The sequence below is a fragment of the Varibaculum cambriense genome (genome assembly GCF_022133705.1).
GTDB lineage: Bacteria > Actinomycetota > Actinomycetes > Actinomycetales > Actinomycetaceae > Varibaculum > Varibaculum cambriense_A.
Window position 1 is genome coordinate 173015 of sequence record NZ_JAKNHJ010000001.1, and the last position, 57671, is coordinate 230685.

General features: G+C 51.3%; 30 protein-coding genes (2 of these 30 running past the window's edge). 25 read left to right on the forward strand and 5 right to left on the reverse strand.

Annotation, left to right across the window (positions count from 1 at the left end; translation table 11 throughout):
• Positions 1-2181, reverse strand: the 5' portion of a protein-coding gene (locus L0M99_RS00760; protein WP_238127439.1) for a HelD family protein. 102 nt of this gene lie to the left of the window's left edge; the window shows 2181 of its 2283 coding nt (coding positions 1-2181); its start codon is at positions 2179-2181; its stop codon lies off the left edge, out of view.
• Between the two features lie 131 nt (positions 2182-2312).
• Between L0M99_RS00760 and L0M99_RS00765 the strand changes: the two genes are divergently transcribed.
• The 21 genes from L0M99_RS00765 (at position 2313) to L0M99_RS00865 (ending at position 48598) form a co-directional block, all read left to right on the forward strand.
• Positions 2313-3650, forward strand: coding sequence for a PAC2 family protein (locus L0M99_RS00765; RefSeq protein WP_024058615.1), 1338 nt, complete (start codon positions 2313-2315; stop codon positions 3648-3650).
• Between the two features lie 3 nt (positions 3651-3653).
• Positions 3654-4907: a DNA polymerase IV gene (gene dinB / locus L0M99_RS00770; protein ID WP_024058616.1), complete on the forward strand. Its 1254-nt coding sequence runs from the start codon at positions 3654-3656 to the stop codon at positions 4905-4907.
• 56 nt (positions 4908-4963) lie between these two features.
• On the forward strand, positions 4964-5386 hold the full coding sequence (locus L0M99_RS00775) for a DUF3040 domain-containing protein (RefSeq protein WP_024058617.1): 423 nt from the start codon (positions 4964-4966) through the stop codon (positions 5384-5386).
• A 339-nt stretch (positions 5387-5725) separates the two neighbouring features.
• The gene (mraZ, locus tag L0M99_RS00780; RefSeq protein ID WP_024058618.1) at positions 5726-6157 is read left to right on the forward strand and encodes a division/cell wall cluster transcriptional repressor MraZ; all 432 of its coding nucleotides are present in this window, start codon (positions 5726-5728) and stop codon (positions 6155-6157) included.
• Positions 6158-6278: 121 nt separating this feature from the next.
• Positions 6279-7274, forward strand: a complete 996-nt coding sequence (gene rsmH / locus L0M99_RS00785) for a 16S rRNA (cytosine(1402)-N(4))-methyltransferase RsmH (RefSeq protein WP_238127440.1) — start codon at positions 6279-6281, stop codon at positions 7272-7274.
• Positions 7267-7689 carry a hypothetical protein gene (locus L0M99_RS00790; RefSeq protein WP_024058620.1) on the forward strand — a complete coding sequence of 141 codons (423 nt, stop codon included), beginning with the start codon at positions 7267-7269 and terminating at the stop codon, positions 7687-7689. Before rsmH ends, L0M99_RS00790 begins: the two co-directional genes overlap by 8 nt.
• A gap of 9 nt (positions 7690-7698) precedes the next feature.
• A complete protein-coding gene (locus tag L0M99_RS00795; RefSeq protein ID WP_238127441.1) occupies positions 7699-9645 on the forward strand; it encodes a peptidoglycan D,D-transpeptidase FtsI family protein in 1947 nt (648 codons plus the stop codon).
• 39 nt (positions 9646-9684) lie between these two features.
• Positions 9685-11214 (forward strand): UDP-N-acetylmuramoyl-tripeptide--D-alanyl-D-alanine ligase, encoded by a 1530-nt coding sequence (locus L0M99_RS00800; protein ID WP_238127442.1) that lies wholly within the window; start codon positions 9685-9687, stop codon positions 11212-11214.
• Positions 11214-12326 (forward strand): phospho-N-acetylmuramoyl-pentapeptide-transferase, encoded by a 1113-nt coding sequence (gene mraY / locus L0M99_RS00805; RefSeq protein ID WP_024058623.1) that lies wholly within the window; start codon positions 11214-11216, stop codon positions 12324-12326. The genes L0M99_RS00800 and mraY overlap by 1 nt, the downstream gene beginning before the upstream one ends.
• The gene (gene murD / locus L0M99_RS00810; RefSeq protein WP_238127443.1) at positions 12323-13762 is read left to right on the forward strand and encodes a UDP-N-acetylmuramoyl-L-alanine--D-glutamate ligase; all 1440 of its coding nucleotides are present in this window, start codon (positions 12323-12325) and stop codon (positions 13760-13762) included. Before mraY ends, murD begins: the two co-directional genes overlap by 4 nt.
• Positions 13763-13764: 2 nt before the next feature.
• On the forward strand, positions 13765-15114 hold the full coding sequence (locus L0M99_RS00815; RefSeq protein ID WP_238127444.1) for an FtsW/RodA/SpoVE family cell cycle protein: 1350 nt from the start codon (positions 13765-13767) through the stop codon (positions 15112-15114).
• Complete coding sequence (gene murG, locus L0M99_RS00820) at positions 15101-16222, forward strand: undecaprenyldiphospho-muramoylpentapeptide beta-N-acetylglucosaminyltransferase (RefSeq protein WP_238127445.1); 1122 nt, start codon at positions 15101-15103, stop codon at positions 16220-16222. The genes L0M99_RS00815 and murG overlap by 14 nt, the downstream gene beginning before the upstream one ends.
• Positions 16219-17625 carry a UDP-N-acetylmuramate--L-alanine ligase gene (gene murC / locus L0M99_RS00825; protein WP_238127446.1) on the forward strand — a complete coding sequence of 469 codons (1407 nt, stop codon included), beginning with the start codon at positions 16219-16221 and terminating at the stop codon, positions 17623-17625. Before murG ends, murC begins: the two co-directional genes overlap by 4 nt.
• Entirely contained in the window at positions 17622-18509 is an 888-nt protein-coding gene (locus L0M99_RS00830) for a cell division protein FtsQ/DivIB (RefSeq protein ID WP_024058629.1), read from the forward strand. Before murC ends, L0M99_RS00830 begins: the two co-directional genes overlap by 4 nt.
• A 142-nt stretch (positions 18510-18651) precedes the next feature.
• A complete protein-coding gene (locus tag L0M99_RS00835) occupies positions 18652-21549 on the forward strand; it encodes a leucine--tRNA ligase (protein WP_238127447.1) in 2898 nt (965 codons plus the stop codon).
• Positions 21550-21642: 93 nt separating this feature from the next.
• The gene (locus L0M99_RS00840; protein WP_238127448.1) at positions 21643-22650 is read left to right on the forward strand and encodes an aldose 1-epimerase; all 1008 of its coding nucleotides are present in this window, start codon (positions 21643-21645) and stop codon (positions 22648-22650) included.
• Between the two features lie 244 nt (positions 22651-22894).
• Positions 22895-26110: an alpha-L-fucosidase gene (locus tag L0M99_RS00845; protein WP_238127449.1), complete on the forward strand. Its 3216-nt coding sequence runs from the start codon at positions 22895-22897 to the stop codon at positions 26108-26110.
• A 125-nt stretch (positions 26111-26235) separates the two neighbouring features.
• Entirely contained in the window at positions 26236-30414 is a 4179-nt protein-coding gene (locus tag L0M99_RS00850; RefSeq protein ID WP_238127450.1) for a family 20 glycosylhydrolase, read from the forward strand.
• A 75-nt stretch (positions 30415-30489) separates the two neighbouring features.
• Positions 30490-37350, forward strand: coding sequence for a beta-galactosidase (locus L0M99_RS00855; RefSeq protein ID WP_278612841.1), 6861 nt, complete (start codon positions 30490-30492; stop codon positions 37348-37350).
• A gap of 181 nt (positions 37351-37531) precedes the next feature.
• On the forward strand, positions 37532-43054 hold the full coding sequence (locus L0M99_RS00860) for an NPCBM/NEW2 domain-containing protein (RefSeq protein ID WP_238127451.1): 5523 nt from the start codon (positions 37532-37534) through the stop codon (positions 43052-43054).
• 36 nt (positions 43055-43090) lie between these two features.
• The gene (locus L0M99_RS00865; RefSeq protein WP_238127452.1) at positions 43091-48598 is read left to right on the forward strand and encodes an endo-alpha-N-acetylgalactosaminidase family protein; all 5508 of its coding nucleotides are present in this window, start codon (positions 43091-43093) and stop codon (positions 48596-48598) included.
• Positions 48599-48811: 213 nt separating this feature from the next.
• On the opposite strand, the gene L0M99_RS00870 is transcribed toward L0M99_RS00865, so the two are convergent.
• The 3 genes from L0M99_RS00870 to L0M99_RS00880 are packed head-to-tail and all read right to left on the reverse strand — an operon-like array spanning position 48812 to position 51341.
• A complete protein-coding gene (locus L0M99_RS00870) occupies positions 48812-49486 on the reverse strand; it encodes an N-acetylmannosamine-6-phosphate 2-epimerase (protein WP_238127453.1) in 675 nt (224 codons plus the stop codon).
• A gap of 2 nt (positions 49487-49488) precedes the next feature.
• A complete protein-coding gene (locus L0M99_RS00875; RefSeq protein ID WP_238127454.1) occupies positions 49489-50427 on the reverse strand; it encodes an ROK family protein in 939 nt (312 codons plus the stop codon).
• Positions 50424-51341, reverse strand: coding sequence for a dihydrodipicolinate synthase family protein (locus L0M99_RS00880; protein WP_238127455.1), 918 nt, complete (start codon positions 51339-51341; stop codon positions 50424-50426). Before L0M99_RS00880 ends, L0M99_RS00875 begins: the two co-directional genes overlap by 4 nt.
• A gap of 470 nt (positions 51342-51811) precedes the next feature.
• Here L0M99_RS00880 and L0M99_RS00885 point away from each other — a divergent pair, with 470 nt between their 5' ends.
• Complete coding sequence (locus L0M99_RS00885) at positions 51812-52618, forward strand: alpha/beta fold hydrolase (protein WP_238127456.1); 807 nt, start codon at positions 51812-51814, stop codon at positions 52616-52618.
• Between the two features lie 53 nt (positions 52619-52671).
• Here L0M99_RS00885 and L0M99_RS00890 read toward each other — a convergent pair whose 3' ends face one another.
• The gene (locus tag L0M99_RS00890; RefSeq protein WP_238127457.1) at positions 52672-53442 is read right to left on the reverse strand and encodes a FadR/GntR family transcriptional regulator; all 771 of its coding nucleotides are present in this window, start codon (positions 53440-53442) and stop codon (positions 52672-52674) included.
• Positions 53443-53732: 290 nt separating this feature from the next.
• On the opposite strand from L0M99_RS00890, the gene L0M99_RS00895 reads away from it, so the two are divergent.
• The 3 genes from L0M99_RS00895 to L0M99_RS00905 all read left to right on the forward strand — a co-directional run.
• Positions 53733-55328 carry an ABC transporter substrate-binding protein gene (locus L0M99_RS00895; RefSeq protein ID WP_238127458.1) on the forward strand — a complete coding sequence of 532 codons (1596 nt, stop codon included), beginning with the start codon at positions 53733-53735 and terminating at the stop codon, positions 55326-55328.
• 120 nt (positions 55329-55448) lie between these two features.
• Positions 55449-56441: an ABC transporter permease gene (locus tag L0M99_RS00900; RefSeq protein WP_238127459.1), complete on the forward strand. Its 993-nt coding sequence runs from the start codon at positions 55449-55451 to the stop codon at positions 56439-56441.
• An 8-nt stretch (positions 56442-56449) separates the two neighbouring features.
• Positions 56450-57671, forward strand: partial view of a dipeptide/oligopeptide/nickel ABC transporter permease/ATP-binding protein gene (locus L0M99_RS00905; RefSeq protein ID WP_238127471.1) — the 5' portion only. 842 nt of this gene lie beyond the right edge of the window; the window shows 1222 of its 2064 coding nt (coding positions 1-1222); the start codon lies at positions 56450-56452; the stop codon falls past the right edge of the window.

The window sequence follows — 57671 nt, forward strand, 5'->3', positions numbered from 1 at the left end:
ATTAACCGGTTCTAGCAAAATTACGCTATCGAACTCTAAGCCCTTCGAAGTGACCGCATCTATTACACACACCCGATCACTAATCGGATCGCTCCCCACCGGGACGGGGAGCTTGCTGGCAAGCTGCAAAACCGTAGAATAATCACGCTGCGCGCAAATCAGGGCAATGCGTCCTCGTCCCGCTCCTAAAACACTTTCTAAATAGCTGATCTCGTTGGAAACTGTTTCCTGCAAAGCAGAGATGTCAAGGACGGCTACCTGGCGGGTTATCAGCGAGTTCGGATCTTGTCTAACCGCTTGAACCGGATAAGGGGAGGGGCGCCCAGCGGCAGTGGTAACCGCCTCCGCTAAATCCATGATTTCTTTCGGGGTGCGATAACAAACCGTTAAATAGGCTTCTTCCTCCAGAGCATCTCCGGCAGGCCCTAGCAGCTGGCGCCAAGAAGATCCCCCAGCGGAAATCCGCTGGGCTAAGTCACCCACTACGGTAAAAGAACGCGAAGGGCAGCGCCGCAACAGGCAGCGCCAATCCATCGGGGACAGTTCCTGAGCTTCATCCACCACTACGTGTCCATAGGTCCAGGTGCGATCCTTATAGGCTTTCTCTGCTAGGGAGGACTGTTCAATGTTTCCAGCGGCGCTTGTGGCCAGCATGTTAGCGGAGACAATTCCGTCTCCCAGTCCTTGTCCCTCGATCGCGGCTTGAGCCCGTGATAGCTCTCGCTCGCGGGCAGCAGATCGGGAGCGACGAGAAGTAGGAGAGGTAGTATTTGGTGCCTCTCCCAGCAGTTCCGCGAGCTCATCGAGTAACGGCACGTCAGCAGGGGTAAATGACTCCTGCTTGGGGCGATAAAGTATCTCTTGCTCTTCGGAGCTGAATTCACTGGCAAAACGGGCAAGAAATGCTGGGTAAGCGTAAAGACGCCGTAATAGATCCTGCGCCGAATAAGGCATCCAGCAAAGGTTGATTGCGCGACGCACATTAAGGTTGGAACGCAGATCTTCGCGCACTAGGGCGCGTTCAGAAATTGCGTCGCGACTAGTTTCTATTTCCCCTAAGCCGGCCTGCCGAGCGGCGGCAGTTAATTCTGCTTGTTCTCGGCGGGTTTCGCTATCCAAATATTGGTCAGTTAAAGAATCTAAAACGTGGGCAACGAAGAGTTCCCGTGCCTGGTTATGCGGCTTGCCACTAAGACGGGCGCTGCGAATCGCCTCTTTTACTATTCGCGGTCGCAGGAGCAGTTTAGTAGCGCCTACCGTTAGCGGCTGATCAGAATCGGGAACCCGTTGCAGCGATCGTACTGCCTGCTTAATTAGGTTTGCCCAACGTAAATCTCCCTTTAAAGCCGAGACTTTCGGATGTTCTTTACCCGGGGCTCTAGTTCCGGGCAATAGATTACCCATGGTGGTGGAAACCACCCCGGTTTCTCCTAGCGCAGGTAGTACTTGCTCAATGTAGCGTAAGAAAGCGGGGGAGGGACCTACTATTAGCACCCCGGATTTTTCTAAGCGTTCGGCCTGTTCATATAGTAAATAGGCCGCGCGGTGCAGTGCCACAGCGGTTTTACCAGTGCCCGGTCCGCCCTGGATTACCAGGATTTGAGAAGTGTTCGCACGGATTATTCGATCCTGCTCACCTTGGATGGTGGCCACAATATCGCCCATATGGCCAGAGCGTTCTGCTCGGAGCGCTGCCAATAGTGCGCCCTCCCCCTGGAGCTGGATCCCTTCTTCACTGCTGTGAGATAAATCGAAGGCTTCGTCCTCTAGCGAAATTACCTCCCGGCGATGCAGACCTATATGGCGCCGCCTAGCCATTCCCAGAGGGTGGCGGGCAGTGGCTTGGTAAAAGGCAGTAGCGGCGTTAGCCCTCCAATCCATTAACACCTGAGCGTGATCGCTATCTTGCAGTCCTACTCGCCCGATATAGAAATCTTTCCCAGTCAGGGGAGTCAGTTTTCCAAATACTAAGCGTTCTTCTACCCGTTCCAAGCGGGCGGCTTGGTCTCCCAAATGAGCTGCCATTACGTCGCGTTCCGAGCGGTTTTGGGGAGAACCGGTGGCGCCAAGGGCTTGAACCTGGCGCTGGCGCTGGCGGTAACGAGTGCGGGCATCATCTAAAACCTGGTAAATGTGGTCTACGGCCTGCTGCTCCGCCTCTAGCTGCTCGGGATCATTCAAGAAGAGCCCCTTCCTTTAAGAAAAAGTAGGCATCTATTCTACCCGCTATCGCTGAAAAGCGCATAGCTCGGGCGAGGGGCGATGCATGCGTGGCATTTGCCGGGTAGGCTGGACTAAAGAATGGAGGGTAGATGACAGATAGCAGCCGTTTTATAATCCCCGGTCCTGCCTACGAGGATACCCAGGCAGAGGTGCTGCTCTACGCCTTTTCGGGGGCAATCGATTCCGGTGATATTGGCGGAATGATTATTGAGCAGCTATTGCATGCCCTTCCGCATGAAGAAGTTGCGCGTTTTTCCCTAGAGACGGTACTGGATTACCGGGCGCGGCGTCCTCGAATAACCATTGAAAACTGGATGATGACCGATATGCGTTACCCCAGTTGCACCCTGGAGCGGATTACTGATTATTCCGGACGTCAGATTTTGTTACTGCGCGGACTAGAACCTGACATTAACTGGGAAGATTTTTCCCTGGCTATTTTCGAGGTTTGTCAAAAGATGGGGGTAAAACAGGCAGTTGATCTGATGGGGATAGCTGCCAATATTCCCCACACCCGGATCCCCTTCATTAACCAGACTTCTCCCAATCCGGATATTTTGCCTCCGCAAACTGAGATGCCAGGTACTTTCATTATCACTGCCTCTTTTGGGCAGTACCTGCAGATGCTATTCCAGATGATTTCCGTGCAAGCACGAGGAATCGTAGTGGGGGTTCCTTATTACTTGGCAGACGGGCAATATCCGCCGGGGGCAGTTAGCGCGATCCAATATCTTTCTGAGACTCTCAATCTGGATTTACCGATGGGAGATTTGGAAGCAGCCAGTACCCAAATGATCAAAGAGATCAGTGCGCAGCTCGAAGAAAACCCCGAAGCTAAAGAACTGATTGAAAAAATGGAGCAGCACTACGACGAGGCGCTAACCCAACCCTGGGGAGAGCTGCATCCGAAGTCTTTAGCCGAATCAGTGGATTCCCGGTCGGGAGAGGCGATTGCAGAGCGCATTGAAAAGTTCTTGGCGCAAGTAAATCCTCAGGACGCCCCCGAAGAAGCCGCGGAGGGACTCTTGGCGGGAAGGGATGATTTGCTGGCGCACCTGGCACGAAAAGTTGCCTCCCGCCAGCTGGGAAATACTAATATGCAGCCCCCGGAACAGGTATTTAAGGCCGTTGGAGGCCGATCCGGACAGTCCTTTTCGCCCACGAAGGAATCTCAGCCTGGGAATGCAGGAGAAGTTAAATCCCCCACGGCGGGCGTTAAAGGCAAGACGGTTGCACCAGGTAGTGCCCCGCAGGGTAGGCATTTTCCGCCGCGCCGCTCCCATTTGCAGCGTAAACAAGCTGAAAACAAGTCCGGTGGCTCCGGTCCAGCTACCCCAGCTCCGCCACCTCCTCCCCGTAGTCAGGAAGAATCTCTAACAGACCAGCATCGCAGCTTAGAAGATAACGGGGATAGCGGGAAGAACTGACCGGTGAGTAAAGCTCCACAGTCTGCCGCCGCCAAAAAAGATTGGGGCAGCGATGATAGCGGAACCAATATTCTGCATGTCGACATGGATGCTTTTTTCGTGGAAGCCGAGATTCTGCGCGACCCTACCTTACGGGGCAAACCGGTAATCGTAGGAGGCAAAAGCAATCGCGGAGTGGTTTCTTCGGCTTCCTATGAAGCCAGGGCACACGGTGTACACGCGGCGATGCCAGTTTCTCAGGCCAAGCGAATGTGTCCCCAAGCGATAGTGGTCGCCTCCGGGCATGGCTACTACTCGCAGCTGTCTAAGAAAGTCATGAGAATTCTAGGGGAAATCACCCCGGTGATGGAACAAATATCGATTGACGAGGCTTTCTTAGAGGTCTCCGGAGCGCGCCGGAGACTGGGAACCCCTTTAGAGATAGCTCACCTGCTACGTAAACGGATCCGAGAAGAACTTTCTTTACCGGCCTCGATAGGAATCGGGGCCAATAAATTAGTCGCTAAAATCGCCTCTGCCCATGCCAAACCAGACGGGGTGCTACTGATACCCGCGGACAAAACCAGGGATTTTTTGCAGATTTTGCCAGTGGGTGCCATCCCGGGGATCGGAGCCGCAGCAGGCGCCAAACTTGAGCGCAAGGGAATTGAAACCGTCGGGCAAATGACCACTTTAAGCATTTCCCAATTGAATTCCCTATTTGGGAAAGCCTTGGGAGTGCGCCTTTATCAATTATGTCGGGGGCAAGATTCGCGCCGAGTAGGCGCCGGGAGCAAAGAAAAATCCATCGGAACCGAGATTACTTTCACGCTCGATGTCCATTCGCGAGAAACTATTGCGGCAACTTTACTGGATCAAGCGCACCAATGCGCGGCACGGCTACGCGCCAATGATCTTTTAGCTGGCAATGTCACTATTAAAATACGAGCCGCCGATTTTCGTACCTGGACTCGTTCCCACACTCTGAGCCAGCCCACCGACGTTGCGCGCGAGATTGCGCGTCAAGCTTTGGAGTTGTTTGCGAAAGAGCATATGCCAAAGGGAGGAATTCGTCTGGTAGGAGTCACTACCAAAGAATTAATCTCTGCCACTTCGGGGGTGCAGCTAGCGTGGGGGAGTGATAGTCGCGGACGCGCCACGGAAATAGCGATGGATAGGATTCACCAGAAATTTGGTACTACTTCCCTGCGTCCGGCTACGCTAGTTACGCCCGGGAAGAACTCTGGGGCGCCAAGTTATGAAACTGAATCTGACTGAACTAGGTTTTTGTTTTATGCTGGAAGAAGCATTTACGCGGAAAGGAGAGAACTACCGTGGGACTATCTGAACAAGAAAAACAGATTCTCGCAGATATGGAACGCCAATTCTCTGATGTCCGCGTGGCTGAAGCTCCGGTTGCTAAAAGCGCTGGGTCAGAAAAGTCGCAAAAATTGAACTTTTCGCCCAAGCTGGTCGCCACGATGACGCTACTAGTCCTGATGGGGATTGCGCTGCTGGTCGTGGGGATTTCAGTATGGACAATCTCTAAGTTTTTAGCGATAGTCGTAGCGGTCGCCGGGTTCATAGTGGTGCTTTTTGCTGTGACCTTACCGATGAATTCGCGGTTTTCAAGCTTCGGAGTAAATCCCAATAAAACTGCAACTAATAACCGGTCTGCGGCAAATATCCCGGGCTCGAAGCGCTCTTTTAAGCAGCGTCAGGAAGAGAAATGGGATCGCCGCAATGGTGAACGTTAGTTAGCTAAGCTTTCACTCTTATTTAAATCTTGCAATTATTTTGTTTAAAAACTTCTGGGACGCTTATTGATATTTCCGCGCCCCTTTGGGCAATGGACGGTTGCCGCCCTTGCTGCGACCGATAGGTTTTCTCTTTTCTGATATTTAAGTATCAGCTCTCGTACTTCCGGTTACAAAAACCAGAATTAGATTTTTTACTCCACTTTGATTTGGCAGTAATCCGCGCAGGTAAAACTGGAAATTGTTGCCATTATGTTTCTAGAAACACCACTATTGCGCGCCAAAGTGGAGAAAAATGGGGTAAAGTGGAGCTATCTGGTTGGAAAGGAGGTAGCGCCCATGTTTTTAGGTTCCTATGAACCCAAAATGGACGATAAAGGACGCTTGATTCTTCCAGCCAAATTCCGGGATCAATTAGCGGGTGGATTAGTAATCACTCGAGGTCAAGATCGTTGTCTCTATGTTTTTCCGGTAGCCGAGTTTGAACGGATGTACCAGGAACTACGCCGGGCTCCACTTTCCTCCCGTCAAGGTCGCGACTACGTTAGGGTCATGCTTTCCGGTGCTTCTGATGAAATCCCGGATAAACAAGGCCGGATCGTGATTCCACCCCAATTGCGCGCCTATGCAGATCTAGGTAAGCAGCTAGCGGTAATCGGCGCCGGATCGCGAGTGGAAATCTGGAACGGCCAAGCTTGGAACCAATATTTAACCGAGCAGGAAGAAGCCTTCGCCCAAACCGGAGAGGAAGTGATTCCTGGAATGTTCTAACTTGGAGAACCCGGCCTCTTCCCGAATGCTCTGATGCCTCTTCCCCGGTAGCAGATCGTCGGGGAGAGCCCTGGTTTTCCAAAATTTTTTTCCCACCTGTCCCAACTTCCAAAAGGAAACCATGTTCCCAAACACTGTTTTTACTCATCAGCCGGTGCTAGCTGCACGCTGCATCGAGCTTTTGGGGCAGGGGATTGAGCGAGCGGGAAAACAAGGACGCGCCCTGGTAATCGATGGCACTTTGGGGCTAGGAGGGCATAGCGAGCTTATTTTGCAGACCTACCCACAGGTGCATTTGATCGGGATTGACCGGGACAAACAGGCGCTCGCGAGAGCCAGTAGGCGGCTGGGTGAATACTCTTGCCGGTTTACAGCGGTACATGCAACCTACGATGCGATTGGGCAAGTGGCGGCGGCATATCATGACGAAGATTATCCCTTAGGTGGCATATTGATGGATCTAGGAGTTTCTTCGCTGCAGCTCGATGACACGGCGCGTGGTTTTAGCTACGCCCGAGATACCGATCTTGATATGCGCATGGATCAAAGCAGCGGTAAAACTGCGGCCGACTTGTTGGCAGAGCTCTCCGACGTGGAGCTTACAAAAATTTTGCGCGAGGCCGGAGAAGAAAAGTTCGCTGCTCGCATTGCCCGGGAAATAGTAAAGACCCGAGAGAAAACTCCCGTTACTTCCTCTGCGCAGTTAGTAGAGATAGTTCGGGACGCTATTCCCGCTCCGGCGCGTCGCACCGGGGGTAACCCTGCCAAGAGAACCTTCCAGGCATTGCGGATAGCAGTAAATCAAGAGTTAAGTATCCTCAAACGAACGATCCCTGCCGCTCTGGAAAGCCTGGCACCCGGTGGGGTGATGGTGGTGGAAGCTTACCAATCCCTAGAAGACCGGATAGTTAAACAGGCATTTTCGCAGGTATCGAAAGCAGCGACCCCAGAGGGGATTCCGGTAGCAGAGCCAATAGCTTTCCAGTTGCTCATTAATGGAGCCGAAAAAGCCGGAGAAACCGAAATATCCAATAATCCTCGTGCCGCATCGGTGCGGTTACGGGCGATTACCAAGTTAAGTGAGCCCGCAGAAAGGACCCGAGAGTACCATGTCTAATTCCGCCGCCCTCAGACAGACATCGCCCACTCGGCGTCGGCCGGTTCGCGCCGGAAATACGACTCGCTTACGAGTCGTCGGCGAGGAGCAGACACTTAAAAAACGCTCCCCCCTGATGGCAAAAATTGTGGCTGCTGCACTAGTTTTAGTCGCCCTAATTGTTTCCCCAATGCTAATCAATACCCAATTGGCGGTTATTTCTTACCAGATTCATGACGACCAGGTGGAACTAGCGCAAATACAAGAAGATAACCAACGGGTTCAGTCCCAGGTCAATTTAAAGTCTAGTCCCGAGAAAGTGCGTAAAGCTGCCCTGGATGCCGGGTATGTCCCGGCAGGAGAGACCGGATACGTTACCCTAAAAACAAGCAAGATCGAAGGAGGAACTCCTCCAGTTCCGGTAGCTAAGGAATAATAGGCATCTATGGTGGGGAAGAAGCGAAGGTATTCGCCGGGAGAAAACGCTTCTTCGCTAAAACAGGAAACTCTTTCTAACCAGAAAGATTCTCGAAAGCGAGCGGGGAGAGACTTCATTTCTAAGGAGAGCGTAAACAGCCGGGGAGCAAATAAGGTAGCCGGCAAGCGCGGGAGGCTGCTACTGGTGGTAGTCGCCTTTCTACTGGTGCTGTGTAGCGCGAGGTTATTCGATCTACAGGTAGTGCAAGCCCCCGCTCTTGCGGACGAGGCCAGGCAGGCACGCACTGTTTCCGCGGAAATCGTTTCCAAGCGAGGAGACATTGTAGATAGGAAAGGGACGGTGCTCGCTACCTCGATAGAGGTTTATAACGTGTCTGTTAACCAGATATTGGTCAAAGATTATGTACATCATGAGATCGTTTCCCCTGACGGCAAGATAGTTACTGATAAGACTAAACTTCGCGACCCTCGTAATCAGAAGAAAGTAATAGGCACCGGCGCTGCTGAAGCCGCTCGGCAATTGGCGCCAATTCTGGAGATGAACCCGGCTGTACTCGGGGGGAAAATGGTGGGAAGCAGAGGCTTCGTCTACCTTGCTAAAAATGTTAGTGCCGAGAAATGGCGGAAGATCCGAAAACTAAAAATCGATGGTATCGATGGAGAACTGCGTTACCAACGGCAATATCCCAATGGCGCCACTGCCTCCTCGATTTTAGGTTTTACCGATTTTGAACAAGTTGGGCAAGCCGGTATTGAGGCCACACAAAATAAACAGCTGGCAGGAGTTCCGGGCAAGCGGGTGGCAGAGATATCTCCTTCCGGGCAAGTAATCCCGGGGGGAGCCGATGTTATAAAGGCAGCTACACCAGGCAAAACTGTCCGCTTAACGATTGATGCGGATCTGCAGAACACTGCGGAAAGTTTGGTAAATAAACAGGTTGCAGATTTTGGGGCAGCTTGGGGAACCGCGATCGTGCAGCGGGTAGGCACCGGTCAGATTTTAGCTTTGGCAGACTCTGGTAACGAACCCCCCGAGCAAGTCCGCAAGCGAACCTCGGGAACCACGGGATCGCGGGCGGTGCAATACACTTACGAACCGGGATCTAGCGGCAAACTGGTAACTTTTGCTACTGCCTTGGAACAAAAGAAAATCACCCCATTAACCCCGGTGAACTCGTCAGATAAGATTACTATCGCCGGTCAGTCGTTTAGAGATTCCCATTCCCACTCCACCAAGAGATTAACTGCCTCCGGGGTATTGGCCGAATCTTCTAACACCGGAACAGTTCAAATTGGACAAATGGTTACTGATCAGCAGCGATATCAAATGATGAAAGCGTTGGGATTGGGGCAAAAAACGGGCATTGAAATGCCGGGTGAGTCAGCAGGAATAATTGGTAGCCCGAAGAGTTGGGATGCCCGTCAGCGGATGACCACTATGTTTGGTCAGGGGATGGCTTGTACGCCGCTACAAATGTCGGCGCTGATTTCTACTATCGCTAACCATGGGGTGTATGTTGCCCCGCGGATGATTTCCGAATATGAAGATTCCCAGGGAATTCCCGAAAAGGCAAAAGTTCCGGCAGCTGCGCAAAAGTTAGATCAGAACGCAGCAGCCACTTTGGTGCGGATGATGGAGTCGGTAACCAGTGATGAAGGAACTGCAAAGAAAGCACAGATTCCTGGTTATCGAAGCGCTGGTAAAACTGGTACCAGTGAAATTATTTCTGGCGGGGGAGGTTCGCGGGGGGTAGTTGCCTCTTTTATTGGTTTAGCACCCGCGGAGAATCCGGAGATCGCAGTGTCAGTAATTATCTACCAGCCAAAATCAGGAATTTATGGCGGGGTAGTAGCCGGACCAGTATTTTCGCAGGTAGCGGCGCAGGCGTTAACCTTGCTGGATGTTCCGCCTTCCAGCACCAAGCCGCAGCTTTATCCGATTGAAGCTCACTAGCTATCCTTAGAAAGAGAACTTTTTAATAGGAGCGGACAAATGTGGACACTAGGTTGGATTGCTGAAGCCCTCAACCGGACGTGCAAAAATTCAGACACTATTATCGCCGGGCGGGTAGTTACTGATTCTCGTGAGGTTACGCCAGGAGATTTATATGTAGCCCGCGTCGGGGAAAACTCTGATGGACATAACTACCTGGAAAACGCCTGGCGGGCAGGGGCAGCTGCTGCCTTAGTAGAACGGCAAGAACCTGCTGAGCAGGTAGGTATTCCCTATGTACAAGTTACGGAAGCCACCCGCGCCCTCGGATGGTTAGCTCACTGCCATTTAGCGGCTTTACGGCGCAAAGGCCACGGAAAAAGACCAGTTTGTATCGGGATCACCGGGTCAGCCGGTAAAACTACCACCAAAGATTTATTAGCCAGCCTGCTGCAGCTACAAGGTCAGGTAATAGCACCTGAGAAGTCCTACAACAATGAGGTCGGGGTGCCCTTAACCATTTTGCGCGCTGATGAAACTACAGATTTTTTGGTTCTGGAAATGGGAGCTTCCGGACCGGGACATCTGGCGCTGCTAACTGAAATTGCCCCTTTGGATATGGCGATTGAGCTGATGGTAGGCCATGCGCATTTGGGCGGATTCGGCAGCATTGAGGGACTTGCGCAAGCCAAAGCAGAACTTCTTTGGGGCTTAAGAAACTATGAAGGCAAGCGCTATTGGCCATTAAGTGCGCCAGCGCAGCAAGCCCGGCAAGTTTTTCAGCAAGATGGTTATCGCGAGGAGGAATCCGCGCAAAAGGCTACTCCCTCACTAGCCATCTTGAACTGCGGGGATGAAAAGGTACGTCAAATGGCTTCCGGAGCGCAGATTCGCTACTTCGGAGAACTTAAACCAGAGGGAACCAGGCAAGAAACTGAGGTCAAGGGAGTTTACGCCTCCCAAGTCACAGTAGGTGGTGATGGCCGACCCACATTCTGGATGACCCGCGGGTCAGAAACTCTCAAAGTGAAGTTAGGACTGGTAGGACGGCATAACGTGGCTAACGCCTTGGCGGCAGTTACCGCTGCCACCGAGTTGGGGGTAAGCCTTGCCCAGGCTGCGCGCGTCCTCGAGAATGCCCGTCCCTTGTCGCAGCACCGCCTAGACGTGCGGGAAATCGAATCTGAGATTACGGTGATCGATGATTCCTATAACGCTAACTTGGATTCGATGCGTTCGGGGATCACCACCTTAAAGACCCTGGCGCAAGCTAAAGGAAGAGGGCGAGCAGTGGCCGTCCTGGGAGAAATGTTGGAGCTGGGAGCAGATTCCGAGACTCACCACCGCCTGGTGGGTAAGGCCTGTATCGAAGCGGGAATAGAGGTAGTTGTTACGGTGGGGCAACAAGCCACCCCGATTTACCAGACTGTTTTAGACCACGCCGAAGCTCAACACTGTGAAAACGCCGAGGAGGCACTTAGAGTGGTTAGGCAGGTTCTAGCTCCCGGCGATACGGTATTAGTTAAGGGCTCAAACGGATCTGGGGTCTGGAGAATTGCAGAAGCCTTAACAGGAGGTAGCGACAGCTAATGGTGCCTTTAGGAATAGCGCTATTAACCTCCCTAGTAATATCACTGGCAGGAACGCCGGTACTGATTCGGGTATTGCGCAAACACCAGTATGGCCAGTTCATTCGCAAAGATGGTCCTACGGCGCATTACACTAAGCGCGGTACTCCCACTATGGGGGGAGTGGTCATCATTTTGGCGACTGTTTGCGGTTGGATAGTAGCGCACATTGCTTCGTGGACATTTCCCTCGCCTTCGGGCTGGCTGTTGATGTTGCTGATAGTGGGACTAGGGCTCATCGGGTTCTTAGATGACTACATTAAAATCTCGCGTCAACGCTCCTTAGGGCTAACTCCCTGGGCAAAGATTGTTGGGCAACTGACAGTGGGAACCACTTTCGGGGTCTTGGCGCTCATGTTTCCCCGCAGAGATGAAACCGGGATTGCTATCACCCCGGCCTCTACCAAGATTTCAGTGGTACGCGACGTTAGTGGATTAGATTTAGCGTTCGCCGGAACTGTAGTGGCGTTTATTCTTTTTGCGCTGTGGTCTAACTTCTTGATTGCGGCCTGGTCAAACGGGGTAAATCTCACCGATGGCTTAGATGGTTTAGCCGCAGGGGCTTGCCTATTTGCTTTCGGAGCCTATACCGGGGTGGCTACTTGGCAGTATTATCAACGCTGCCCGCTGGTGGATGTGGCTCCCAGGGTTGCTTCCGCCTGTTATGAGGTGCGGGATCCGGCAGATTTGGCAATAATCTCGCTGGCGATTGTAGGTGCCTGCTTTGGGTTCCTTTGGTGGAACACTTCCCCCGCTCAAATTTTCATGGGGGATACCGGGTCTCTTGCTTTAGGCGGTGCCTTCGCGGGGCTATCAATTCTGACTCGCACCGAGTTTCTGGCAGTCATCATCGGCGGATTATTTGTTCTAATCGTGATGTCAGATGTGATCCAGGTGGGGGTATTTAAACTTACTCGAAAACGGGTCTTTAAAATGGCGCCCTTGCATCACCACTTCGAGTTAAAAGGGTGGAAAGAAGTAACGATTGTGGTTAGGTTCTGGATTATTGCCGGCCTGTTTGCGATTGTCGGAGTTGCCTTGTTCTACGCAGAATGGGTGGTTGCAATCAAGTGACAAACCAAAACTGGGCAGGCCGTTCTATCTGCATTATCGGTTTGGGCTCATCGGGGAGAGCCTGTTGCGAAGTGCTCTCTACCCTGGGTGCCAAAGTATCCGGGATAGATGGCCACGAGGAAGCAGTTGCCGCCTGCTCTAAGGACTACCCGCATGCGCAGTTCTATCAGGGACAGGGGAACAACTGGGAAGATCTGCTAGATAAGATAGCTCCTGCGTTGCTAGTGGTTAGCCCCGGGGTGCCTCCGCGCCATAGCGCGTTCACTTGGGCTAAAAAACACCAGGTGGAACTGTGGGGAGAGGTCGAACTAGCTTGGCAGATCCAAAAAACCGCTACCGCCTGCCCAGATACCCCCTGGCTCACCATTACCGGTACGAACGGTAAAACCACCACGGTCGGCATGACCCAGTCTATTTTGCAGGCTGCCGGTTATCAGGCACTAGCGGTCGGGAACGTAGGTTCCCCGGTGGTATTAGCCGCTGCCCAGGCTAAGGCGCAAGTGCTAGCGGTAGAGCTTTCCAGCTTCCAGCTTTACACCACTAAAACAGTATCGCCACTGGCTGCAGTCTGTTTAAATATCGATGCCGATCATCTGGATTGGCATGGGAGCGAAGCAGCATATGTTGCGGCGAAAGCGCGGGTTTATGAACGGGCTCAAAAGGCCGTCCTCTACAATCAGCAAGATTCCCGCACCTTAGATTTAGCTTTAGCTGCCGAGGTAACCGAGGGCTGCCGGGCGATCGGTTTTACTACTGGTACCCCCGATATTTACCAACTGGGCATAGTAGAAAATATGCTGATCGATCGCGCCTATAGCGAAAATCCCTATAAAGAAGCAGTAGCACTGGTAGGCATGGGCGATTTTCACTATTACCACGGTGAACCCGGTATTACGGTGCTGCAAGATGCATTAGCCGCAGCTGGCCTCACCAGAGCCTTAGGGGTTGATCCCGAGGCCGTGCGGGACGGGATCCGCAGCTTCGTCCCACAAGCGCATCGACGAGCCATTGTAGGTCAGGCAGCGCAGGTCACTTGGATTGATGATTCCAAAGCCACCAACACTCATGCCGCGGCTGCTTCTTTGTCGGGATTGCCTCCTGCCTCAGTGGTTTGGATAGCTGGCGGGGATGCCAAGGGACAATCTTTTGATCAGTTAGTTACCGACATCGCGGCTACTTTACGTGGGGTAGTGCTGATCGGGGAAGATCGCTCCGCTTTGCGTCAGGCATTGGCACAGCACGCGCCTAATGTTCCAGTAGTCGAAGTTACCGCCCATGACGACATGATGTTCTCGGTGGTAAACGAGGCAGTCGCGCTTTCCCGGCCGGGAGACAAAGTGATTTTGGCGCCTGCCTGTGCCTCCTGGGATCAGTTCGCAAACTATTCTCAGCGTGGGGAGGCTTTCGCCAATGCCGTGTCCCGTTTGGAGGGATAAGCATGGCGACGCGGGCATCGACTGGAAATAAGAATAATTCTTCTGAGCGCACGGCAGCTAAAATCAGGAAAAAAATTCCGCGAATCGAAGTAAAACGCGCAGAGTCTTTCCGTTCGGATAACCCGGAAGGCAAACGTAAACTACTTAACCTGTGGCGTTCTGTCACCCATACCCCGTTATTTAACTACCAAATGCTGTGGTTCTTGATCATCGCCTTAGCGGTGATCGGTTTAATGATGCAGTTTTCTGCCTCAGTAATCCTGGAGCTTTCTGCCGGTACCAATCCCTATTGGGGAGTGGCGCGTCCCCTGCTGATTATGGCGGTGGGTTTTGCAGCCATGGTTTTCATATCGCGGCTCCCTGCAGATATCTTTGAAAAAGTAGCCTTACCGGTAGTATTCCCACTGGCTATCGCCGCTCAGCTAGCGGTTTTTACCCCGCTTGGCCGCGGTCAAGGCGGCAATCGCAACTGGGTTTATATTCCCGGTATCAACCAGGTATTACAGCCATCCGAGTTCCTAAAAGTCGCCTTTATTCTGCTGTTAGTCACGGTATTTAGTACCGGCAAATGCCGCATAGACTCCTTTGGCGACCTGTTCAAATGGGTGGGGCTGCCATTCATAATTATCGTGGCTACGGTGATGGCAGGTCACGATATGGGAACCTTGCTGGTTTTCGTTTCTATTTTGCTGTGTGTATTGCTAATCGCCGGGATTTCTCTACGCTGGTTAGGGATCGGGATAGGTCTGCTTTCCGTAGCCGCAGTCGGGGCGGTACTTAGTTCTGCTTCCCGCAGGAACCGGGTGCTTTCTTTTTTGCATCCCTCCCAGGCGAATCCTACCGGTTCTGGTCTGCAGCCCCTGCGCGCAAAATGGGGATTAGGCACCGGGGGACTTACCGGGGTGGGGCCGGGTGCCTCTCGCCAGAAATGGAACTATTTGCCGGAGGCTCATACTGACTTTATCTATGCAATTTTAGGTGAGGAATTCGGGCTTTTTGGCACCCTTTTAGTGCTGGTGATTTTCGGGCTGCTGGCCTGGGTGCTGTGCCGGTTAATCATTAATGCCACTCATCCGACTACCCGCTTGTGTGCTGCGGGAACTCTAGGGTGGCTAGTGGTACAGGCGCTGATGAACATCATGGTAGTGATTGGATTCCTACCGGTAGTAGGGGTGCCACTCCCGCTGGTTTCTTCGGGAGGTTCCACGGCGCTAGCTACCTTGTTACAAATGGGGGTGCTGCTAAGTTATTTGCGAGCAGAACCGGGAGTGGCTACCGCGGTAGCTCATCGACCAAAGTATTTGCGTACCAGTAGAGCCGTCAGATTGGAAAAACGCGATGGAAAAAAATAGATCGGTACTTTTAGCCGGAGGAGGAACCGCCGGTCATGTCAACCCACTGCTGGCTGCGGCTCGCTGTTTGCGAGATGAAGGCTGGGAGGTCACGATTATTGGTACTAGGGAAGGCAAAGAGAGTGAGCTAGTACCCGCTGCCGGCTTCGACTTGCACTATATTCCCCGGATCCCCTTGCCGCGACGCCCCTCTTTACAGCTGTTCACCATTCCCAGCCGGATGCGGGCGACGGTGCGGAAAATAGAGACCCTGATCCGTCAGAAACAAGTGGGGGTAGTCATCGGGTTCGGGGGATATGTTTCCACTCCCGCCTATTTTGCGGCGCGGCGCGCGCAGATTCCGCTGGTAATCCATGAACAAAATGCGCGGCCTGGTTTGGCCAATCGGCTAGGGGCACGGTGGGCGAAAGCAGTTGCTTTAACTTTTCCCTCCACCAAACTTGCGGCGAAGAAGGGGCGAACCACTTGTATTGGTTTGCCCCTGCGCCCCGAAATAGCGCAGTTAGCGCAAAAACGTCAGCATCCGCAGGATCAAAAACGCCAGCGGGAGGAGGCGCTTAAGTCTTTTGATCTGGATGCACAGCTGCCAACTTTACTGGTTACCGGGGGATCTTTGGGGGCGCTTTCCCTTAACGAAGCCCTGCAGGAGGCAGCGGTAAAGCTACCGGAAAATATGCAGGTAATTCACTTAACCGGTAAAGATAAAGATCAGCCGGTGCTCCGCGCTCTTCCCGAATCTTTAAAATCGCGTTACCGGGTTATTGATTACCTGGTGGACATGGAAAGGGCGCTAGCTGCCGCCGACTTGGTGGTTTGTCGTTCCGGTGCCGGTACCGTGGCAGAGATGACTGCCTTAGCGCTTCCGGCGGTCTATGTGCCCTTGCCGATTGGCAACGGCGAGCAGCGTCTTAACGCCGAAGACGCGGTAAAAAGTGGCGGCGCCCTGATAGTTGATAACGCCCGCTTTAATGCAGAGTTCGTGACCGGTCAGGTAGTGCCTTTGCTCTTGTCGCCCGAACGCTTGCAACAAATGTCGCAGGCACTGCCGGAAGAGGGAGTCGACGCCGCGAAGAAACTGGCGCAAATTGCTGAGGAAGTATGTCGATGAGCGAGGCAAAATATCATTTTATCGGGGTCGGGGGAGCCGGAATGTCAGTGGTGGCGCAGCTTTTTGTGGCGCGTGGCTGGGAACTGACCGGTTCGGATCAAAACGAATCCGATAACTTAGACAAACTTCGGAATCTGGGAGTCAAATGTTGGGTAGGTACCCAGCCGCAGCTGATTACTTCCGATATGACTATTGTTTATTCCAGTGCGATTCGCCCTAGCAATCCCGAATTTGCAGCCAGTAAAGCCGCTGGTTGCAGGTTTATGCATCGATCCCAGGCTCTGGCGCTCGCGGCAGCTGACCGCAAGTTCGTGGCCGTGGCGGGGGCGCATGGTAAAACCACTACTTCTGGCATGTTGGCACAAACTCTGTCCCAACTTGGGGCAGATCCCTCTTTTGCTGTTGGAGGGATAGTCCGTCACTACCAAACCGGAGCCCATCTGGGGAAAGGTGAGTATTTTATAGCCGAAGCCGATGAATCTGATGGTTCTTTCCTGAACTACCGCCCCCAGGTGGCGATTATTACCAATATCGAGCCTGATCATCTTGATAACTATGGATCGCCAGAAAGGTTTGCGGAGGCATTTTTTGATTTCAGCAACTGTATTAAACCAGGTGGAACCCTGATTGTTTGTACCGATGATCCCGGCTGTCGCCAACTGGTTGAGCGGTGGGAATCCTCGCGCAGCGACTGCGCGGCTCCTGGGATCCGAATCCTCGGATACGGGGTGGAAGAACCCGCCCTCAACTTGGATGAGTTTTGCCTGATTAAACCGCTGGCGGAAGATCCTACCTCAGTATCTGCACAGTTCATAGTGGCGGGGAAAGCTACTACCGTGCGCCTGCCGATGCCGGGGCAACATAACTTATTGAATGCGGCAGCAGTATTCCTCGGGGCTCAAATTGCCGGTTTTTCTGCGCCAGAAATCGCGGGGGCTCTAGGGGATTTTGAGGGAACCGCGCGCCGGTTTGAAACCAAAGGTGAGGCCGGGCAGATCCGGGTAATCGATGACTATGCTCATCACCCCACCGAAGTGGAAGCCCTCATGTACCAGGCGCGCGAGGCCGCCGGGGGAGGGCGCGTGTTGGTGCTCTTCCAGCCGCACCTGTATTCGCGTACCCGCAATTTTGCTTCCCGCTTTGCCCAGGCGCTTGATTTGGCTGATCAAGTGGTGGTGTGTGATATTTTCCGGGCACGGGAAGATCCAATCGCGGGGGTGACTTCCCACTTAATCACCGATAAGATGCAGCGGGGCTCCTACCTGGGGGATAGGGATGAGGCGGCGCGCGTCCTCGCTAATACGGCTGAGCCCGGGGATTTGATCTTAACCGTGGGAGCGGGAGACGTGACCGCGGCCGGCGGGTTGATTTTAGAGATTTTAGCCTCGAGGTTCGCGCAGTGACTTCTCGCAAATCTTCTTTTTCGCGCCGCTCTAAAGCCACCGAAGTATCTAAAAATACTCGGGTACGCACTAATCGCTCCTCGGCAGGCGTAGGAGAAAAAGCGGTTTCCCGGTCGCGATCTTCGCAAGTGACTTTAGCTTCCAAAGATCGGGCAGTGGTATCTAGCGGACTGGAGCAGCGACGCGCAGAAATCGCGCAGATCAAGCGGCGTAAGCGACTGCGCCGGGGCGGTGTCGGGGCGCTAATCGTGGTAATCATAGTGGCCTTAGGCTACCTGTTCTGGTTTTCCCCGGTTTTTGCCTATGATCCGGGTAAGACGCGAGTTGTGGGCGCTAGCGAACAAGTTTCCGCGGGACAGGTTAAAGAAGAACTGTTGACCTATGCGGGAAGACCTTTAATGCGGGTACCTACGGGTCAGGTGGCCGCAACGCTTAAAAAAGAAAATCCGTGGATCAAACAAATAGAGGTTAGCCGGGAGTTTCCCCGGGGGATGGTAGTACATTTGACGCTGCGAAAACCGGTGGCTAAAACCACGCAGGGAGCAGTGGTTGATCTAGAGGGGAAAGTATTTCCAGCTAAGGGATTCGCTGTAGCCAATCTGGTGACGGTAGTTAGTTCTTGCCACGCCAGCGATAATCGGGATTGTTTGAAATCGGCAGCCAGCGTGGTGGAATCATTGCCACCGGAAATCAAAAAGAAAACTAGACAGGCGCAAGCGGTACGTCCAGAAAATATAGAGCTGCAATTGGTATCGGGACAAAAGGTTATTTGGGGCGCCAGTAAAGATAATCAAAAAAAAGCGCAGGTGCTGTCGGTGCTTATGCAACGCGGAGGCAGTGTCTATAACGTGACCGATTACGCTCACCCTACGATTATCGGATAAGGATCGCTGCGCAGTAACGGGAAAGCAAGTTCACCAGTGTTAAATAGAGTTCTTCTACAGATTCCATGGTCTTAGCGTCAAAATCGGTCAGCGCCCACTATGGGGTAGGCTTTGAGGGAGAACTGAAGGGAGAAAATAGTCCATGAGCAAGAGCGCTAGCGATATACCGGCATATCGATACACCGCCCAGATGGCAGGTCAAATCGAGGAAAAATGGCAAAAATACTGGTTAGACAAAGGTACTTTCAATGCCGATAACCCAGTGGGTTCCCTAGCCGGTTCCCTGGCAGATAAGGCTCCGTTCTTTGTAATGGATATGTTCCCTTATCCCTCTGGCAAAGGCCTGCATGTGGGACATCCGCTGGGCTATATCTCCACCGATGTCACGGGACGATTCCAGCGGATGCAAGGGAAAAACGTCCTCTACACCATGGGATATGACGCTTTTGGCTTGCCCGCGGAACAGTACGCGGTAACTACCGGGCAGCATCCGCGTAAGACTACCCGCGAAAATATCGCTAATATGCATCGCCAGTTGGCGCGCATTGGCCTCTCCCATGATCAGCGGCGCTCTTTCGCTACTATCGATCAGGACTATTATCGCTGGACACAGTGGATTTTCTTGCAGATTTTCAACTCTTGGTACGACGTGGAGGCTACTCGCCCAGATGGAGGGAGCGGAGCTGCTCGCCCTATTAGCGAACTAATCGAAAAGTTTGCCAGCGGGGAAAAACCGCTGCCTGAGGGGGCTAAGTGGAGTGAACTTAGCGCCAAGCAGCGTGAAGATATTCTCGAGGATTACCGCCTGGCATATCTTTCCTATGCCCCGGTGAACTGGTGTCCAGGTTTGGGAACGGTGTTAGCGGACGAGGAAGTAACCTCCGAGGGCCGCTCTGAACGCGGTAACTTCCCAGTATTCCGCTCGCATCTGCGGCAGTGGATGATGCGGATTACTGCCTACGGTGACCGCCTGATTCAAGATCTGGCCACTTTGGATTGGCCAGAAAAAGTGCGCACGATGCAGGAAAACTGGATTGGTCGCTCCCGGGGCGCGACAGTAACTTTCCAGGTAGACACGGAAAACCTGCAGGTCTATACCACCCGTCCCGATACCTTGTTTGGAGCCACCTTCATGGTGGTAGCACCCGAGCATCCAATTCTTTCCGGTTTGGGACAAAGTGAACTTCCCGCTGGCGCACTGCCAATTCCTGCCCAGTGGCCTGAAGGCACTCGCGATGCCTGGACGGGAGGATATGAGAATCCGCAGCAGGCAGTGCGTGCCTACCAACAACAGGCAGCTGCCCGCAGCGAGCGCGAACGCGGCGAAGATGCCCACGAGAAAACTGGGGTATTTACCGGTTTGTTTGCTACTAACCCGGTCAATAATCGTCCGATTCCGATTTTCACTGCCGATTACGTGATGATGGGCTACGGTACTGGCGCGATTATGGCGGTTCCCGCTCATGATCAACGTGACTGGGACTTTGCGAAGAAGTTTGATCTGGACATTATTTACACGATTACTCCCGCGCCGGATGCCGATAAAGATGCTGCCTGGATCGGGGATGGAGTGATCCAGAATTCGGCTAATGACCAGATTTCTCTTAACGGCTTGGGTAAAGTCGAGGCCATTAAGAAAATAACTTCCTGGCTAGAAACTGCCGGATTGGGGGAAGCTACCACCACTTATCGCCTGCGTGATTGGCTGTTTTCCCGCCAGCGTTACTGGGGAGAGCCTTTCCCCGTGGTCTATGACGAGGACGGCGTAGTGCACGCCCTCCCGGAATCTATGCTGCCTCTGGATTTGCCGGAGGTAGATAATTTCTCTCCGCGCACCTTTGCGGCTGATGATGCAGATTCGCAGCCGGAAGCTCCGCTGGGGCGCGCCACCGAGTGGGTAAAAGTGGAACTAGACCTGGGGCAGGGTAAACAAACCTATTACCGCGACACTAATGTGATGCCTAACTGGGCGGGTTCTTGCTGTTACGAGCTACGCTACCTCGATCCAGGGGAGAAGGATTTCCTGGCTAACCCCGAAAACGAGCGTTACTGGATGGGGCCGCGCGAGGGCGCCTCCTCGGGAGGTACCGATCTATATGTAGGCGGGGTCGAACACGCGGTTCTGCACCTGCTTTATGCGCGTTTTTGGCACAAAGTACTCTATGACCTGGGGCATCTTTCTAGCAGTGAACCTTTCCATAAGCTGTTTAACCAAGGATATATCCAGGCCTATGCCTATACGGACGAGCGGGGAGCCTACGTGCCCGCCGCCGAAGTAGCAGGTGATGAGGCCGGTGGTTTCAGCTACGAGGGACAGCCGGTTAAACGCGAATACGGCAAGATGGGTAAATCCTTGAAGAATATCGTTACTCCCGACGATATTTGCGATGAATACGGGGCGGACACTTTCCGGGTCTATGAAATGTCGATGGGGCCGCTGGATATGTCGCGGCCTTGGGAAACTCGGGCAGTGGTCGGTTCCCAGCGTTTCTTACAGCGCCTATGGCGCAATGTGGTTGATGAGAACACTGGGGAGGTAACCGTTAGCGAGGACGCACCCGATTTGGAAACTCAGCGCGCCTTAGCGAAAGCAATCGCGCAGGTAACCGAAGACTACCGCGAAATGCGTCTTAACCTGGTGGTTTCGGATCTGATCGTGCTCAATAATCACTTGACTGGGCTAAAAGCGGTTCCTCGGGAAGCCGCGGAGGCGCTGGTATTAATGATTTCTCCGCTGGCTCCCCATATTGCCGAGGAGCTTTGGAATAGGCTGGGGCATTCTTCCTCGTTGGCACGCGAGCCTTTCCCGGTAGTAACCGATGAATCTCTACTGGTAGAAGAAGAAATCACGGCGGTGGTACAGATTAACGGCAAGGTTAAGTACCGCTTGCAGGTGCCGCAATCTATTTCAGCCGAGGAGCTAGAAAAACAGGCACTGGAAACTGAAGTAGTGCAGCGCACCCTTGCGGGAAGCGAACCTTTGAAGGTGATAGTGCGAGAACCAAAATTGGTGAACGTAGTAATAAGGAAAAAGAAATAAATAGGAATAAGTGCCCTGAACCATCGGCGTGAGCTATAGACTAATGGATAAGGGCTCTTTGGTATTACCTTGATTTATTGTTAAGGAGCAAACTTGAGTTTCGAAACCTGGACGCTGAAAGCGGGCGAAGACTCGGTATCGATCGCCAAAATCGGGGCAACTGTCCTGGATTGGCAGGTCGAAGACCATTTTCAAGACATTTCCGATTTTCCTTTGCCTCCCGATGGTGCCTACCCTCTAAAGCAGCGTAAGATCCATGTGCTTGACGGGTATCGTGACGCGCAAGAGGCTCGGGAAATGAATGGTTTCCGGAATGCGGTTATGGCGCCTTGGTCGAATCGTTTACGTGATGGCAAATATAGTTTTCAAGGTCGCACGTATGATTTTGCAGGGAAAACCGTGGGCGGCCCGCTGGCGTTACATGGCTTGGTAGCAGACCAACCTTTTGAGCTAGTTGAGGCGGGGGAAGACTTTCTGCGAGCAAAGATTCAGGTGCCAAAGCTCGAAGCCTATCCCTTTGAAGTGGAAGTGGAAGTTACCTATCGGCTGTGCGCTGATCCTCATCGACTATCCCTAGATATAGTGGCCAGAAATAATGGTGAGGCCGACGCGCCGATTACCTTGGGGTGGCATCCCTACCTGGTGTGTCAGGCAGGCAGCGCGGAAACTACTAAAATCACGGTGCCTTCTCAAGTTCGGATCCAAACTGATAAGAATCTGATTCCTAAACCAGGAATAAAAGGTTTTTCCACCCAAGCTTATCCGGTTACTTTGGTGCATCGCCGCGATATTGACTGGGGGATGACTTCGTTAGTTGCTGAAGATGGGGTGGCTACCGCCTTAGTTGACCATGTGGATGGTTCTCAAACTGCCGTAGAGTTGATTGGGGCTCGCCAGGGGCTGGGGTTAGGATCTTTCCAAATCTATACCGGCCAGGATTTGGCCTATCGCCGCGGCATCGCGGTAGCGGTAGAGCCTTTGCTGGCGATGACGGATGCTTTTAATCGTCCAGAATGCGAAGACCTAATTACGGTGGCACCGGGGCAGGTACAAGAGTTTCACGCTGCGCTGGAGCATCGCAGTCCGCTTAACCGGCAGTAGACTCTCGCTTAAGTAGTTTTCTTGGTGGCGAATCCTTAGCCCGGATTTAGCCCTCGGTGTCGCTGACCTCGGTAAGGATTGCGCAAACCTAGCCCCGCTGAAAGCTTAGTCTCATTTTCACAGAAAGATTCGTTCCTGAGTATTTCCTTTTGTTAAACTGACAGCACCCTTGGAACTAAAAGGGTACGTCCCCCGGGCAGTAATGACGCTGTCCTTTGATCAGTACTCAGAAAGACACGAAGAAGTGAAGAAAAGTTTAAAACGTTTGCTGCGTTCTTGTGCCGTTTTCCTATTTTCTGCCTCGTTATCTATAGGGGCGCTAGGGAGTATTTCCCTAGCTCATGCGGCGGACACGGATTTATTAAATGTTGCATTCGGGGGATCTTTAGAGAGCGGAGGGTTGACCACCCAGGCGGATGAAATCCTCAAAGGAGCAGTGACCCGCAAAGATGGGGGAGAAACTCAAGAAACCGGCAAGATTGTTTTAGCTGGAGGTAACCAGGGTCTTTTCTATACCAGTGCTCGCACTTCGGGCACGGGTACGGTGTTTTTTACTCTAGGCGAGGGGGTTGCTACTAACGGCTTTACAGCTGAGGTGAAATATATTCCGCAGGCGAACCAGAATAATCTTGCTACTATTTTTTCTGCCGGCGGCAACCTTTTTGTGCGGTATGTTGATGCCGGACACTTGGAATACGGTCTGTCTTATCAACAAGGAGGACGTTGGGCAGACACCAAACAAACTATTTTGGCTCCACCAGCTGGGAAAGAACATGCGCTATCGGTGACTGTTTGGCCTAAAAACGGGGGCACCGCGGTAAGGGTTGCCGTAGACGGAAACGAGTATCCAGAGATTGTAAGCCCTGCGCCGGCGGCGGTTTCAAACGGTTTAGAGTCAAAGTTCGGGTTCGGGGCGGAAGTGCATACGGCTCCCAATGCCCAAAATAGAGGGCTGAAAGGTAGTTTGCAGGCGTTACGTTTTACCCCAGCAAATAGTTACAATTACCAGGACGGATTTGAATTTCAGCCCGCCGAAAGTCAGGAGGGAAATCCCGATGACGTTCCCTGTGCCGCCTGGGAAGAAATCGAACCAGCAACTCAAATTGCGGTAAGTCCCGCTGACTGTCGCGAACATATTTTGAAAAAAGCATCCTTAGCCAGGCCTACTAGGGAGCAGTTACGCTGGCAAGAACAAGAATTAACGGCGTTTATTCATTACGGGGTTAACACTTTCTACAATCAAGGTTGGGGGCATGGTACGGAAGATCCTCAGCGTTTCGCGCCCACGGATTTAGATGTTGACCAATGGGTAAAGAATCTGGCAGAGGCCGGTTTTGGGACAGTCATTTTAACTGTCAAGCACCATGATGGATTCTTGCTATACGATTCGCGCTACACTGATCACGATATCGGCTCTTCGGCAGTACCAAACGCCGATATTCCCCGAGATGTAGCCAAGGCCGCGAAAAAATATGGGATGCGGGTAGGATTCTATCTGTCACCTGCTGATTCGAGTGCAGAAATTAAGGGGCTCTTTGGAAACGGATCGGCAAAAACCGAGCGTACGATTCCCACCCTAATAGACGGAGATGACCGTTCTGGAAAAATCGATAAGTTCTATAAATATCCGGCAACTGATTATGGGGAGTATTTCCTGAATCAACTCTACGAAGTGTTGACTCAATATGGCGACGTTGACGAAGTTTGGTTTGATGGGGCTGCCGGTAACACCGATAAATATGAGCTTTTTGATTATTCTGCCTACTACGATTTGATTCGCCAATTGCAGCCGAATGCGGTTATCGCAGTGGGCGGCCCCGACGTACGTTGGATCGGTAATGAGGAGGGCCGAGGACGCGCAAATGAGCCCTCAGTTATTCCGGTCAAACAGCTTGAGTCCGGGAAAATTGATATTAGCGGACAAGCGGGGCACTTTAACCAAAACTTGGGCAGCGATGATCAAATAGTTAATGCGGTTCGCAGCGGGGGAGCGCAATATCTACGCTGGTGGCCCGCAGAAGCAGATATGAAGCTTACCAGGGATTGGTTCTGGCAGATTGATGCGGATGAAGATAATTCAACCGTTAAATCAGGCACAGCGTTATGGAACAAATACCTAGAAAATGTGGCTCGTAACTCGGTAATGCTTTTGAATGTACCTCCGAATAAGACTGGGAAATTTTCCGCTAACGAGATAAAAGCTTTACAAGATTTTGCGGTTGAACGGCGAAAGGCTTTCGCACTCGACCATGCTTTAGGGCGACCTGTTAATGTAGGCGGGGAAAACACTAGGGTTTACACCGATAATAATCTGCGCACGGGAGGACAAGCTTTCACTGGGGAAACCAGCTTTGAGGTTGATTTAGGAGCAGAAAAAACTGTTAACTATGTTTCCTTGGCGGAAGATACTTTAAAGAACGGCCAAAACATTCAAAGTTTTGTGATTGAGAAAGAAACTGCAGACGGATGGCAGCCGGTGAAGATCAACCGTAATTCCGCTACCGGGACTGTGGGGGTTCGCCGGATTGTGCAACTGGCTGCGCCAGAGACGGCACAAAAAATCCGGGTTCGGGTAACGGACAATCGCGGACCATTTGCTCTTTCAGATTTGCGGCTTTTTGGAAGTGCAAATCAAGATCCGGAAGTGCAACTGGATTATTATGTTGATTCTGCCGCTAAGGAAGCCGGACTAGGTACTTTAGCTAGTCCCTTTAACTCCTTAGAACAGTTAAGAGGATTGCGTTTACCTAAAGGCGCGAAAATTCATTTGAAGTCAGGTGCCGTCTTCCCTCAATCAGATCTACGCTACTACGGTTTTGGCACTGACGAGCAGCCCATAATAGTGGATGTTTACGGCGGTGATCAGCTTCCTAAAGTAGGTGAAGGCACCGCTTGGGACGAGTTCGCTCCGAAGATGGCAGCTGGCTGGCAGCTTAATCTACCTAAACCACAGAAACCGGATGCAAAAATCGCGGCTAGTGAGTGGCAAGACGTTCCGGGTAGCAGCGATTGTGGGCAAGGAAAAGTCAGTCAGTCCCGCGCCGTCACCACCACTGATTACCGTTGGGATACCACGAGATGGATTCTCGATGACGCAAATGCTGTGGAAAAGACCGAGACCAGATTACGGGAAATGACCGCAGCCGAAAAGAGCGCCTGCCCCGGAAATAAACCGGGAGAAAGCGGCGGGGAATCAGAAAAACCGGGAACGAATGCTCCTGGAGAAAAACCAGGGACAGCTGGCAAACCTGGGACAACCGCCCCATCTGGGGGGATGAATACGTCCAATAGCAAACGAATATCCAATGCTCAGCAAAATGACGCGGATCGGCAGGTACGGAATCCAGATTTGGTAAATACCGGGACTTCCGCGGGCGAATTATTGCTATTAACTCTGCTAGGGATGCCTTTGGGGCTAACTTTGGTTCTGGTGAACAACTATCGCTCTAAGCAGCGTTGATGGTGCCTAGAGCGGCAAAAATAACAGGTACTTTGGGGAGACACTTCCCTTAAAGTACCTCCTTAAATAGGTTTGATTGGGCAGCAACAGCAATCGCGGGATTGTGAAACAGGAAGGTGCAGGAAATGTTCAACCGGTCTAAAAAGGTTTTTAGCCTTTTAGGGGCAGGCGCTCTGGCGCTAGCGGCATTATTGCCAGCTGGCATCGGGACAGCAGAGGCTGCAGAGCCGACTAATCACGCATTAGCAGCAAAAGGAGGCAGCGTTAGTGCTTCCGGGAATGAAGTTGCTGACAAATGGCAGGCGCAGGCCGCTATTGATGGTAACGACAGTGGTGATTCTCGCTGGTCGTCCAATCACAGTGACCAGGCTTGGATTGCGGTACACCTAAAAGAAGCCATTAAAATTGACCACGTAACTATTAAATGGGAAGCCGCCTGTGCCGCCTCCTATCATTTAGAGGTTTCAAATGACGGAACCACTTGGGAAAAAGCTAGCGACACTATCCGTCCTCAGTGTTCTACCGCAGATACCCAAAAACTCAATGCTGCTACCGCTAATGGAACTTGGAAATACGTGAAAATGCAGGCCGAGAGCCGCACACCTTTCCAAGGTATTAAATACGGGGTTTCCCTATTTGAATTTGAAGTATGGGACGCGGCGGAACCGGTAGCTCCTGCCCAGCCTAATTTGATTCCACTGCCTGCTGAAATGACTCCCGGACAAGGCAGTTTTGAATTAGGTACAGATACTAAAATCAAAACTGATTCCGCTTCTAAAGCGGTAGCGGAGATGACCGCCAAAACTATGCGTGCCTCCACCGGATTTCCCCTGCCAGTGGGTAAAGAGGGACAGATCAGTTTACGGGTAGACACCAGCCTAAATACAACCGGTTTAACCAGTGGAAATATCGAGGAAGCCTATAGCTTAAAGGTCAGTGAAAGCGGGGTAGAGATTGTCGGAAAATCTGCACAAGGGGTTTGGAACGCTACCCGTACCCTGCTGCAACTATTCCCCGCCTTTATCTATTCTCCCCATCAGGTAAATACCCAGTGGCTAGCCCCCGCGATTACAGTCAAGGATGCGCCCCGGTTTGCACACCGCGCGATACAAGCCGATGTCGCCCGCTCGTTCCTCACAATCGCTGACTTAAAACAAATGATTGACACCTTTGCCAATGTGAAAGGCTCCCGTTTACATCTACACCTTTCAGATGACCAGGGTTGGCGGCTACAAATGACCAATGAGGGACGCGAAGCTGGGGACACTATCGACTACACCAAGCTCACCGAGGTTTCCGGCAAAACCGCAATGAACTGGAACTCGGAAGCCTATTCCTTAAAGGATTTAACCGACTCTAGTCAGCAGGCAGACGATAATGTAGTCGAATTGGGTCATCATGGTTTCTACACTCAGGAAGAATATAAAGAACTGGTCAAATATGCGGCCGACCGTTTCGTAACGATTCAGCCCGAGTTTGATATGCCCGGACACACCAATGCGGCGCTATCCGCCATCCCGCAATTAAACTCTGCCAACTCCTCTCACAATGGCACTGTAGATGCCGAGGGCAACGCCATCACTGATCCGGCTAAATGGCAGGTTGCCCCCGCTAATGGAACGGGAGATGTGGGTTATTCCTACCTGGATCCGGACTCAAAGCACACCCAGTATTTTGTTCGCCACGTATTTAAACAGCTGGCTGCGCTTACCCCCGGTAAAACTATTCATATCGGAGGGGACGAATCCCACGATATGGTTAAAAAACTTGGGAAAGACAAATTCAATGAATTTCTGAATATGTCCGCGAAAGCAGTTCGCGATCAAGGCAAATCTCCCATCGGATGGAATGAAATAGCCTCAAACACGCTACAGCCTGGGGACTTGGTACAGTATTGGACCGGTAGTACCGCTAACACGAAACGAGCAATCCAAAACGAGGGCGTTAAAGTCGCGGTATCGAATGCCTCGACCGCCTATATCGATATGAAATATGGAGTTCCCGGTGGCAACAGTATCGGTTTAACCTGGAGCGGAACTGGAGATTTCGATAAATACTATAACTGGGATCCGGCACAAGTAATCAAAGGGATTCCCGAAAGCAGCATTGTAGGGACAGTAGCCGTGCAATGGTCAGAAACTATTCGCGGGGGATACCAGGCAGAATGGTTAATGTGGCCGCGTTCAATCTCTCACGCGGAAGTAGCCTGGACTCCACAAGTGAAGAGAAACGTAAACCAGTTCAAACAGCGCATGGCGGCTATGGGAGATAGACTCACCGTTTCGGCAGTGAATTTCTTTGATGGTCCGAAAGCCAATTGGCAAACCGCGTTAGCCGGGGTAGACCAAAAAGTTGCACCCAACCGCTCCGTGAATCTTACGGTTGGCGAGTTTGCGGCTCCCGGCACTGTGAAGAACTCTGAGGGAACGCAAATCACGAAAGCAGGTAACGCCGCTTCCGCCCTCGGGGATACTCCCTTTAGTGCCACTATCGATTGGGGTGACGGCTCCGCGCCCTCGCCGGCAATATTTACCCAAAGTCATTCCCGAGATGCTTTACATTCCAGCCCTCTATATAAAGTGACTGGAAAACACCCCTATGCGAATCCCGGAACCTATACCGGTACTATTACGGGCTCAAACGGACAGAAAGCCACCTTTACGGTAAATGTGGCAAATGGCGCCCCCGATCCCAGTGAAAATAGCTCCTGGGATGCAAGTAAAAAACCGACTATCACCATTGAAAAGAATCTCATCCGCCCCTATGAACGGGTGAAAGTAAAGCTCAGCGGATTTGAACCCGGCAAATATGTAAAACTCGCCTGGAACGACAAAGACCAGTTCTTGGCAATGCCCGGGGCGGATGGAAGCGCCGAATATTATCTGCCATTCTTTGACAAGGCAGAAAAAGTGTTACGACCACAAGACACCGGCACGCATCAGCTTCGTGCCACCCAGATTGGGGCTAATAGAAGTGCCGAAGTCACTGCCACCATTGTGTCTGATCGCGAGGAACTGCTAAACCCAGTTGCGCAATGCCCCACGATGAATGACCCGAATTGCGGATATGAAAGCATTACTGCCTCCTCTCAGGCAGACAATGAACCAAAACCCTCCGGGCCGGTGAGCGCCGCATTTGACGGCAATCCCAATACCTATTGGCACACCCGCTGGGCTGCTCCGGCCGGTACTTTCCCGCACACCGTTACCGCGCAGCTCAAAGCCGCGCCAGAGCAAAAATGCCAGATTACCGGGTTTGAATATACGGCACGCAGCGGGCAAGAAAACTCGCGGGTTAAAGATTTCCGGATTGAAGTATCCGAAAACGGCAACGACTGGAAGAGTGCCATTAGTGGTTCTTTGAAGAATCATGCCGACCCACAAGTATTTAACTTTGCAGCTGACAAACAGCTAAGCGGCAAATACGTGCGGATGGTTCAGCTAAATTCCCAGGCAGGAAATGATTTTGGGGGCGCAGCTGAGATTCGTTTCGGAGCTTTGTGCGCTCGAAACGGAACGGAAGTAACCCCGGTTGCTCCCGTAGCTGAAAAGCAACCCCTAACGGAGCAAGGAAAAGAATATCCCGGATATTTCCTAGTGCCGGCCGTTACGGGGGTTAATTATTACTTGGGTGATGAGCTGCTAACCCCGCAGCAGGCGGTTCCGCTGCCCTATGGAAAAACCAAGATTGTAGCTCGGCCCGCGAGCGACCTATTTAGGTTTAAAGAGGGCGCAAAGAGCGAATGGACCCTAGATATGGGCGAAGACCCAGGGCAAGTTGATCCGCCGCAGCCGGAAAAACCCGAAAAACCGGCTCCGCAGGTGGTAAAAGGCGATTGGACTGACTCCCCAGGGCAAGAAGCCAGCAATTGTAAGACCTTCAAAGTTATGCAGACCCGCAGCGTTACCACTACTGAATATATTTGGGATGCAGCTGGGGCTAAATGGGTGCTTGATACTGCTAATGCCCAGGTGACTACCGAGAAGGGCGCTCGCGATATGAGCGCAGCTGAAAAAGAAAAATGCGCGCTCTCGCCGGAGGAGCCCAGCCCCGATAACCCAAACCCTGATAAACCTGGAAAGCCCGACGTGAAACCAGGGACTAAACCAGGAACGGGTACAGATAACGGGGCGGTAAAACCGGGTAACACCGAGTCAAAGCCGGGTACTAAACCCCGCCAGCAAAACACTACTTCTGCGATGCCCTCCACCGGTGCTTCCAGCGAGCTATCGCTGCTATTAGCAGCGCTAAGTATCGGATTTGGGGGAGTGTTGCTGCTGAGCCGAAACCGAATTCGCAATTAAAAGTGGAACGGCGCGGCAAGACACTTCCGAAAGACATATAAGAATCTGAGCAAAGAGGCTGGGAAAGGTAAATAAATGAGTAAGGTTAGTTGGAAACGCCGGGCAAATGCCACTGTGGTTACAGCGGCAGTCGCTTTAATGTCGGTGCTAATCCCAGCGAGCAGTGCCCAAGCGCTCGCGCCAGCCGATAGCGCTCTGTGCGCAGACAATTTGGCAGTCGGGAAAACAGTAAACGCCACCAGCCGGGAAGTAGCTGGCGAAAAAGGGCCAGAGCTGGCAGTCGATGGCAATATCGGCCCCGATGATAAAGCTACTCCGACAGTACACAACGTAAAATCTGCCAGTCGCTGGTCAGCCGCCGGAAGCGACAATAACGCTGCCCTGACCATCGATTTTGCCGGAACCGCTACTATTAACAAAGTACAGCTTTATTGGGGAAACACTTTCGGTAAACCCTACAAGTTGCAAGCCAGCAACGATGGCAACACCTGGCGAGATTTAGTAACCAACCAGAACGGTAAAAAAGCTGGAACCACCGAGCACACCTTTAACGGCAGCGAAAAAATGCGCTACCTGAAAATGCAGATTTCTGGCAAATCACAGCAGTGGGGACTATCCCTGTGGGAAATAGCCGCTTGTGGGACTCTAACTTCAGATCCCACCCCGACAGATAACGAAAATCTGGCTCAGCTGAATCAATTGATTCCCTACCCGCAAAAAGCTGAGCTTGCCGGAAATAACTCCCGGTTCATCCTCACCAAAGATAGCGAGATTACGGCCAGTGGCTTAGCGGGGGAGCCCGCCAAATATCTTGCCGAGACGCTAGCTAAATCCACCGGATACAAACTACCGGTATCCGCCACTTCTAGTGCTAAAACCCAGATTAATTACGTTATCAATCCGAACTTAACCGTCAGTGGGGTAGGCAAAGAGCAAATGAATGAAGCCTACACCTTACAGATTGCGCCAAACCGGGTAACCATCACCGCGCGCACTGCCAGCGGGGCGCTATGGGCAACCCAATCGCTGCTGCAATTGTTAGGGCCGTGGGCAGTATTTCCTCAAGTTACTGTGGGATCTTTAATGCCGATACCGGCGATGACTATTCAAGACGGTCCTCGCTATTCCTGGCGCGGACTAATGCTTGACCCGGCGCGCTCCTTCATTCCCAAGAATGAAGTCATTAAGCTGATGCATTCTATGAGCCGCTTCAAGATGAACACTTTGCATCTGCATCTAAGTGATGAGGGCTGGCGGATTGATATCCCGAATGAGGGCAAAGACGCTGCTGACCCGATTGACTATAGCCAGCTGGCTAAACGCGGAGGCAGTGCCGGTTTACGAGCCGGAGATATTGGCCGCGCACCCCAGGCGGGACGAACTGGCTACTACACCTTAGATGATTACCGCGAAATGGTGGTCACTGCCAATAAATTAGGGATAGCGATTGTTCCCGAGATTGATACTCCCGGTCACACAGAGGCAGCACTATATTCCATACCCCAGCTGAACTCGGAAAACTCTAATCCCAAGCCAGAGGCCGGTCAAGACACGATTGGGCAGCCAAATTACTCGAAAAACAATATGAAAGTGAATCTGGATGCTTTAAATCCTTACACTTACACCTTTATGCAGCATGTTTTGAAGATTTTGGCGCAAAACTCTAACAACACTTATCTGCATATTGGCGGCGATGAAGCTAACAGTATGAATCACCAGCATTACCTGCAATATATGCAGCAGATTCTGCCCAAAGTAAAAGCCATGAAGCAAACCCCCATCGTTTGGGATGAAGCTTTAAAGAGTGTGGGCTCGGTCGGGATTGCCGACAATGGTGGGGTAGTCCAGTGGTGGAATACCGATTCCGCGGCTGGTAATCGTTCCCAGCTGCGCAATGATTTCGTAGCTAAAGGTGGCAAATTCATTGTCTCTAACGCCAGCTACTTCTATTATCCGCAACGGGAAGACCGCTCCCATGTGGCTCCCAGTTGGGCGTGCCCCGGCGGGGAATGCACTTTGAAACACGCCTATGATGCCCAGCCCCAACAGGTCATGGGGCTCAGTGACGATAAAGGAATCCTGGGGGTCGAGGGCGCAGTATGGAGTGAGGGCGTGCGCAACCTGGCAGATATCGAGTATATTGCGTTCCCGCGGTTACTAGCTCACGCTGAGATGGGTTGGACAAACCAGGATAATAAGAACTGGGAACGCTTCCGAGGTGGGGTTGCCCAACAAGCAACTGCCCTAAACGCTGCGGACACCAGTTTCTTTAACGGCTCTCAGGTCACCTGGCGGATTTTCCCCGCATTATCTCCGCTAGCCACCGATTCCCAAGGAAAGGGAATCGGTAAAGCTAATCGGCAGTTAATCGGATATGTTTCGGCTCCCGGCAAAGGTAACGATGACCTGGATTTGTCTTTGACCCTGACGCCGAAAGAATCCCAAAATGCGATAAATGTGCCGGTAAGTACCACTTTGGATAAAGAGTACATACCGGTAAACGGTTCCTATCAAACCGGCAGGCAGATGAACTCGGTTTTTAAGGTTTATGCCGACCTGACAAAAGTTCCCCAAGGTAGCTACCAGGCGCAGCTAAGCGCTAAAGCCAACGGATTAAAGTCTCTAGACGGTAAGAGTGATACCGGTCTGGCCAGCGCGGTTATTCAGGTGCCAGCCCTTAGCGGTCAAACGCCCCCCGGGCCGGGAACTCAAACCAGCCAAAGCGATACCACCTGGGAAAGCACTGAGCGTTCTTACCCTAAAAGCAGCTATAGTTTCCCCGGAAATGACGGTAAACCTCATAAAGTAACCTGGGATAATCATTCTTTGAAAATAGATGGCGAGCGTCTACAAGTTTGGGCTGGTGAGTTCCATCCTTGGCGAATCCCGTCCCCCCAGGCCTGGCGCGACGTCCTCCAAAAGATAAAAGCCGCCGGATTTAATGCGGTATCTTTCTATTTCTTCTGGGGCGATCATCAAAGTGAAGAGGGAGGCGCTTTCAATTTCGATAAAGGAACTCGCCGCGATATTGACCTTTTGCTGACGATGGCAAAGGAAGAGGGGCTATATGTGATTGCTCGTCCCGGCCCCTACGTCAATGCCGAGATTTCAATGGGAGGTCTGCCCGCATATATGACTAACTATGCGGCGTCCTCTTTGCGTTCGACTGACCCGAAAGCCTTGGCAGCCTCTAAGAGCTGGTTGAAAGCCTTCAACAGTATCGCGAAGAAACACCTGATTACCACGGGAGGCGGCTCTATCATTATGTATCAGGTGGAAAATGAGCTGCTGGCAGAAAATCCCAGCACGACCGCATTCCTAAAAGAGCTGAGCAACTTTGTGCGCGGTGATGGGATAAATGTTCCCCTGTTTGAAAATGACTGGGGCTTGGCAGGACGTTTTGCTCCGAATAAAGCCGGAAATCCAGCCGGTAAATATGGCAGCACTGATTTTTACACCTATGATCGTTATCCGCTGGGCTTCAATTGCGGGGCAGGACGCGGAAACCTCGATGATGTTGAACAGACTTTCCGCAATTATGAACCGAAAGGTCCGCATTTTATTGCCGAAGGTCAAGGGGGTGCTTTCACTCCTTGGGGAGCAAACTTTACTCCCGAAAAATGCGCCAGTTTCACCGATGGAAACTTTGTGCGCCAGTGGGGGACAGTCCTGGCCGGTAACGGGGTGAAAGCCTATACCTACTACATGATTTTTGGCGGCACTAACTGGGGTTATACCGGTTCTCCTTCCTCTGGTTTTACCAGTTATGACTATGGGGCTGGCATAGACGAAGATCGAACGATTCGGAAAGACAAATTTGGGGCGCAAAAAGAGATTGCCTACTATTTGCAAGCCAATCCCCAATATGTAACCTCTAATCCGGTAGCTAAACCCGATATTAAGAGGGTTAGCGGTAACGCCCAGATTAGAGGGTATCAGCGGATTTCTTCCGAGGGCGCAGCCGAGCTTTCAGCTACCGGAAACGGCGGGCGCACCCTGGGATTTGTTTTGAACAACACCAACGACACCAGTACCAATAAGTTTACTTTTGCTTTGGATTTAGCCAACACCTCCGGTGTGGGGGCAAGGTTTAATCACGATGATAGTGACAGCGAACTAAAGTATTCGACGGGTTGGAAGTCAGTTAAGGACGATTCGGCTTGGAAAGGAAGTATCCACGAGGCTAGTAAAGCGGGCGAGGAAGTCGCATTCGAGTTTACCGGCACGGGAATCGAGATTGCGGTAGCCACCGGAACCGATCATGGGAAATTCGCGGTAAAGCTCGATGACCAGGCGGAACAGGTAGTAACCGGTTGGGTGGGAACCGAACAGAATAAACCTACCCAAAAAGTCGTGTTCTCTAAGAGTGATCTTCCTGCCGGTAAACATACCCTGAAGGTGCGGGTGCTGGGGCAAAGCGCCGAGGGATCAACTACTGGAGGCACGAAAGTCCAGCTAGATGCGCTTAATGTTCTGGGAGCTAGCGGCACGCCCTGGATAGTGGTGAACAATAATGACCCGGCGATTAAATATAATCCCGCGGTTGGGACTGCCTCGTCTTGGGAATATGCTACCGGGCAAAACTGGACTAGCGGGGATTATCAAGGAGACGAAACCTATTCTGCCCGTAATGGTGATTCTTATACCTATGACTTCAACGGGATAGGAATCGATATTATTGGGGCTTTCTCTGGTAATCACGGCATAGCCGATGTGTTTATTGACGGGAAGAAAGTGGGGCAAACCGAAGAGGAAGTCACTAATACCGCCCGCCCCCAGCAGGTTTTATATAGTGTGCGGGGGTTAAATGCCGGTAAGCACACCTTAAAAGTCCAAGTTACCGGTAAGCCTTTTGCGGGCTCTAAGGGTGCTTTCGTATCGCTAGATGCTTTGCGAGTATTCCCCGATAAAGATGCCATAGATCAGTTCAATACCGGAACCAACGTCAAAGATGGAGAGAACTCTTGGTCGCGGATTCCACAAAAATCGGGAACTGCCCTAACGTTGCATGGTCGGGATGCCTTGCTGATGAGCGCGGATATGAAAATCGCGGGGCAAAAACTGCTGTACACCACCTCGCAGCTATTCGGTTCCCCGATTGCTACCGATAACGCCCAGGTACAGTACCTGCTCGGGGTAGCGGGAGACGATGGGGAAACTCTGCTACGTTACGCGGCTAAACCGCAGGTGAAATCTGGTAAAGAGGTAGAGGTTACCTGGAATGAACAGTATAAGACGCTGCGTTTGAACTATAAGTATTCGGCAGAACCTAGCGATATCACTATCACCCCGGCTGCCTCAGATAGAGCAGCAAGTGCGGGAGATACGCTGCGCTTGCGGATTATTGACCGCACCTACGCGCAAACTACCTGGTTACTAAATACCGGTGAAGGAGGCAGCGGCAAACGTTTAGCGGTCGAGGGGGTAGAGCTAGCTCGCAACTGGAGTTTAAATGGCTCGAATGCCGAGGTTAATGGCACTACTGATTCTAAGAGTCAAACTCCCTATGTGCTGCTTCCTAAAGGCGCAAAGAGCGCGAGTTGGAATGGTGGCAAAGCGGGAATAAGCGAAACCGAGGGTGTCTATGCCGGTTTCACCAAATTTATTCCGCAGATGCTAACCTATGAGCCACCCCAGCTAAAGTGGGTGAAACAGGAAGGCGCTCCGGAAAAGGAAATCAATTTTGACGATAGCGCCTGGCAGGTAGCTAACGGTAAACAGCGTAACCAAAAATGGCAAGCCCCCAGCGGGAATGGACTGGTGCTTGACTCCAATTATTACGGTTTCTATGAAGGCTCCGTATGGTATCGCGCTACCTTTGTGGCCAGCAGTGATTCCCCAGTTATCACTCTGAACGCTAACGGGGGATCCGGCGTGCCCGGGCATGGCAAGAATCCCGCCTTTATGCAAGTGTGGGCAAATGGGAAATCGCTGGGCGCGGCCAGCGCCGCTGGCGCCGACCAGTCTTTTACCGCTAAAGGGATTAAATCCGGCGATAAAGTAGTTTTAGCGGTGCTAGTAAATAACCTGGGGCAAAACCTGGACTGGTCAGATAATGGCTTATCACGCCAAAACCGGGGATTGTATTCAGCTACTATTCCCGCTCAGGACGGGAAAGTTACCTGGAAGATTCAAGGCGCTGCCGATAAGAGCGGCACTAAAGATAAAGCGCGTGGTCTTTACAATAACGGTGGTTTATATGGCGAGCGGCAAGGCTGGCATCTGCCAGGTTTAGATGACTCTAAGTGGACCGCGGCCTCAGATATGCACGCGGACGAGGCCGGGGTTACCTGGTATCGATCCACTTTCGATCTGAACGTTCCTAAAGATGCCGATGTAGCTTTCCGCCTGGAGGTGCTCTCGCGGCGCTTCGGCAATACCCAGCAGACCCGAACCGACCATTCTCAGGCGTTACTGTTTGTCAATGGCTGGAATACCGGTATCTATATCGGTGATATCGGGCCGCAGGATTCCTTCACTATCCCGGCGGCTTTCCTCAATCTAAACGGCAAGAACACAGCGGCAATTGCGGTTATTGGTAAAGAAGCTGATGCGGGGCCAGAAAACGTAGTACTGCGCGCAGTCCATCTTTCCCAGATGAATGCCTTAGCGCCAGTAACTGCACAAACGGATAACCCGGGGAAAGTTGAACCGGAAACCCCGGACAAACCAGATAACCCGGATAAACCAGATAACCCGGATCAGCCAGAAAAGCCGAATCCTTCCCAGCCGGATAATCCGCAAAATCCAGCTACTCCCTCTAAAGAGGCGGCTCCTTCTGAAAATGCGAAAACCCCCTCCTCAAAAGGAAAGACCGTTAAAGAAGGACTGGGGCATACCGGTACCGAGGGTATTTCCGCTTTATTAATCGCGCTATTGGCATTGGGGATAGGGATCGGGGTGCGTTATCGCCAGCGATGGCTGGAAGACAAATAACCAGATTGGTGGGGTGAAAACCCAATTGAGGTTTTCACCCCACCGCTTTATAGCTTGAGTAAATACCTAGGGTTAGGGCTTGCTCATCTGGGTAAAAATCGAAAAGATTAAGAGAAATAGTCGCTTTCAGGGTGTGCTTGCCGGGGTCGGTAAATTCCACGGAAAGTGAGTACTTAAGACAATGAGGTTTGAAATGGTGTTATCGGTGACCAAAGGACGTTTTAAGGCTTTAGTAGCCGGTTTTTCGGTGGCTTTGACTTCAATGACCCTCATGCCGCTGGCAACCGCTCTTCCCGCCGAGGCCGCTTCTGGCCAGTTTAGCTATAACACCGTAGTTAAATACGGTGACGATGGGGTTACCAACTACCGGATTCCCGCAGTAATCAAACTGAGTAATGGTGATTTATTAACCGCCTATGATGCTCGCCCCGCAAATGGTGATGCCCCGGCGCCCAACTCGATAATGCAAAAACGCTCTACCGATGGGGGAGCGACCTGGCAAGGGCAAACTGTTATTGCCCAAGGTAAGGGCACTACTCTGGGGGATCCTGAGAAAGAGGGATTCTCGGACCCGGCCTACATTTACGATAAACAAACTGGTCACCTATTTAACTTCCATGTGCATTCCTATGACGTAGGGTGTGACCCTAACGGAACCCTAGAAACTGACGAGTTTAGCAACCGCAAAGTTCAAGGGGTGAGCCTGTCAGTTTCTACCGATAATGGGGTGAGCTGGACGGAGCGTTACGGAAACTCTCCCGATGCAACGCGGGGACTTACTGCCGCGGTTAAACAGCCCGGATATCCCTGCGGGTTTGCGGCTTCTGGACACGGTATCCAGCTGCAGCATCAAAGCGGTGCTAATGCGGCAAAGAATGGACGCCTAATCACCCAGTTTATTGCCGGTAAGCCCGGTACTTGGGCAGCCTACTCGGTGTATTCCGATGACCACGGTAAAACCTGGAAACGCGGCTCCACCATCGGCACAGATATGAACGAAAACAAATTGGTGGAACTGTCCGATGGCACGCTCTTATTGAACTCCCGGATGAGTAACAAGGCGGGATATCGCTATATCGCCAAGAGCACCGATGGTGGGGAAACCTGGACTGATCTGCAGATAGAACGATCCCTAGTGGATTCCAAGACCCCGGGGCGCAATGCCTCGATTATCCGCAGGTACCCGGATGCTCCCTCCTCAGACCCCAAATCTAAAGAGCTTTTGTATTCCGGGATGGCTGATAGCGGTAAAACTCTCGCAGTGAGCTATTCCTATGATGACGGTAAAACTTGGCCGATTCGTAAACTTTATTGGAATGACAAGGCCGCTTACTCTGATCTAGCCGCGATTGATACCCAAAGCGGTAAATACGGGGTAGCTTTCGAAGAAGATCACCAGATTGGTGGTAACTATTTTGAAACTATTCATTTTGGCACTTTTGACACCAATTGGTTGAATCCAGTAAAGATTTCTCTAGCTGATGCAAAAGTAGCGGCGGAAGCGGGTAAAACTGTCGAGATTCCAGTTAAGGTTACCAATGATGACGCGAAAGAGGTCGTTCCCCTAGCTACCGCGGTAAAGCTGGCATTGCCAAGCGGGTGGAAAATGGAAGAAAGCGTCTTGGCGCAAGAACTTCATCCCGGAAACTCCGAAACTGTAACTTTACGGGTTAGCGTTCCGGCTAATGCCGCCCAAAAAACCTATTATCTCGACTCTAGTCTGGAATACCGCAATATTAAGCTGCGCGGGGACGTAGAAATCAAGGTTACCAACCGCAATCTAAATACTGACCCTACCGGTTCGGTTGGCGTTGACTTTGAGCTTACCAATCCCAAAGCCGATGGAACTTGGGCTGTGGGCGACAAAATGAATTTCACTGTTAATGTAACAAACCTGCTTGCTCAAGATAAGTCCTTCACTGCCACTGCCTCCAATTTGGATACCGGATGGGCAGGCTGTAGGTGGAGAAGTATCTCGGCGGGAGCTACCTTGCCGTGTGCAAACCGCACCCACACGGTCACCCAGGAAGATGTCGACGCCGGATTCTTTACTCCCTCCATCACTTACAAATACCAAAATCCTGGTTATTCTGGCGCTGCTACCCAGTTAAAACCGGTTAAGGGAAACATAATTCCTATCTTTGCCAGTCACGTTCAGGTAACAGATTTGGCAGTAGCGGGAACTAAAGACAAATATGACGTGGGCGATAAACTGGTGTTTACCCCGAAAGTGCAAAACGTGGGACAAATCCCGGTAGATGTCCGGCTGAACGGGGAAAACTTTACGCTATCTTGCCATAACAAGGACGGAAAGCTGGATAAGGGAAGTACTTTCTCTTGTACCGCCAGTGACTATGTAATAACCAAAGAAGATATTATTCGCGGCAGCTTTACTCCCAAGTTCAAAGTTAAAGTAACTGATGGGACTAAAGTGCTCCAAGAGTTCACCTATAGCGGGAAAGAACTTCCGCTTCCCTCTGATAATCCGATTGCTACTAAACTTCCCCAAACGATTCCCTCTTTGGATTCTTGGAAAACCAATACCAATGCAAATGACGTGTTCAAACTAAGCCCGGACACGGTAGTTTACTATCCGGCCGGTTTTGAAGATCAAGCTCAGATTGTGGTGCAAGAGCTAAACGCCTACCTGAAAGCGGCGGGGCAGGCGCAAACTGTGCGGGCACAAGCCGCCGGTGGGACAACTCCGAAAGCCCACGATGTGGTCATCACCCTAGATGCTACGCAGCAAAACAAACTAGCAGAGGAAGGGTATAGCCTCCAGATTGGTGCCCAAGGGGTAAATATTACTGCCGCGCAAAAACGGGGAGCATTCTGGGGTACGCGCACTCTGTCGCAAATGCTGCGCCAGCAGCTAACCCTGCCCTATGGCAGCGCCCTTGATCAACCTCAGCAGCGTGAGCGTGCCGTCACTCTATGTGCTTGCCGGATTAAGAATCAACCAGATTATATTCACCGGATGCTCACCGATATGGCTGACCTGAAGATGAATCAGGTAGTTTTAACTGCCAAGATGGAGTCAGCGAAAGAACCGGTCACCAATAACTACTCCTATTACACTAAGGAAGAGTTAAAAGGAATTGTTGCCTACGCCGACAAATTGGGTATTGAAGTAGTTCCCCAAATGGGAGCCCCGGGACATATGGATCCCAAGATTCATAACCTGCCTCAGTATCAGCTTAAGAAAACCGATGGCACTTTGGATAATGACCGTCTAGATATCACTAACCCGGAAGCCGTCGCTTTTTATAAGCGCCAAATTGATGATTACCTGGATGTATTCCCCTCCAAGTATTGGCATATGGCAGGGGACGAGTATATGTACCGTTCCGCATACAAGAATTACCCGGTATTTGGACCTGATGGAGTAAACGGTCCCAAACTGTTCGTAGATTTCATTAACGATATTAATAAGCACGTGAAATCTAAGGGTAAGACTTTGCGAGTTTGGAATGACGGACTAAAACAAGAAAATATTGATTCCCTGGATAAAGATATCGTGATCGATATGTGGCAGGGGGGTCTCAGTCCGCAAACCCTGATTGATAAAGGACATAAAGTCAATAACACCAATTACGATCTCTATTTCTCCCGAGAAATGGGCTGGCGGATTCAAAACAGTGGCGCAGCCGCTATCTACAATGACAAAGGGTTCACTGCTGGTACTTTTAAGAGCGGAAAAGTAGCTGATGACAATCCTGGAAACCTGGGGATTAAACTCTCGATATGGCCAGATACTTCCATATATCAAACCGAAAATGAAGTAGAGATGGAAACCTTTGAGGCTTTCCGCTTAGTGTCCCAGCTAGGCTGGCAAGGCTCGCGTCCCTGGAAAGACGGCAAGACTTTTGTAGACTTTGCAAAGGCGCTAGGACATGCACCTAACTGGGAAAATGTTAATCGGCGTCCCTTAGAGAACGGGGTGTATGCCTTCACTAGCTCCGGGTTACGCTTAGATGCTTCTGAGAATCGCGAACCAGACGCAATTAGTTATTCATCCGATCAATGGCAGATATCCCACACCTATGACCACTACTACCAGTTGAAGTCGGTAAAGAGTGGTAAATGCCTCAGCATGGATGTGGGCAAACAGCGTTTCAATGGCAGTGGGCGGCAATACGCCACTGCAGATTTGAATGTAGTTAATGAAGTTGGTGCCCGCCCCGCCTTGGTCGAGTGCGTAAACGATATTAACCAGAAGTATCACACTGGAAAATGGAAGAATAACTCTTCAACCAGTAAACGCAATAACCAGAAATGGCAGATTATTGACGACGGAAACGGCAAATATATTGTGCGCCACGCCCTGACCAATATGGATTTGGCTATTTCTACCGGCGAAGAAAAGCACGTTGATTTAGGGAACGTGGGAGATTTGGATGACAACACCAAGTCTAGGCCGATGGAAACAGATTTAGTACAGCTACCTAGCGATATGACCGCTACTCGCTGGACAATTACCCAAGCCGACCAGTCCGCCCCGGCTCAAATGCGCGCTCCCCACGGAACTGTTCCCGTAGCCAATTTGGACTGGTATCCCGGTAGCAGTATCGGTTGGGCAGATGACGGTCTGATTCGGGTAAACCGCACTTTGAAGGGCAGTCCTCTCTTGATTGAGGGAGAAAAATATCGCGGCGGTATTGGAACCCACGCGTCCTCGAAAATAACCGTGCATTTAGGAAAACAATGCTCAGTATTCAGCGCGAAAGTTGGCATAGATGACACCCAAGAAGCTGGGAAATCATCTTCGGTGACTTTCAGAGTATTGGGGGCTGACGGGAAAGAACTGGGCGCGTCCAGTAAAGCATTGACAGCTGCCGATAAAGCTGAAGCCATGAAAGTGGACATAAGTGGGCAAGAAAAAATTACCTTGTTTGCCGATGCTGGCGAATCTAGTGCCAATGACCACGCTGACTGGGCAGATGCCGTGGTTGCCTGTGAACAGATGGATGCCGATAAGTATCAGCCTTCCTATCAGGACACCGAAGCTAAAGCCGGTAAAACCGCTAGCGCAGCCGCTCCCAGTTTTGCCCCGGCAGCTGGAAAGGAAAAGGCTCAAAAGTTCGAGCTGGTAGAAGCGGTTCCTGCGGGGATGAGCATTGAGGCTGCTACCGGGGTGATAACTTGGCAAGTGCCCGCAAATCAGCAAAGCGGAACGGTAAGTGTAGACGTTAAAGTTACTTACGAGGACGCCTCTAGTGAGATAGTGCCTGCCAAGTTTAAGGTAAGTGCCAGCGTTCCGCAGCCACTTCCACAGGTAGCTCCGCAAGCACCGATCTTTAACGATAAAGACAACACCTATACGATTCCGCAGGTTCCGGGAGTGGTATATCTGCTTGATAACCAGGTAGTAAAACCCGGGACTTACCCAGTTAAGGGCGCGAGGAAAGTATTGATTACATCCCAGCCGGACAGTGGTTATCACTTTAAAGCGGGGGTTACCACCCAGTGGGAGCACCAGTTCAAAGTAGAGACCAAGCCGAGCAAGCCAACGACTAAGCCGGGTGGAACCCAGAAGCCTCAGGATGGTCGTTCTGGGAAAGCCCAAGCTAAGCCGCAAAAACCCTCCGCAGGGCTGGTACCTACGGGTGCTGCCGGGACAGTGGGGCTACTGGCGCTGGTAGTCATGGGAAGTGGACTAGCGATCCATCGCTTTTCCAGAAGACAGAACGTTATTAGTGAATGATGATGGTTTTTTATTAAAGAAAAAAGGTAAGAAGCAATGTCGCTTAAACATAAAACTATCTTGACGGTTAGTGCCGCGCTGTCTCTGACTTTCGGGGGACTGGCTACAGCTCCGATTGCGGCCGCGGAAACGGTGTTTACCCCGATACCGCAAGCACAGATGAAAGCCGTGTGGACTGACTCAGTAGAAACTGGTGGTGAAGGAGCCAACGGTCCGCTAGAAAAAGTGCTTGATGGGGATACCAAATCCTACTGGCATACCGTTTGGTATCAAGGCACTGGCAATAATGAAATGCCGCATAGATTCATTATTGATTTAGGTAAAGAAGTCCCAGATTTAGGGCGAGTAACTTTAACCCCGCGGCAAAGTTCCAATGGCTCGGGAAGGGCACGCGAATATCAGATTGTCAGCTACACCGATGCCAACTGCGCCGATAAATCCAAAGCAAAGGATTTAGTCCCGGCTAAAACTTTAGCGACTGGTGAGTTTGAAGAAAATCATGGGGATTTAAGCGTCAAGAATATAGATTTTGCTCCGGCGGCTGCCCGCTGTGTAGGGGTAATTTATAAGAGTGCCTGGGGCGGTCAAGCCGGAAGCAGCGAAACCGTGGGTTCTTTAGCAGAGTTCAATGCCGCTACCGTCAGCGGATATCAACCGCCAGCTCCCCCCGCAGCTGAACCAGAAGTTAAAATTCCTAACCCTGCCGATAAAATCACCATTACCGATGGCTCTTTATCAGCCGACTTACAGGCAGGATTTCCCCAAGTTATCGCGTATCACCTGCAGGGAAAAACCCTACCGGCAAATGTGGGACCTGCTCTGAAACAAGTACGCATTAATGAACAGATGCGAACAGTCTCCCTGGTTTCTGCCGCGACAAAGACCGCTGATAGTGCCACCTATAAGCTAAAAGTGGGCGGCTTAGATGTTACTTTGACAGTAAAGATTTCCCTGGCTAAAGGTAATCTTCGCTGGGAAGTAACCGCGATTGATGATCCTAAAAATCAAGTAGATCGCCTGGCAGTGCCAGGGCTGAATTTGGTCAGCGTTGCCGGTGCTAAAGATGGAGCCGTAACAGTTGCCGGCGATGGCACTAATCGATTGGAAAACCCCGACACTACCTGGAAAATCGCTAAGCAAAAGATTGGAATGCGGGAAGGTGGATATATGGCGGCGCTTAGCAACAGTGAACTGGCTGCCGGGCTGGTCTCGAATGCGGTCAGCGACGACTATGCCACCAGTGTTCAAGATGGACGTGGAGCAACGCGCTGGGTAGCAACTACCGCCCAAGAGGATGCGGCTACCGCGGGTAAAACTACGATGGTAGGCTCGCTTACTCCCGCGTCCTGGGTTATATGGGGGACTAATACCCGCAGCGGGAAAATCGGTAAAGATCCCAATCCGTTTGCCCAGATACGTATTGTAAGTGACGTAAACGGTGACAGCGCGGTAGACTGGCAAGACTCTGCCACCGCTACCCGCGCCCTCATAGTGGAAAATAAACTACCTAATGGTTACGGTGATACCAAGAACCGGGTGATTACCCGGATTCCTTTCAATATTGTTTCCCAAGCTACCCATCCATTCTTGCGCACTCTAGACGATACTAAACGCATCAGTTTAGAGACCGATAACCTGGGACAACACGTGTTGCTAAAAGGGTATCAAGCAGAGGGGCATGACTCTGCCCAAGGAGACTATGCCGGACATTACAACGAGCGGGCCGGCGGTTTCACCGATTTGGTTGCTATGACTAAAGGGGCGAAGGACTATAACGCCGACTTTGGGGTTCATATCAACGACACCGAATCCTACTCGGAAGCTAAGTGTTTCAATGATGGTACCAACGCCGCTACCGTAACCGATGAATCTTGCGTTATTAAAATGCCTCCCCAGGCGGCTTGGGGCTGGATGAATCAGGCATACTATATGGATGACAATGCTGACCTAGCGCAGGGACGGGTAATTAAGCGCTTCCAGAAGTTCCGGGACGAACTAACTGCAGCTGGGATTGCTGACCGTTTCGATTGGCTCTATTTTGACGTATTTTACGGCAAAGGATGGCGTCCTCAGCGTCTGGGAGCAGAGCTGCAAAAACAAGGCTGGGAAATCGGCTCCGAATGGGCTTGGGCATTCCCGGATACTTCTTTATGGTCCCACTGGGCAAACGATGAAAAATATGGGGGAGAAAAACAAAAAGGTTTGAACTCAACCTTAATTCGTTTCGTGGAAAACAGTTGGCGAGATTCCTGGAATCCAAATCCGCTACTAGGTAATGCTAATGTCGTGGAATTTGAAGGCTGGACTGGTCACACCGATTATGGCAAGTTTATTAATAATGTGTGGCAACGCAACCTGCCTACCAAATTCCTGCAACAATCAGACATTAAAACCTACCAGCTTAGGCAAAAAGCCACTTTCACCAACGGAACCGAGGTTACCTCTAATCGTGCCAGTATCAGCGGTACTGATTTAGGTACCGACCGGGTAATAACCTATGACGGCGCTACCGTATATACCGGCGGAAAATACCTGTTGCCGTGGGGGGAAAAAGACGGAATCGGGGCAGCTAAATCTGCCGGAGACAAACTGTACCATTACAACCCGGCTGGGGGCACTAGCACCTGGACACTGCCGGGTCGCTTTAAGAGCATAGGCTCCTTCCATTTGTATGAGCTCACTGCTACCGGAAGGGTAGATAAAGGCACCGTGAATGCAAGTGGGGGCAGTATTTCCCTCTCGGCTAAGGCAAATACCGCCTACGTCCTCTATCCGCAAAGCGCGCCTAATCAAGCAGACCCCAACTGGGGGCAGGGTAGCGGTATTAAAGATCCCGGGTTCTTCTCCGGTACCTTAAAATCCTATGACACCAGTGGAAACGTTAGTGTTGAAACCAGTAATCGCGCTAACTTCCAGGCTCTAATAGGCGAGGGAGCGTCCTCCCTATCCCAAACCCTCACCTTACCTAAAGGCGACTATTCCATGTGGGCGTGGGTAGAGGTACAACCCGGTCAAGAGCGGCAAGTAGACGTGAGCATCAGCGGTAACGGCGTTAAAGCTGTCGGTAACCAGAAAACCATTGCTGGGAAAGTTGCCACCAGAATCACTAAATCTACTGCCCCTAACAAGACGGCTTCGGATGAAAAGTTCCAAACCTACTTCCAGCGGGTACGGGTAACTTTCCACAGTGAAGGCGACCCGGTTACTTTCCAGGTGGCAGCAGGGGACGGAGCCGCAAAAGTACGTGTCGATGATTTGCGAGTAGTTAAATATAGCGCTCCGGTAGATAACGACAAAACCGAGCAAACCGTCTTCTTTGATGATTTTGAGGACGTAGACACTGGTTATTGGCCTTTCATTACCGGCGCTACTCAGGGAGGAGACGCTCGCACCCAGTTAGCAGAGCGTCACTCTCCTTATTCCGATGCGGGCTGGTGGGGAAAGAATAAGCAAGGTCAAGTTGTTGCCCATGGTAAACAAAGCGACAATGTGCTCGCCGGGAAATGGTCACTGCTGGCGCATGAAGAAAATGCGGGGCAAATTCTGCGCACTATCCCAGCTGCAATAAAGTTTGAACCAGGGCATAAATACCGGGTTTCTTTTGCCTATCAGCAGGCCTATGCGGGTGAGTATCAGTTTAGTTTAGGTCGGGACTGGCTGGTCGACTCACAGGTAAAGAGCTCTACGGTGCAAACTAAAGATATTCCCGAAGCGAAAGGAAAAGGAGTAGGGGGCAAAGGAACCCAAATCTTTTCCACCGAATTTGTTACCTCCACCGTAGGGGACTACTGGATTGGTATTAATAAAGTCGGCGGGCTTCCCGGGTCTGATTTGACCCTAGATAATATCCGGGTTGAAGACCTAGGGAAAGCTGAGGTGTTGCCCGGTAATGCCGATCCGGCAATCCAAGCAGCCCAGACCGTATCTGAAGAGCAAACCTTTACAGTACAAACCAATACCGACTTCTTCGAACCGGGTAATCCTGGAAAAATAACAGACCTGAAAACTACTCTCAGCGCTCCAGATGGCTGGAAAGTCACTAAGAAGAGCGAACCTAGTGGGGATAATATCGCCCAAAATTGGGAGGTTAAGACTCCCCAAGGGGCTACAGATGGAGTATTGACCTATAAAGTCTCCTATCAGGTTGATTCCGATGGCACGACTAGGGAAGTAAGCATAGCCAGGAAAGTTAAAGTTCTCCGCTCGGTTCGCGACGGGGAAAACTACCTCTCTGATTTGCCTTGGAGTGATGAAGAGAACGGTTGGGGTCCGGTCGAAAGAGACCAAGAAAATGGAGAACAAGGACGAGGCGACGGTACCCCAATCAAGGTGGGAGGCAAAGAATATCCCAAAGGTATCGGTGCCCATGCACCAAGTAGTATTACCTTTGATTTGGCGGGTAAATGTACCCGGATGAACGCAATCGCCGGGGTGGATGACACTCAACCAAATGGTTCCGTGAAATTCATGGTTATCGGAGACGGGAAGACCTTATTTGAATCCCCGCAGGTAGTTACCAAAACGGGAGGAGCAAATAAAATTGACCTTGATATTACCGGGGTGAAAACCCTGATTCTAAAGGTAACTGACGGCGGTAACGGCAACGGTAATGATCACGCCGACTGGGCAGATGCCAAAGTTACCTGTAAGGTTGAGACTCCCGCAGTGCAGCCTCCCAGCTTAAAAGACGTAGTAGCAGAGGCTAAACCGGATACGGTTGCCACTTCGGATGCGCCAACTTTCGTTGATGAGGATGGGGACACCGTTACCCCGCCGGCGGGCGTGAAATTCAGCTTCGCGAATCTGGACAGTCAGCGACACTTGGTGCAATCGCGTGAGGCGGTAAAAGCTAGTGGTGATATCTATATTGATAGCGCCACTGGGCAAGTAACCTATCTTCCTTTGGGTTCCGAAGCCGGAAAGTCGGTGAAGATTCCGATTCAAGCCAGTTATGTTCAGGGAGATGAAACCGTAACTATCCCGGGAACCGTAACCTTTAACGTGGCGGCAAACGAAGAAACACCCGGTAAAATCACCGAGGTGACTCCGATAGCACCGGTGGCAACCGATCCGGGTAGCTGCGAGAAGAAACCATTCGTGGAGATTCCCGTAACCAAAGGAGTCCAATACCTGCTTGACGGCAAAGAAATGGCAGCCGGTAAACACGAATACGCCTACGGAAAGCAAATAACAGTTACCGCCAAGGTTTCTGATACCAGCAGCTATCGTTTCGCTGCGGGGGCAGTAACTAAATGGACTTTCCAGACTATGGCTCCGCAAGGATGCGAGGCTACACCGGGCAATCCGGATAAAGATAAGCCGGGTACCGGAAAGCCGGGAGGTACCGACAGACCGATAGCGCCTCCTACAGGTAACCCCGCGAAACCAGGTAATTCTGATAAAGCGGGGACAGGAAATAAGACCGCTAACTCGCGCGGTGGGAATCTAACTAGCACCGGCGCTTACGGCGGAGCATTCGCACTAGCTGCATTAATACTGATAGTTGCCGGCAGCAGGATTCGTAACCGTCGCTTAGAGTCTTAAGACTAAAGTGTCTACCCGATTCTCCTAGTAGCAGCGGCGGCGTGGAATCGATGCGAAAGCATAGAAGAAACCACGCCGCCGCGCATAGCTAATAAGGGCTAATAACCGCAGATGCAAATAGTTTGGGGGTCTGGATTAATCCAGCGCCCCCAAACTTTTCTCTTGTCTTATAAAGTCCCCGTTCCCAACTGCAAATAAACAGACGTACAGGTTCTAACCCTTGATAGCGGCATTGAACCAGCTAGTAATACTGGTGGGATGGGTAATCGCGGTGCCGACTACTACTGCCCAGGCGCCTGCCTCCATGACTTGGCGTGCCTGCTGTGGGGTGTGAACACGTCCTTCACATAGCACCGGAAACTCTGGGAATTCCGCAGTCATTTGGGCTAGTAGCTCAAAATCTGGTCCGGCAGTCTTGGGTCTATCTCCCGTATATCCCGCTAGCGTAGTAGATAAAATATCGGTTCCCGCCTCCGCTGCTTGCCGGGCGTCCTCGATACTTCCGCAATCGGCCATCACCACGATGCCCTCATCATGCAAGGCAGCAACAGTTTCACTATAAGTTAGACCATCGGGACGAGGACGGCGGGTAGCATCTAGCGCCACAATATCGGCTCCTGCCATTGAGCAGGCGCGAGCGTGACGCAAAGTTGGAGTGATAAACACGCCCTCGTGCCCCTCTTTCCAAATCCCCAAAACCGGGATTTCAACCTGTCCTTTAATCGCAGAAATATCCGATAAGCCCTGACAGCGAATCCCAACGGCGCCACCTTGCTCAGCGGCTAAAGCTATCTGAGCCATAGTTTCACTGTGGCGCATCGGTTCGCCCACATAGGCTTGTACGCTAACAATTAATCCCCCTTTAAGGGACTGGATTATTTGATTCATGATTATCCTAGATTCGTATTTGCCCAAATCGCTGCACCTACTAGGGGGGCATTTCCTCCCAGAGTGCCACTGATTAGGGGAGTGTTCTTTACGGGGGTGAGAGCATCGGCTTGGAAGCCAGCTGTTACTGCTTGCCACCATGGCTTACCGGAACGGGTAACCGATCCGGAAACTATGATGGCCTCGGGATCCACCAAGTTGCAGATGCCGGCCAGGGTTTGTCCAAGCGCATATCCAGAGTCATAAATAACCTGGGTTGCCCATACTTCTCCTTTTAGAGCGCGCTCGGTGATTTCGCGTCCGCTTTGCGCCCTCGGGAGATTAGCCAGTTTATCCCGGTTATACAGTTCTACTTGACCACTGCCGGAAGCCACGGTTTCGATATGACCTTTGGCGCCACAAGAACAGGTTAAACCGGAAGCTAACGGGTGGGGCAGATGCCCAATATGACCGGCGGCGCAGTGGGCGCCAAACTGGACATGACCATCGATAACTAGCCCGCCTCCCATGCCGGTTCCCACCGCCGCGGCCAGGATAGAGGAATAGTCTTTACCGGCTCCCAGGGTTGCTTCCCCGAGGGCGTGGGCGTGAACATCATTGAGGACGAAAACTTCCGTGTTGAAAGCTGCCTTTACCTGTTTCGCTAGTTCGGTTCCGGCCCAGCCTTTAATTAAATCGGTAGCAGAAATAACCGTTCCCCGCTTGGGGTCAATCACGCCCGCAGAGGAAATCCCGATAGCCTGAATTTGGGTTATACCTTCGGCTTCAGCTGCGTCTTTAGCGTGACTTAACGCTTCGATAATGGCGGCTACTACTGCCGCGCTACCCTCACTGGCGGGGGTAGGACGCGAATAGTTCGCCGCTACTGTCCCTTCGGCAGTATTAACTACCGCGGATGCAATCTTCGTTCCGCCCAAATCGGCGACGAGGATATAGCTCATTTTAAGAGCCCTACCTGCTCAAGTACGGTGCGTACTCGTTCAACATTTTCCCCTTCCAGGGCTTTAACCGGTTCGGTAACCTGATTGGTGTTGAAAACTCCCAACAGTTGCAAGGCAGTTTTGAAGCCACCTACTCCCGCTCCGTAGCCTTGAATACCGCTTGGTACTGCGGTAATACGCATTAGGCGAGCTAAATAGTCTTGTTCTTTCCGTACGGTTTCCCAATCCCCGTTCTGGTAGGCACGCCATTGGCGGACATAACCCTCGGGGTCTACATTTCCCAGGCCGGGGACGCATCCGTCCGCCCCGGACATATAGGCGCCATCAACCACGACTTCGTGCCCAGTTAGCAGGGTTAAGGGGTGACCGCAATCGCGATTTTCCTGGCAGAGGAAACGGAAAGAAACATCGTCACCGGAAGAGTCTTTCACGCCGGATAACACCCCGTCTTTACCGAGGCGAATAATCAAATCTACCGGCAGTTTAACGTGTACACATACGGGAATATCGTAAGCGAATAGGGGCAGGTCGATAGCTTCATGAATCAGGCGGAAGTGGCGTTCGATTTCCGCGAGTCCCCCTAGAGCATAGAACGGAGCGGTAGCCACAATCGCATCTACCCCGAGTTCTTTTGCTTCTTTGGCGTGTTCAATAACCCGCATAGTTTCGGTATCAATACAACCGCCCAGTACTGGAACCCGATGACCTACGATTTCAACCGCTGTTTTCAGGACTTCCCGGCGCATTTGGTCGGTTAGGAAGGCGACTTCTGAGGAGGAGCCGAGGACGAATAAGCCGTCTACTCCGGCTGCAATCATCCGTTCTAGGTGGCGCTTATAGGATTCTTTATCGAGTTTGCCGTCCTTGGTTAGCGGGGTAACTACCGGGGGGACAATACCGGAGAAATCAGTCATTTCTTTTCCTTTTACTTAGTGGATTTATTTGTTTTTAGGGTACTCGACTGGGAAGGATGCTTAAGTAAGATAGTCACAGTAGAAACATCATTGCCTCTTTGTGGGTGGTAGGTTCTTCCGCAGCTCAAATCCATCGTTAGTTGTCTGACACTTCGAGCATAATCTATTGATTTAGTCGGTGCAAGGTTTTTTTGGAAGTTTCTTAAAAACCTAGTTTATTTAGTATTTGGCTGTTTATTGAGGTAGATAAGTTGATTAAGGGAGCGAGAATTGTCTGACAACTTTTTGGGGTAGCGGGAAGGAATCGAAGTCAGGGTTTTAGCGATTCGTGCTCTCGCCCGCAATGAGTACGTCCTCGATATACGCCGTAGGTTCGCGGAAAAATCCGGGTAACTTGAGAGGTGAAAGTACCTCCCTGAGGTATCATAAATGCCAAGTTAAGCAGTGGCAGGCGTTAAAAGGGAGCAAAAATGCTTAGTTATCTGGTAGCGGGAAATCCTGCTCGTCCTCTAATTATTTTGGTTCATGGAGTAGAAGATTGCGCGATTTCCTGGGCGGATTATATTGACCATTTAAAGTCCCGTTACCTGGTGGTTTCAATAGACCACAAAGGACACGGTTTTTCGCCTCGATTTACCGACCAAGAGCTAGAAGATCCTTTCGAGGCTTCATTTTCTGCCTTCGTGGACGCGGTGCAATTTATCGAAAAAACCTTTGGTAAAAAAGCTATTTTCGTGGGGCATTCCATGGGGGGCGCCCTCGTTACGAAACTGGCTGCGCGCTACCCTGAACTGGTAGCAGGGGCGGTAGTAGAAGATCCGGCGTGGCTGTCTAAAACCTACCGTCAAAACTATGTCACTAATATTCCGACTGCTCTTAGCCAACTTGAGTCCTGGCAAGACCCAATGGTGGCCTATAGCTGGGGGAGAAAGCGGCGTCCCTGGTGGCCGGGGGACACCATGATCGGTTGGGTTTTTGGAAAGCTCCGGGTGGATTCAGGGCTGATAGGAACCGGGGTGGTTAGTTTTAAGGAAAACTGGCAAGACTTGATGCAAGAAATTACGGTTCCCCTGGTGGTGGTTTCTTCCGATCAGGAATCAGATATTGTGGGGAAGTCCGGGTTAGCGCAAACCGATGCTTTAGCTAATCGGAATGTGGAAACAGTTTTTATTCCCGGCTGTGAACATACGCTAAGGCGTAACAAACCGCAAGAATTCAACCGGTTAATAGATCCCTATCTGATGAAATGGGCAACTGCGGAAGAAAACCGTAGTTAGGGGAGGGGCTGGTAGCCGAGACTCGCCCTATTGATAGGAAGTGGAAATCTGGCTTAAGCGGGTAGAGCCTCAATGGATTCTATTAGAGGCGAATAGTGGTCTTGTACCGCGGCCATGTATCCCAGTGCATCTCCCGCTTCAGCGGCTTTAAGCATCGCCCCATGCGCCTTGGCAGTTGCTACCATGTTTTCTTTCCCGGCAGCCGGCAAGACAGGAAGTACCGACATGTGCACCAGCCAGAGGGCGTTCATTAGTTCTTCGAGTAAGTTATTGTTCAACTCTGACACTAGACCAGTGTGAAATTCTATGTCCTCTACTAAGAATTCCTGACCGTTACGAGCTTTTTCCACCATAGTGTCAACTAGCTGATGTAAGTGAGTTAGCTGTTTTCCAGCCACTTTCATTACTATTTCACGGGCTAACCCGATATCTAGGGTACGTCGAACTTGTACGACTTCGCTTAAGGAAGTCAGGCTGGTAGATTTTAGCGAAGAGCGCAACACCATCATTTGGGCAAAAGGACGTAAAGACATTTCTCCCACGTAGGTTCCGCGTCCTTGGTGAACGGTAACAATATCTAAAGCCTGTAATTGTCTTAAGGCTTCGCGCACGGAAGAGCGGGAAACCCCTAAGCGTTCACACAGTTCATTCTCCGTAGGTAGCGGGTCTCCGGGTTGTAGACGCTCTTGTAATATGAAACTTTCTATCGCAGCCAGGGCACCTTTAGAGCGGGAGCTAGGAATCTCTAAGCCCTTTTTGCTATGTAGTAAGCGCCGGTAATCGTCCACTGTGGAGACTGATTCGGGGGTAGCTGTCTTTTTCATGTGATTCCTCTATTGCAATTGCGCTCGTCTAGTAGATTACCATTCCCCATTGAACGGTAGTTGTCTGATGACAGCTATGCTACAGGGCATAGTAGAGTGATGCAATACTCTTTTAATTTGTAAGATTAATAAGCCAAAAACTAGCTTTCTTTGCAGGTCTATAGCAAATAGGTAACCTTTTTGTTAAATGCTTGACAGAACTTATTCTTTGTTACTACGCTGGCATTTGTATGAAGTTGACATTCGTCTCCCATACGGCAAATGGAAATTCTCAAAGGAGAGGACTCAAAATGCGTTCTATTAAGCGTTGGGCAAAGGTATCGGCTGTACTTGCCGCTGCTGCACTTGCTCTTTCGGCTTGTGGAGGAGGATCCGCTGATACGAAAGCAGGAGGATCTACCGGAACCAAAGCAACTGGCGAACTAAAAGTTTTTGCCGCTTATGACACCACTAACTGGAATCCCTCGAACACGTCTTCAGCTCTGGCGGTGGGCGCTAACCTACAGGTAGTTGAAGGGTTGTACGAGTTTGATTTCTCAAAGTTCAAGGCTCACAAGGCACTGGCTGCTGAAGATGAACCTACCAAGGTAAATGACACCACCTATGAAGTTAAACTGCGTGATGGAGCCAAGTTTTCTAGTGGAGATGCAGTTAGCTCTAAAGATGTAGTCAGTTCCTATAAACGAATCGTTGATGGGGACAAGGACTCAACTGGTGCAGTACAACCCAGTTCCTATGCTGCATTCCTGACTGCTATTTCCGGTATCGAAGCTAAAGATGACAGCACAGTTACCATCAAACTGACCCACGCTATTGACAACTTGAAAGAGCGCTTAGCGTTAATTAAAGTCGTTCCCAGCAAAGCCACCTTTGATGAATTGACCAAGATGCCAGTGGGATCTGGACCTTACAAATACGACACTATTACTGACACCACTCAGGATTTGTCGGTAAATGAGCACTACAACGGGCCTAACCCGGCAACCGTAGGCAAAATTCACTACGACAATTCCCGGGACGCAACCGCTCGTTTAACGGCCGCGGTAGCCGGACAAACTGACGTAGTTGAAGCGCTAGATCCAGCCGGTATTGAAAAGGTTAAGGCTGCAGGATGGGAAGTTAAAGATGCTACCGCCTACGGTATCGCGATGATGACCTTTAACACCACCAAAGCTCCTTTCAAAGACAAGCGGGTTCGTCAGGCACTACTGACCGCTATTGATACCCAAACTATGATTAAGACTGCTCTTAATGGCGCGGGTAAAGAGCCTACTTCTTTCCTGCCTGATTACAACGATCAATACAAGAAAGCTGCTACCCAGTTCTCCTTTGATGTAGACAAGGCAAAGAAGCTACTGGCGGATGCAGGAGTGGCTGCCGGTACCGAAATTAGCGTGCTCACCACTACCGATACTTGGATTGCTGCTATGGGGCCGCAAATCAAGCAGAATTTTGAGGCTCTAGGTCTAAAAGTTAATCTCAACAATGTTGCTTCCGCGGATTTATGGAACAACAACGTTGCCCAAGGCAATTTTGATGTAGTGGTTGCCCCCGGTGATGCCTCCGTTTACGGCGCCGATCCGGGAGTGCTGATTAAGGGCTGGTTCTACTCCGAACTGTGGATGAAAGACCGTTTCCGTCTAACCGAATCTGACCCTGCGGGAGCTAAAGCTCTGGTTGATTTAATGGATAAAGCCGATAAAGCTACCGGAGATGAGGCTAAAGCCAAATGGGGTGAAGTGCAAGATATGATTGCTGATCAGGCAGCCCTCTATCCGCTAGCCTTCCACACTCTCTACACCGCCTACAATCCCGCTAAAGTATCTGACCTCACTCCGATTGGCGTGACCGGTCTGCAACTAATCGGCACCAAGGTAAGCAAGTAGTTATCAAATGATTACTTGCTGCTAAGTGAGGCTCCAACTAATGGGCGGGGCGGAAGCTCCAGTTTCCGCCCCGCCCATTAACTTTAGAGGAAGCTAATACTTGGCTAAAAGGAGAGATTAGTGAACAACTTATTGAGACTCATAGGCAGGCGACTTATCGCTTTGCCAATCATGGCAATCGGGGTCACCATGTTGGTGTTTTTCGTAATGGAGCTATCGCCTATTGACCCCGCCTGGACAGCGCTCGGCGATAACGCGGCCGATCCTGCGCAAGTAAAAGCCTTTAATATCGCCCATGGATATGTAACCGATGATGGTAGCGAGACTGGGAAACCGATTCCCGCAGTGGTTCGGTACTTCAATTATCTAGTTGGTTTATGTCAAGGTGACTTCGGTATTTATGGGGTAGGGACTGGTCATAAAGTAGTAGATTTAATTGCCCCTGCCCTTCCAGTAACCCTGCAGCTCACTTTCTTTGGGCTATTCATTGCGGTACTTATTTCTTTCCCCTTAGGGGTAATCGCGGCGCTTTATCGTGACCGCTGGCCAGATCAGGTTTTTCGTGTCCTATCAGTGGTATTTATCGGTACCCCCAGCTTCTGGTTAGCTGCCTTGTTAGTGCTACTAGGTCTTGCCCTCGGTCATGGTGAACTGGTCGCCGGAGGGTTACCAGGAATCACTGAAGACTTTGGCGGCTGGGTAACCCGAATGATACTTCCCGCCCTAGCCCTGGCGACTCCGGTTATTGGGCAAATGACTAGGGTGGTTCGTACTTCAGTAGTAGAAGAACTTGACCGCGATTACGTTCGCACCGCTTTGGGGGCGGGCATTCCTCGCCCGGTAGTAATCGCCCGTAACGTGCTACGTAACGCGCTGATTACTCCAGTAACCGTCCTCGGTTTACGAGTCGGTTACCTTATGGGAGGGGCAGTTGTTATCGAAATTATTTTCGGTCTGCAAGGAATGGGTAAAGTCCTGGTGCAAGGAGTGCAACAAAGCCAAGTAGAAGTTGTTCAAGCTGCTGCTTTGGTGGTTGCCTTAGCTTTCATTGTGGTTAATATCGTCGTCGATATGCTCTACCTGTTAATAAACCCCCGAATTAGGTCTGTGTGATAATCATGATGAGTCAAACCAAGAAAATTGTTTCCGCAGTTGAAAGCGGTAAAAAAGTACGCTTTAATCGTTGGAAAAATATGAGTATCGGTGCGCGCATTTCCGTGTGTGTGCTGATTAGCGTGGTACTAATTTCCTTTTTTGCCAAATTTATTACCCCATACTCTCCTGATAGGGTATTCACCGATGCCATCTTGGCTCATCCCAGCGGATCGCACCTATTTGGAACCGATTATGCCGGTCGTGATGTGTTATCGCGTTTGCTGATGGGCGGGCGTTTCTCGATAGTCATCGGATTGTGTTCCGCATTTATTGCCCTGTTCTTTGGGGCAATTATCGGCTCGATTGCGGCAGTGGTACGTCGCAGCCTTTCAGAAGTGATTATGAGAATAATGGACATCATTATGGCGGTTCCTGGCATTGCTATGGCAGCAGTAATGGTGTTGGTATTCTCCGGTATCTTCAAAGATGGTAATCGAGTCGGGCTAGTTGCCGTGATTATCGTGGCTATCTCATTCGTATATACCCCGCAGTTGGCGCGGATTGTACGGGCAAATGTGATGGCAGCCTACGGTGAAGACTACGTTAGGGCAGTTATTGTTTCGGGTGCGCGTGCCCCCTGGATTCTGGTAAAACACGTAATCCGTAACACGGCTGCTCCAGTACTGGTGTTTGCCACCGTCCTGGTAGCAGATGCGATTATTCTGGAAGCCTCCCTTACCTTTATTGGCTCCGGTCTCCAATCAACAATGGTTCCTACCTGGGGTAACGTACTTTCTGATGCGTCTGCCAACGGGTCTATTATTTATGGAGCCTGGTGGACCGCCCTATTCCCCGGTCTGCTAATCATGATCACGGTACTGTGTCTAAACATCTTGTCCGAGGGGATCACCGATGCCATGGTGGCTGCGCCGGCTTCTGCTCCCGCAAAGGTTGAACAAAATACCGCCGATCGGGAAGCCGATGCTCTGCTATTGGATCCTCGCCGCGCCTATGTGACTCAAAAAGACTCCTTACAGGAACGTCTAGACTCCCTCAAACTGGTGGAAAGCCAACGCGATGATCGCTTTGATGATTCACCGTTTGCCGGTCAAAACCCATTACTGGAAGTAAAGAACCTATCCATCAAATTCCCGCGTCACGGTGATGTAAACGTAGTGGATCGGGTAAGCTTCACAGTTCGCCCCGGAGAAACCATGGGGCTGGTTGGGGAATCAGGCTGCGGTAAAT

What these genes read in the sequence shown, in the direction of transcription:
- L0M99_RS00765 (WP_024058615.1), top strand. Translation starts at nt 2,313, where the DNA reads ATGACAGATAGCAGCCGTTTTATAATCCCCGGTCCTGCCTACGAGGAT.
- mraZ (WP_024058618.1), top strand. Translation starts at nt 5,726, where the DNA reads ATGTTTTTAGGTTCCTATGAACCCAAAATGGACGATAAAGGACGCTTG.
- rsmH (WP_238127440.1), top strand. Translation starts at nt 6,279, where the DNA reads ATGTTCCCAAACACTGTTTTTACTCATCAGCCGGTGCTAGCTGCACGC.
- L0M99_RS00790 (WP_024058620.1), top strand. Translation starts at nt 7,267, where the DNA reads ATGTCTAATTCCGCCGCCCTCAGACAGACATCGCCCACTCGGCGTCGG.
- L0M99_RS00795 (WP_238127441.1), top strand. Translation starts at nt 7,699, where the DNA reads ATGGTGGGGAAGAAGCGAAGGTATTCGCCGGGAGAAAACGCTTCTTCG.
- L0M99_RS00800 (WP_238127442.1), top strand. Translation starts at nt 9,685, where the DNA reads ATGTGGACACTAGGTTGGATTGCTGAAGCCCTCAACCGGACGTGCAAA.
- mraY (WP_024058623.1), top strand. Translation starts at nt 11,214, where the DNA reads ATGGTGCCTTTAGGAATAGCGCTATTAACCTCCCTAGTAATATCACTG.
- L0M99_RS00815 (WP_238127444.1), top strand. Translation starts at nt 13,765, where the DNA reads ATGGCGACGCGGGCATCGACTGGAAATAAGAATAATTCTTCTGAGCGC.
- murG (WP_238127445.1), top strand. Translation starts at nt 15,101, where the DNA reads ATGGAAAAAAATAGATCGGTACTTTTAGCCGGAGGAGGAACCGCCGGT.
- murC (WP_238127446.1), top strand. Translation starts at nt 16,219, where the DNA reads ATGAGCGAGGCAAAATATCATTTTATCGGGGTCGGGGGAGCCGGAATG.
- L0M99_RS00835 (WP_238127447.1), top strand. Translation starts at nt 18,652, where the DNA reads ATGAGCAAGAGCGCTAGCGATATACCGGCATATCGATACACCGCCCAG.
- L0M99_RS00850 (WP_238127450.1), top strand. Translation starts at nt 26,236, where the DNA reads ATGTTCAACCGGTCTAAAAAGGTTTTTAGCCTTTTAGGGGCAGGCGCT.
- L0M99_RS00855 (WP_278612841.1), top strand. Translation starts at nt 30,490, where the DNA reads ATGAGTAAGGTTAGTTGGAAACGCCGGGCAAATGCCACTGTGGTTACA.
- L0M99_RS00860 (WP_238127451.1), top strand. Translation starts at nt 37,532, where the DNA reads ATGAGGTTTGAAATGGTGTTATCGGTGACCAAAGGACGTTTTAAGGCT.
- L0M99_RS00865 (WP_238127452.1), top strand. Translation starts at nt 43,091, where the DNA reads ATGTCGCTTAAACATAAAACTATCTTGACGGTTAGTGCCGCGCTGTCT.
- L0M99_RS00870 (WP_238127453.1), bottom strand. Translation starts at nt 49,486, where the DNA reads ATGAATCAAATAATCCAGTCCCTTAAAGGGGGATTAATTGTTAGCGTA.
- L0M99_RS00875 (WP_238127454.1), bottom strand. Translation starts at nt 50,427, where the DNA reads ATGAGCTATATCCTCGTCGCCGATTTGGGCGGAACGAAGATTGCATCC.
- L0M99_RS00880 (WP_238127455.1), bottom strand. Translation starts at nt 51,341, where the DNA reads ATGACTGATTTCTCCGGTATTGTCCCCCCGGTAGTTACCCCGCTAACC.
- L0M99_RS00885 (WP_238127456.1), top strand. Translation starts at nt 51,812, where the DNA reads ATGCTTAGTTATCTGGTAGCGGGAAATCCTGCTCGTCCTCTAATTATT.
- L0M99_RS00890 (WP_238127457.1), bottom strand. Translation starts at nt 53,442, where the DNA reads ATGAAAAAGACAGCTACCCCCGAATCAGTCTCCACAGTGGACGATTAC.
- L0M99_RS00895 (WP_238127458.1), top strand. Translation starts at nt 53,733, where the DNA reads ATGCGTTCTATTAAGCGTTGGGCAAAGGTATCGGCTGTACTTGCCGCT.